Source organism: Pseudomonas sp. BNK-30, assembly GCF_047456185.1.
Classification (GTDB): Bacteria; Pseudomonadota; Gammaproteobacteria; order Pseudomonadales; family Pseudomonadaceae; genus Aquipseudomonas; species Aquipseudomonas putida_E.
In genome coordinates this window covers 3461892-3519562 of the sequence record NZ_CP179904.1, presented here as the reverse complement: position 1 = coordinate 3519562, position 57671 = coordinate 3461892, and the positions used below count along the sequence as shown (strand labels likewise).

General features: G+C 55.7%; 47 protein-coding genes, 2 rRNA genes and 4 pseudogenes (2 of these 53 cut by a window edge). 25 read left to right on the top strand and 28 right to left on the bottom strand.

Going from position 1 to position 57671, the window contains the following annotated elements; all coding sequences use genetic code 11:
* The 10 genes and pseudogenes from ACMGGN_RS16355 to ACMGGN_RS16310 all read left to right on the top strand — a co-directional run.
* A 23S ribosomal RNA gene (locus tag ACMGGN_RS16355) occupies window positions 1-2152 on the top strand; it begins 740 nt to the left of the window's first position.
* Window positions 2153-2283: 131 nt separating this feature from the next.
* Window positions 2284-2399: ribosomal RNA gene (rrf, locus tag ACMGGN_RS16350) — 5S ribosomal RNA — on the top strand.
* 282 nt (window positions 2400-2681) lie between these two features.
* A complete protein-coding gene (locus ACMGGN_RS16345; RefSeq protein WP_039604766.1) occupies window positions 2682-4325 on the top strand; it encodes an acetolactate synthase large subunit in 1644 nt (547 codons plus the stop codon).
* Window positions 4326-4831: 506 nt separating this feature from the next.
* A pseudogene (locus tag ACMGGN_RS16340) lies at window positions 4832-5728 on the top strand (nitrilase family protein).
* A 10-nt stretch (window positions 5729-5738) separates the two neighbouring features.
* Complete coding sequence (locus tag ACMGGN_RS16335) at window positions 5739-6893, top strand: hypothetical protein (RefSeq protein WP_115273013.1); 1155 nt, start codon at window positions 5739-5741, stop codon at window positions 6891-6893.
* Window positions 6890-7879, top strand: coding sequence for an asparaginase (locus tag ACMGGN_RS16330; RefSeq protein WP_414156128.1), 990 nt, complete (start codon window positions 6890-6892; stop codon window positions 7877-7879). The genes ACMGGN_RS16335 and ACMGGN_RS16330 overlap by 4 nt, the downstream gene beginning before the upstream one ends.
* Window positions 7880-7960: 81 nt before the next feature.
* Window positions 7961-8524 carry a UPF0149 family protein gene (locus tag ACMGGN_RS16325; protein ID WP_414156127.1) on the top strand — a complete coding sequence of 188 codons (564 nt, stop codon included), beginning with the start codon at window positions 7961-7963 and terminating at the stop codon, window positions 8522-8524.
* Window positions 8525-8698: 174 nt separating this feature from the next.
* Window positions 8699-9322 (top strand): glutathione S-transferase family protein, encoded by a 624-nt coding sequence (locus ACMGGN_RS16320; RefSeq protein WP_174142612.1) that lies wholly within the window; start codon window positions 8699-8701, stop codon window positions 9320-9322.
* Between the two features lie 27 nt (window positions 9323-9349).
* Entirely contained in the window at window positions 9350-11380 is a 2031-nt protein-coding gene (locus tag ACMGGN_RS16315) for a pyridoxamine 5'-phosphate oxidase family protein (protein ID WP_414156126.1), read from the top strand.
* A 51-nt stretch (window positions 11381-11431) separates the two neighbouring features.
* On the top strand, window positions 11432-12328 hold the full coding sequence (locus ACMGGN_RS16310; RefSeq protein WP_046787481.1) for a LysR family transcriptional regulator: 897 nt from the start codon (window positions 11432-11434) through the stop codon (window positions 12326-12328).
* 2 nt (window positions 12329-12330) lie between these two features.
* On the opposite strand, the gene ACMGGN_RS16305 is transcribed toward ACMGGN_RS16310, so the two are convergent.
* From ACMGGN_RS16305 to ACMGGN_RS16270, 8 genes are all read right to left on the bottom strand, one after another.
* Window positions 12331-13248, bottom strand: coding sequence for an aldose 1-epimerase (locus ACMGGN_RS16305; RefSeq protein WP_174142610.1), 918 nt, complete (start codon window positions 13246-13248; stop codon window positions 12331-12333).
* A gap of 24 nt (window positions 13249-13272) precedes the next feature.
* On the bottom strand, window positions 13273-14193 hold the full coding sequence (locus ACMGGN_RS16300) for an EamA family transporter (protein WP_174142609.1): 921 nt from the start codon (window positions 14191-14193) through the stop codon (window positions 13273-13275).
* Window positions 14194-14352: 159 nt separating this feature from the next.
* Entirely contained in the window at window positions 14353-15633 is a 1281-nt protein-coding gene (locus ACMGGN_RS16295; RefSeq protein WP_046787478.1) for a TRAP transporter large permease, read from the bottom strand.
* Entirely contained in the window at window positions 15634-16161 is a 528-nt protein-coding gene (locus ACMGGN_RS16290; RefSeq protein ID WP_115273007.1) for a TRAP transporter small permease, read from the bottom strand.
* Between the two features lie 68 nt (window positions 16162-16229).
* Window positions 16230-17201: a TRAP transporter substrate-binding protein gene (locus tag ACMGGN_RS16285; RefSeq protein ID WP_012313102.1), complete on the bottom strand. Its 972-nt coding sequence runs from the start codon at window positions 17199-17201 to the stop codon at window positions 16230-16232.
* Window positions 17202-17266: 65 nt separating this feature from the next.
* Entirely contained in the window at window positions 17267-18145 is an 879-nt protein-coding gene (locus tag ACMGGN_RS16280; RefSeq protein ID WP_046787476.1) for a glucurono-1,5-lactonase, read from the bottom strand.
* A 26-nt stretch (window positions 18146-18171) separates the two neighbouring features.
* Window positions 18172-18978, bottom strand: coding sequence for an NAD-dependent epimerase/dehydratase family protein (locus ACMGGN_RS16275; protein WP_125925141.1), 807 nt, complete (start codon window positions 18976-18978; stop codon window positions 18172-18174).
* A gap of 282 nt (window positions 18979-19260) precedes the next feature.
* Complete coding sequence (locus tag ACMGGN_RS16270) at window positions 19261-20499, bottom strand: OprD family porin (protein ID WP_414156125.1); 1239 nt, start codon at window positions 20497-20499, stop codon at window positions 19261-19263.
* Between the two features lie 619 nt (window positions 20500-21118).
* Between ACMGGN_RS16270 and ACMGGN_RS16265 the strand changes: the two genes are divergently transcribed.
* On the top strand, window positions 21119-21967 hold the full coding sequence (locus ACMGGN_RS16265; protein WP_414156124.1) for a hypothetical protein: 849 nt from the start codon (window positions 21119-21121) through the stop codon (window positions 21965-21967).
* A 234-nt stretch (window positions 21968-22201) separates the two neighbouring features.
* Here the strand turns inward: ACMGGN_RS16265 and ACMGGN_RS16260 are convergent, their stop codons facing one another.
* Together ACMGGN_RS16260 and ACMGGN_RS16255 are read right to left on the bottom strand one after the other, a co-directional pair.
* A complete protein-coding gene (locus ACMGGN_RS16260) occupies window positions 22202-23422 on the bottom strand; it encodes a type II toxin-antitoxin system HipA family toxin (RefSeq protein WP_414156123.1) in 1221 nt (406 codons plus the stop codon).
* Window positions 23422-23724 carry a helix-turn-helix domain-containing protein gene (locus ACMGGN_RS16255; protein WP_119688388.1) on the bottom strand — a complete coding sequence of 101 codons (303 nt, stop codon included), beginning with the start codon at window positions 23722-23724 and terminating at the stop codon, window positions 23422-23424. The genes ACMGGN_RS16260 and ACMGGN_RS16255 overlap by 1 nt, the downstream gene beginning before the upstream one ends.
* A 257-nt stretch (window positions 23725-23981) precedes the next feature.
* On the opposite strand from ACMGGN_RS16255, the pseudogene ACMGGN_RS16250 reads away from it, so the two are divergent.
* A pseudogene (locus ACMGGN_RS16250) lies at window positions 23982-24999 on the top strand (IS30 family transposase).
* 351 nt (window positions 25000-25350) lie between these two features.
* On the opposite strand, the pseudogene ACMGGN_RS16245 reads toward ACMGGN_RS16250, so the two are convergent.
* From ACMGGN_RS16245 to ACMGGN_RS16225, 5 genes and pseudogenes are all read right to left on the bottom strand, one after another.
* A pseudogene (locus ACMGGN_RS16245) lies at window positions 25351-25784 on the bottom strand (IS5 family transposase); the annotation flags it as partial.
* A gap of 130 nt (window positions 25785-25914) precedes the next feature.
* Window positions 25915-28449, bottom strand: a complete 2535-nt coding sequence (locus tag ACMGGN_RS16240) for a hypothetical protein (RefSeq protein ID WP_414156122.1) — start codon at window positions 28447-28449, stop codon at window positions 25915-25917.
* On the bottom strand, window positions 28446-29423 hold the full coding sequence (locus tag ACMGGN_RS16235) for a TniB family NTP-binding protein (RefSeq protein ID WP_414156121.1): 978 nt from the start codon (window positions 29421-29423) through the stop codon (window positions 28446-28448). Before ACMGGN_RS16235 ends, ACMGGN_RS16240 begins: the two co-directional genes overlap by 4 nt.
* Entirely contained in the window at window positions 29420-31315 is a 1896-nt protein-coding gene (locus ACMGGN_RS16230) for a hypothetical protein (protein ID WP_414156120.1), read from the bottom strand. The genes ACMGGN_RS16235 and ACMGGN_RS16230 overlap by 4 nt, the downstream gene beginning before the upstream one ends.
* Window positions 31316-31499: 184 nt before the next feature.
* Window positions 31500-32150, bottom strand: coding sequence for a hypothetical protein (locus ACMGGN_RS16225; protein ID WP_414156119.1), 651 nt, complete (start codon window positions 32148-32150; stop codon window positions 31500-31502).
* 1136 nt (window positions 32151-33286) lie between these two features.
* Between ACMGGN_RS16225 and ACMGGN_RS16220 the strand changes: the two genes are divergently transcribed.
* From ACMGGN_RS16220 to tnpC, 4 genes are all read left to right on the top strand, one after another.
* On the top strand, window positions 33287-34060 hold the full coding sequence (locus ACMGGN_RS16220; protein ID WP_414156118.1) for a hypothetical protein: 774 nt from the start codon (window positions 33287-33289) through the stop codon (window positions 34058-34060).
* Window positions 34061-34693: 633 nt separating this feature from the next.
* Complete coding sequence (gene tnpA, locus ACMGGN_RS16215; protein ID WP_414156117.1) at window positions 34694-35011, top strand: IS66-like element accessory protein TnpA; 318 nt, start codon at window positions 34694-34696, stop codon at window positions 35009-35011.
* Complete coding sequence (gene tnpB / locus ACMGGN_RS16210) at window positions 35008-35343, top strand: IS66 family insertion sequence element accessory protein TnpB (RefSeq protein WP_027595099.1); 336 nt, start codon at window positions 35008-35010, stop codon at window positions 35341-35343. Before tnpA ends, tnpB begins: the two co-directional genes overlap by 4 nt.
* A gap of 49 nt (window positions 35344-35392) precedes the next feature.
* The gene (gene tnpC, locus ACMGGN_RS16205; protein ID WP_414156116.1) at window positions 35393-36943 is read left to right on the top strand and encodes an IS66 family transposase; all 1551 of its coding nucleotides are present in this window, start codon (window positions 35393-35395) and stop codon (window positions 36941-36943) included.
* A 26-nt stretch (window positions 36944-36969) separates the two neighbouring features.
* Here tnpC and ACMGGN_RS16200 read toward each other — a convergent pair whose 3' ends face one another.
* The gene (locus ACMGGN_RS16200) at window positions 36970-37716 is read right to left on the bottom strand and encodes an NADPH-dependent F420 reductase (RefSeq protein ID WP_274091908.1); all 747 of its coding nucleotides are present in this window, start codon (window positions 37714-37716) and stop codon (window positions 36970-36972) included.
* 101 nt (window positions 37717-37817) lie between these two features.
* Between ACMGGN_RS16200 and ACMGGN_RS16195 the strand changes: the two genes are divergently transcribed.
* Complete coding sequence (locus tag ACMGGN_RS16195) at window positions 37818-38171, top strand: winged helix-turn-helix transcriptional regulator (protein WP_103496976.1); 354 nt, start codon at window positions 37818-37820, stop codon at window positions 38169-38171.
* 78 nt (window positions 38172-38249) lie between these two features.
* Here ACMGGN_RS16195 and ACMGGN_RS16190 read toward each other — a convergent pair.
* Window positions 38250-38480, bottom strand: a pseudogene (locus tag ACMGGN_RS16190) (IS66 family transposase); the annotation flags it as partial.
* A 1249-nt stretch (window positions 38481-39729) separates the two neighbouring features.
* Here ACMGGN_RS16190 and ACMGGN_RS16185 point away from each other — a divergent pair.
* Both ACMGGN_RS16185 and ACMGGN_RS16180 read left to right on the top strand, forming a co-directional pair.
* Window positions 39730-39993, top strand: coding sequence for an antitoxin Xre/MbcA/ParS toxin-binding domain-containing protein (locus ACMGGN_RS16185; protein WP_406819670.1), 264 nt, complete (start codon window positions 39730-39732; stop codon window positions 39991-39993).
* A gap of 82 nt (window positions 39994-40075) precedes the next feature.
* Window positions 40076-40288: a hypothetical protein gene (locus tag ACMGGN_RS16180; RefSeq protein ID WP_406819669.1), complete on the top strand. Its 213-nt coding sequence runs from the start codon at window positions 40076-40078 to the stop codon at window positions 40286-40288.
* 233 nt (window positions 40289-40521) lie between these two features.
* On the opposite strand, the gene ACMGGN_RS16175 is transcribed toward ACMGGN_RS16180, so the two are convergent.
* On the bottom strand, window positions 40522-40950 hold the full coding sequence (locus ACMGGN_RS16175) for a hypothetical protein (RefSeq protein WP_414156115.1): 429 nt from the start codon (window positions 40948-40950) through the stop codon (window positions 40522-40524).
* Between the two features lie 334 nt (window positions 40951-41284).
* A complete protein-coding gene (locus ACMGGN_RS16170) occupies window positions 41285-42259 on the bottom strand; it encodes a DNA-binding protein (RefSeq protein WP_414156114.1) in 975 nt (324 codons plus the stop codon).
* Between the two features lie 173 nt (window positions 42260-42432).
* Between ACMGGN_RS16170 and ACMGGN_RS16165 the strand changes: the two genes are divergently transcribed.
* The 3 genes from ACMGGN_RS16165 (at window position 42433) to ACMGGN_RS16155 (ending at window position 45517) form a co-directional block, all read left to right on the top strand.
* Window positions 42433-43341, top strand: coding sequence for a site-specific integrase (locus tag ACMGGN_RS16165; RefSeq protein WP_060493730.1), 909 nt, complete (start codon window positions 42433-42435; stop codon window positions 43339-43341).
* Window positions 43342-43595: 254 nt separating this feature from the next.
* A complete protein-coding gene (locus ACMGGN_RS16160; protein ID WP_060493729.1) occupies window positions 43596-44147 on the top strand; it encodes a hypothetical protein in 552 nt (183 codons plus the stop codon).
* Between the two features lie 92 nt (window positions 44148-44239).
* Window positions 44240-45517: a hypothetical protein gene (locus ACMGGN_RS16155; RefSeq protein WP_322006429.1), complete on the top strand. Its 1278-nt coding sequence runs from the start codon at window positions 44240-44242 to the stop codon at window positions 45515-45517.
* 63 nt (window positions 45518-45580) lie between these two features.
* Here the strand turns inward: ACMGGN_RS16155 and ACMGGN_RS16150 are convergent, their stop codons facing one another.
* From ACMGGN_RS16150 to ACMGGN_RS16125, 6 genes are all read right to left on the bottom strand, one after another.
* Window positions 45581-46210 (bottom strand): HNH endonuclease, encoded by a 630-nt coding sequence (locus ACMGGN_RS16150; protein WP_060493727.1) that lies wholly within the window; start codon window positions 46208-46210, stop codon window positions 45581-45583.
* Window positions 46197-47627, bottom strand: a complete 1431-nt coding sequence (locus ACMGGN_RS16145) for an AAA family ATPase (protein ID WP_210172315.1) — start codon at window positions 47625-47627, stop codon at window positions 46197-46199. The genes ACMGGN_RS16150 and ACMGGN_RS16145 overlap by 14 nt, the downstream gene beginning before the upstream one ends.
* Before the next feature lie 61 nt (window positions 47628-47688).
* Complete coding sequence (locus ACMGGN_RS16140; RefSeq protein WP_060493725.1) at window positions 47689-49251, bottom strand: nucleotidyltransferase; 1563 nt, start codon at window positions 49249-49251, stop codon at window positions 47689-47691.
* Between the two features lie 2 nt (window positions 49252-49253).
* Window positions 49254-50564 carry an SAVED domain-containing protein gene (locus ACMGGN_RS16135; protein ID WP_322006423.1) on the bottom strand — a complete coding sequence of 437 codons (1311 nt, stop codon included), beginning with the start codon at window positions 50562-50564 and terminating at the stop codon, window positions 49254-49256.
* A gap of 90 nt (window positions 50565-50654) precedes the next feature.
* Complete coding sequence (locus ACMGGN_RS16130; protein WP_060493723.1) at window positions 50655-51134, bottom strand: lipocalin-like domain-containing protein; 480 nt, start codon at window positions 51132-51134, stop codon at window positions 50655-50657.
* A gap of 9 nt (window positions 51135-51143) precedes the next feature.
* A complete protein-coding gene (locus tag ACMGGN_RS16125) occupies window positions 51144-51908 on the bottom strand; it encodes an SDR family oxidoreductase (RefSeq protein WP_368972387.1) in 765 nt (254 codons plus the stop codon).
* Between the two features lie 103 nt (window positions 51909-52011).
* On the opposite strand from ACMGGN_RS16125, the gene ACMGGN_RS16120 reads away from it, so the two are divergent.
* The 3 genes from ACMGGN_RS16120 (at window position 52012) to ACMGGN_RS16110 (ending at window position 55312) form a co-directional block, all read left to right on the top strand.
* A complete protein-coding gene (locus ACMGGN_RS16120) occupies window positions 52012-52944 on the top strand; it encodes a LysR family transcriptional regulator (RefSeq protein WP_414156113.1) in 933 nt (310 codons plus the stop codon).
* A 76-nt stretch (window positions 52945-53020) separates the two neighbouring features.
* Complete coding sequence (locus ACMGGN_RS16115; RefSeq protein ID WP_414156112.1) at window positions 53021-54202, top strand: alcohol dehydrogenase catalytic domain-containing protein; 1182 nt, start codon at window positions 53021-53023, stop codon at window positions 54200-54202.
* A gap of 105 nt (window positions 54203-54307) precedes the next feature.
* Window positions 54308-55312: an AraC family transcriptional regulator gene (locus tag ACMGGN_RS16110; protein WP_414156111.1), complete on the top strand. Its 1005-nt coding sequence runs from the start codon at window positions 54308-54310 to the stop codon at window positions 55310-55312.
* Window positions 55313-55725: 413 nt separating this feature from the next.
* On the opposite strand, the gene ACMGGN_RS16105 is transcribed toward ACMGGN_RS16110, so the two are convergent.
* The 3 genes from ACMGGN_RS16105 to srpC all read right to left on the bottom strand — a co-directional run.
* The gene (locus tag ACMGGN_RS16105) at window positions 55726-56019 is read right to left on the bottom strand and encodes a LysR family transcriptional regulator (protein WP_023383548.1); all 294 of its coding nucleotides are present in this window, start codon (window positions 56017-56019) and stop codon (window positions 55726-55728) included.
* Window positions 56006-56326, bottom strand: a complete 321-nt coding sequence (locus ACMGGN_RS16100) for an antibiotic biosynthesis monooxygenase (RefSeq protein ID WP_023383547.1) — start codon at window positions 56324-56326, stop codon at window positions 56006-56008. The genes ACMGGN_RS16105 and ACMGGN_RS16100 overlap by 14 nt, the downstream gene beginning before the upstream one ends.
* A 108-nt stretch (window positions 56327-56434) precedes the next feature.
* Window positions 56435-57671, bottom strand: partial view of a solvent efflux RND transporter outer membrane subunit SrpC gene (srpC, locus tag ACMGGN_RS16095; RefSeq protein ID WP_023383546.1) — the 3' portion only. It continues 173 nt past the right edge of the window; the window shows 1237 of its 1410 coding nt (coding positions 174-1410); its start codon lies off the right edge, out of view; it ends in the stop codon at window positions 56435-56437.

Here is a 57671-nt window from a genome sequence, read left to right as displayed (position 1 = left end):
AAAGTTAGCGGATGACCTGTGGATCGGAGTGAAAGGCTAATCAAGCTCGGAGATAGCTGGTTCTCCTCGAAAGCTATTTAGGTAGCGCCTCATGTATCACTGTAGGGGGTAGAGCACTGTTTCGGCTAGGGGGTCATCCCGACTTACCAAACCGATGCAAACTCCGAATACCTACAAGTGCCGAGCATGGGAGACACACGGCGGGTGCTAACGTCCGTCGTGAAAAGGGAAACAACCCAGACCGTCAGCTAAGGTCCCAAAGTCATGGTTAAGTGGGAAACGATGTGGGAAGGCTTAGACAGCTAGGAGGTTGGCTTAGAAGCAGCCACCCTTTAAAGAAAGCGTAATAGCTCACTAGTCGAGTCGGCCTGCGCGGAAGATGTAACGGGGCTCAAACCATGCACCGAAGCTACGGGTATCACCTTTGGTGATGCGGTAGAGGAGCGTTCTGTAAGCCTGTGAAGGTGAGTTGAGAAGCTTGCTGGAGGTATCAGAAGTGCGAATGCTGACATGAGTAACGACAATGCGAGTGAAAAACTCGCACGCCGAAAGACCAAGGTTTCCTGCGCAACGTTAATCGACGCAGGGTTAGTCGGTCCCTAAGGCGAGGCTGAAAAGCGTAGTCGATGGAAAACAGGTTAATATTCCTGTACTTCCAGTTATTGCGATGGAGGGACGGAGAAGGCTAGGCCAGCTTGGCGTTGGTTGTCCAAGTTTAAGGTGGTAGGCTGAGATCTTAGGCAAATCCGGGATCTCAAAGCCGAGAGCTGATGACGAGTTGCCTTTAGGCGACGAAGTGGTTGATGCCATGCTTCCAAGAAAAGCTCCTAAGCTTCAGATAACTGGGAACCGTACCCCAAACCGACACAGGTGGTTAGGTAGAGAATACCAAGGCGCTTGAGAGAACTCGGGTGAAGGAACTAGGCAAAATGGCACCGTAACTTCGGGAGAAGGTGCGCCGGTGAGGGTGAAGGACTTGCTCCGTAAGCTCATGCCGGTCGAAGATACCAGGCCGCTGCGACTGTTTATTAAAAACACAGCACTCTGCAAACACGAAAGTGGACGTATAGGGTGTGACGCCTGCCCGGTGCCGGAAGGTTAATTGATGGGGTTAGCGCAAGCGAAGCTCTTGATCGAAGCCCCGGTAAACGGCGGCCGTAACTATAACGGTCCTAAGGTAGCGAAATTCCTTGTCGGGTAAGTTCCGACCTGCACGAATGGCGTAACGATGGCGGCGCTGTCTCCACCCGAGACTCAGTGAAATTGAAATCGCTGTGAAGATGCAGTGTATCCGCGGCTAGACGGAAAGACCCCGTGAACCTTTACTATAGCTTTGCACTGGACTTTGAATTTGCTTGTGTAGGATAGGTGGGAGGCTTTGAAGTGGGGACGCCAGTTCTCATGGAGCCATCCTTGAAATACCACCCTGGCAACTTTGAGGTTCTAACTCAGGTCCGTTATCCGGATCGAGGACAGTGTATGGTGGGTAGTTTGACTGGGGCGGTCTCCTCCCAAAGAGTAACGGAGGAGTACGAAGGTGCGCTCAGACCGGTCGGAAATCGGTCGTAGAGTATAAAGGCAAAAGCGCGCTTGACTGCGAGACAAACACGTCGAGCAGGTACGAAAGTAGGTCTTAGTGATCCGGTGGTTCTGTATGGAAGGGCCATCGCTCAACGGATAAAAGGTACTCCGGGGATAACAGGCTGATACCGCCCAAGAGTTCATATCGACGGCGGTGTTTGGCACCTCGATGTCGGCTCATCACATCCTGGGGCTGAAGCCGGTCCCAAGGGTATGGCTGTTCGCCATTTAAAGTGGTACGCGAGCTGGGTTTAGAACGTCGTGAGACAGTTCGGTCCCTATCTGCCGTGGACGTTTGAGATTTGAGAGGGGCTGCTCCTAGTACGAGAGGACCGGAGTGGACGAACCTCTGGTGTTCCGGTTGTCACGCCAGTGGCATTGCCGGGTAGCTATGTTCGGAAGAGATAACCGCTGAAAGCATCTAAGCGGGAAACTTGCCTCAAGATGAGATCTCACTGGGATCTTGAATCCCCTAAAGGGCCGTCGAAGACTACGACGTTGATAGGTTGGGTGTGTAAGCGCTGTGAGGCGTTGAGCTAACCAATACTAATTGCCCGTGAGGCTTGACCATATAACACCCAAGCAATTTGCTTCTGCAGATTGTGGTGGTGAAGACGAAAGAACCGAAAGTTCGCAACATCACAACTATCGCATATCCGAATTCGCTGGGCTGTCCATCTGGACATTCTGGCTACAGAATTTCTTGACGACCATAGAGCATTGGAACCACCTGATCCCATCCCGAACTCAGTAGTGAAACGATGCATCGCCGATGGTAGTGTGGGGTTTCCCCATGTGAGAGTAGGTCATCGTCAAGATTCATTTCGCAAAACCCCTATCTGCGCAAGCAGGTGGGGGTTTTGTCTTTCCGATATTCGCACACCTTTCTCCAGGCAAAGATGTTTTGTCCCTCTCGCACCTGCGCAAACGCGCCGAAGGGTGCGACAATTATTCCTGTTCGTTTACGTGACTTTGCCCTGCCCAAGCTGCGTCAAGGCTTAGGTTCGGGGCATCCTCGCGCCCGAACATAGCGATGCCAGCGTGCCGTGCTGCGCATTTCTGGACCTTCACCGTCCTATACAACTGAGGTTACAAGCAAGATGGCCAAGGCCGCCGATGTCGTTGTGCAATGCCTGGAAAACGAAGGTGTCGAGTATGTGTTCGGCATTCCTGGTGAGGAAAACCTCGACCTGCTGGAATCCCTGCGCAAGTCGAAGATCAAGCTGGTACTGACCCGCCACGAGCAGTCTGCGGGCTTCATGGCAGCCACCTATGGCCGCCTGACCGGCAAGACCGGCGTCAGCCTGTCGACCCTGGGCCCTGGCGCGACCAACCTGGTAACCGCCAGTGCGTACGCCTACCTGGGCGGCATGCCGATGATGATGATTACCGGCCAGAAGCCGATCAAGAAGTCCAAGCAGGGCCGCTTCCAGATCATCGATGTGTGCGGCATGATGGACCCCATCACCAAGTACACCCACCAGTTCGCCTCGGCCGACAACATCCCTTCGCGCATGCGTGAAGCGTTCCGCCTGGCCGAAGAAGAAAAACCGGGCGCCGTGCACCTGGAGCTGCCGGAAGACATCGCCGCCGAGCAGACCGATGCCATGCCGATCCCGCGCAGCCTGCACCGCCGTCCGCTGGCCGAGCACGTGGCTATCGAAGCTGCCATCGAGAAACTGCGCACCGCCCGCAGCCCTATCCTGGTGATCGGTGCCGGCGCCAACCGCAAGATGACCGCCAAGGTCCTCAAGCAACTGGTCGATAAGACCGGTATCCCGTTCGTCACCACCCAGCTGGGCAAGGGTGTGGTTGACGAGCGCAGCCCGCGCTTCCTGGGTAATGCTGCGCTGTCGTCCGGTGATTTCGTGCACCGTGCGATCGAAGCGGCGGACCTGATCGTCAACATCGGCCACGATGTGATCGAGAAGCCGCCGTTCTTCATGGTCCGTGGCGGCACCGAAGTCATCCATATCAACTTCCGTTCCGCCGAAGTCGACGCCGTGTACTTCCCGCAGGTTGAAGTGATCGGCGACATCGCCAACGCCGTCTGGCAGATCGCTGAAGGCCTGGGCGACACCTCGCACTGGGACTTCACCCGCCTCATGGCGATTCGTGAAGCCAACGAAGCCCAGATCGCCGAAGGCGGCGACGATGACCGCTTCCCGGTCTACCCTCAGCGCCTGGTTGCCGACATCCGTCGTGTACTGCCGTCCGAAGGTATCGTCGCCCTGGACAACGGCATCTACAAGATCTGGTTCGCGCGCAACTACAAGGCCCACAAGCCCAACACCGTACTGCTCGATAACGCCCTGGCGACCATGGGCGCCGGCCTGCCGTCGGCAATGGCAGCGCACCTGGTGTACCCGGACCGCCCGGTGATCTCGGTGTGTGGCGATGGTGGTTTCATGATGAACAGCCAGGAGCTGGAAACCGCAGTCCGTCTGGGCATGCACGTTACCGTGGTGATCCTGCGTGACGATGGCTACGGCATGATCCGCTGGAAGCAGGCCAACATGGGCTTCACCGATTTCGGCCTGGACTACGGCAACCCGGACTTCGTCAAGTACGCCGAAGCCTACGGTGCCAATGGCCACCGCGTGGAAAGCGCCGAAGGTTTGCTGCCGCTGCTCGAGCACTGCATCAAGACCCCGGGCGTGCACGTGATCGACTGCCCGGTCGACTACAGCGAGAACGACCGCATCCTCAACAGCGAGCTGCGTGAGCGCGCGCTGGCGGTGTAAGCCTTAAGGCCCGATCGCCGGCAAGCTGTTCCCACGGGAATATCACTGGTCTCTTTGGCCAGTGATTGGCAAGTGGGGCGGTTTGTCGGCGATCAGGCTCTACAGAGCAGGGCCTGCGCTCGTTGGCGCGCATATATTCACCACCGCTCAGATCTCACGATTCACCACTCTGGTTCTCAAGCCCCATGGAGAACACGAGAACATGACGATTGGATCGTCATACAACCACCCCGCCAAACTGGCCATTGAGCCTCCTTCAACCTCGCAACCTTGGGCTGCGCTTCCCGAAACCACCAGACCTTTTGTTTGGATGATCGATTTCACCTTTGATCACTACCCGCATTATCAGATGCTGTAGGTAATGGAATTCGTGGCTATCAGGTAGATAAGTCTTACCGGAGGTCTTCGCTTTTCCCACAGGTCTGTGGGAGTGCGCTGACTGTCGCTCCCCAGCCTGACCCCGTTTTACTGGCGCTCTTCCACAACAACCAAAAAAGGAAGCCGCCATGTCCGAACTATGCCTCCCCATAAGCCCGGTAAAAATCGCCGTCATTCAGTACGACCCTCAGGTTGGGCTAGACAATCGCGATGGCAACCTGAAACACGGGTTGGCCCTGGCCCGGCGAGCTGCTCGCGAAGGTGCCAACCTGATTGTGCTGCCTGAACTGGCAAACACCGGTTATACCTTTCAGTCGCGTGCCGAAGCCTATGCTCATGCCCAGACGTTACAGGACGGGCCCAGCCTCCAGGCGTGGGCGGACTTTGCGCAGGAACAACAGGTTTATCTGGCCGCAGGCTTCGCGGAACGCGATGGTCTGAAACTCTATGACAGTGCAGTGCTGTTCGGGCCTGAGGGGATGCTTGGGCATTACCGCAAGGCCCACCTGTGGAATCAGGAAAAGCTGTGGTTCACCCCCGGCGACCTGGGCTTCCCAGTCTTCGAAACGCCCATCGGGCGTATAGGTTTGTTGATCTGTTGGGATATCTGGTTTCCCGAGGTCCCACGCCTGATGGCGGCGCAAGGTGCCGACATCCTGTGCAGCCTGAACAACTGGGTATGGACGCCACCACCGCTGTTCGATGCTGCCGGACGTTGCATGGCTTCATACCTCACCATGACGGCAGCACACGTCAACAATGTCTATATCGCCGCCGCCAACCGAATCGGTAGCGAGCGGGGAGGCCGTTTTCTGGGTTGTTCGCTGATCGCCGGGACCAACGGATGACCCATCGGTGAAACGGCCAGCGCAGATCACGAAACCATCCTCTATGCCGATGTCGATCTCAGCGCAGCCCGTTCGGCGCCAATCTGGAACAGCCTCAACGACTTGCCGCGAGACCGGCGTACAGATCTTTACGACGCCACGCTCGGCTATCGCATGCATGCACCGATGCCTCGCTGAGGAGACGGAAATGAAGGTTAAACTCATTTCGCCTCAGCAATTGATCCCAGCATTGATGCTGGCCAGCCTGACAGTATTGCTGGCTGCCAGCCTGGTGCTTGGTCAATGGCCGGATTATGCACAGTGGACTGCGAAACTGGATCAGCCACTGAGCCGCCTGCGCTGGATAATCGCAGACATCAGCGAAGTCACTTTTTACAAGCATGAACTACCCGCCCTCGGCTTGCTGCTCGGCGCTTGCCTGGCGCATTGGGCCTATATCCGTGGCTACCGTTGCCAGGGCTTCGCCATCTGTTATGGCAGTGGCTTGTGGCCCTGGGTTTTCATCAGCTCGCTGCTTGGCTTGCTGCTCAGTCATGCCTTGTGGGGCTGGACCTTGGCCAGTGGCGCCTGGCAACCCACATTCGTCGCCTTCGTCTCGCTGCCTGCTGCCATGGTTCTGCTGTTTGGTGGCGGCTGGCAGGTGACGATTACCGGTGCGGTGTTGGGCGCACTGCTGGTAGCACCAGCCAGCCTGTTGCTGGTCAATTACCTGTGCTACCCCCTGCAGTTGCCTGCCGTGATCGGCAATGTCAGCGGGATGGCTGTAGCAAGCGTGATGGCTTTCATGCTGTGCAGGCGCTTTCCATCGCTGGTCGAGCGCGGCCGCAGGCCCGAGACGTTGCAGGCTGTTGCGCCAAACCCGGACTATGGCGTGGTCTGGTCACTCAGGCGAGTTCTGGCCGATTTCAGCGAAGGGCCATTTTTCGGAAATGAACTGGCCAGTCTGGGGCTCTTGCTGGGTGTGCTGGCCGCCTACATGCTAGCGCCCGCTGCACCCGCCTATGGCTCGCAACTGGTTGTTCAGCTGGTGGCCGGGCAGGGGTTGTCTTCACTGGTTGGTGTAGTGATCTGGCGTCGCCAGTGGCAAGCGCGTGGCTGGTATCCCACCTACATTCCCATTGTGTCGGTTGTTCCTGCCGCGGTGCTGACCCATGGCGGTAGCTGGCAGGTGGTCATGCTCAGCGCAGTATTGGGCGCGCTGATCGCACCGCCGTTGGCTGTGGCCATCAGCCAACGGTTACCGAGCCATATGCATGGCTATATCGGTAACGTTCTATCCATGGCCATCAGTACATTAGGTATCGTGCCGCTGGTCGGGCTTGTTACGGGAGTTGGCGTATGACGGAAGTTGAAAATTTGCCTCGCTTGTCGATTGCCAGCCTGGGAGGAACAGCCAGCATGCAGGCTGATGCATCAGGGCGGGGGGTGACGCCAAGTCTCGACTGTGAGAGGCAATTGGCCTCTTTACCCCAATTGCGCGAGATGGCGCACCTTGAAGTGGCCACGCTGTGTCTGGTCCCTAGTGCCTCACTGAGTTTCGTGATGCTTCTGGATGTGCTGGCTTGGGCTCGCGCTGAAATCGAAGGTGGCTCGCAGGCAGTGATACTCACTCAGGGGACCGATACGCTGGAGGAGACGGCGTACTTTTTCAACCTGCTCTGGCCTTTCGACGCACCGTTGGTGCTCACCGGTGCAATGCGCCCGCCCAGCCAGCCGGGGAGCGATGGGCCGGCCAATCTGCTGGCGGCGACGCAGGTAGCTCTGGCTCACGCTAGCAGGGGAAGAGGTGCGCTGGTAGTGATCAACGACCAGATCCACTGCGCAACACGGGTACGCAAGACTGCCAGCCTGTCGATGGACGCGTTCGAGTCGCCTGGCAGTGGCCCCGTTGGTGAACTCGTAGAAGGCTTGGCGGTTTATCGTCAACCGCCTTGCCCGCGCAGGGTGCTACCGCTCCCCGAACGCGTCGGGCATCGGGTTGCGCTGCTGGAAGCTTGCCTGGATGCAGACACAACCTTGCTGCAGGCTGTTGCGGCCTTTGGCTTCGAGGGGCTGGTCATATCCGGGTTTGGTGCCGGGCACGTTTCCAGCGCCTGGTCCGATGTGTTGGGTGAGCTGGCGGCGAACCTGCCGGTGATTGTCGCTACCCGCACCGGAAGTGGTACCACCGCTCGGGCCACCTATGGTTTTGCGGGTGCCGAGATCGACTTGCAGTCCAAAGGCGTACACATGGCCGGACAACTCTGCCCGCGCAAGTGTCGAATATTGTTGTGGCTGCTACTCGGCACGGGGCAACAGTCGTCGCTGTGCACCTGGCTACCCCAATAGGGTAACTGCCCGCAGCTCTGTGGCTGTGGGCAGCCCTTGATCCGTCGCTGTGATAGGGTGCACACACTTTTGCTTTTCAGGATGTGCAACCATGCTCCCCCCCTCAGCGAAAAAGAACTCCACCGCCTGGAAGACCTGCTGATCACCTACGGCAACGACTATTCGGTACTCAACCTTGCCGAGCTCAACGGCTTTTTCACCGGCCTGGCCAGCTCGCCGTCGCGGGTCAACCCTGAGCAGTGGTTGCCTGCGGTCGCCGGTGGCAAGGTGCCGAAGTTCAAGAAGCCTGCCCATGAAGAAGCCTATACGGCACTGATGCTGCGCTATGCCCACCAGGTGGCGGAACAGCTTGAGCAGAACGTTGACGGCTTCGAGCCGGTGTTCGAAGAAAGTGAAAGCGAGGAAGGGCCGGCGATCATCATGGAAGAGTGGTGCTTTGGCTACATGCGCGCTACCCAGATTGCACAATGGGGCGACCTTCCGCCCGAGCAGGATCAATTGCTCAAGGCTATTTCGCTGCACGGGCTGGAGGATAACTTCGAGCTGCTCGATACCATGAGTTTCGATGAGCTGCAGGCCTGCGTGCCACATGTGGTCGCAGCGGCGAAGGGCTTGTATCGGTATCAGAAGCAGCAGCGCCACTGACCCGATGGGGCGGGGCCCTTTTGGGTCTGCCCCGCCCACGGGCCTTGGGTACCCAGCGATTATTTCGCATCGCGAAATTATGATCTTCCCCCAGCACTGATTCTGCAACTCAGCGATTCAGCGCAGCATGTGCTCCACCAGCACCACGCCGGTGCCGACCCTGGAGCACAGACCATGATCAAACTCTACAACTTCCCCAAGTCCGGCCATGCCCATCGCATCGAGCTGATGTTGTCGCTGCTGGACCTGCCCACCGAACTGGTGTTCGTGGACCTGGCCAAGGGCGCGCACAAGCAGCCGGAATTCCTCGCCCTCAACCCCCTCGGCCAGGTGCCGGTGATCGATGACAACGGTACTGTCATTGCCGACTCCAACGCCATCCTCGTCTACCTGGCCAGCACGTACGACAAAGCCGGCCATTGGCTGCCCCAAGACCCGGTCACCGCCGCCCGTGTGCAACGCTGGTTGTCCACCGCCGCAGGGCCGCTCGCCTTCGGCCCGGCCGCTGCCCGTCTGGTTACCGTGTTTGGCGCCTCATTCAATACCGACGAAGTCATCGGTCGCGCCCACGCCTTGCTCAAGGTGATGGACCGCGAACTGGCCGAGTCGCCATTCCTGGTGGGCGACCAGCCGACCATCGCTGATGTGGCCAACTACTCCTACATCGCCCACGCCCCTGAGGGCAACGTCTCGCTGGAGCCGTACCCCAACGTACGCGCCTGGCTGGCACGCATCGAAGCGCTGCCCGGTTTCGTTGCCATGCCACGTACCGCCGTGGGCCTGCAAGCCAACGTCTGAGCCGCAACCCAACCGAGGAACGCCGCCATGCAACAAACCCCTGACCCTCGACCCTCGCCCTGGCACGTTGGCGAAAAACGGCTGCAGGAGCAGGCCGGTGTGGCGCAGCGCATGGAGGCGTTCGGGCAGAAGGTCATTCGTGACTACATGCCCGACCAGCACCGCGAGTTTTACCGGCAACTGCCTTTCCTGGTCGCTGGCGCCGTAGACGCCCACGGTAAACCCTGGGCGACGTTGCTTGAAGGCCCTGAAGGCTTCGTCAACTCGCCCGACCCACGGCAATTGTTGATCGACACCCATCTCGCCAGCGACGACCCGGCAACGCCAGGCCTGGGCGCAGGTGGTGCTGTCGGCTTGCTCGGCATCGAGTTGCACAGCCGCCGGCGCAACCGCATCAACGGGCTTATCCAGCAAGGGGGTGGTGGCCCGCTGGCGGTGACGGTGGAGCATGCCTTCGGCAATTGTCCCCAGTACATCCAGTTGCGCGCTTACACGCGTGTCGATGAGCCGCCGCAGGGCAGGCTGGACTCCAGCGTACTGGATACCCACGCAGTGACGATGATCGAGCAGGCAGACACCTTCTTTGTCGCCAGCTACATTGACCACCAAGACGGCCATCGCGCTGTGGATGTCTCGCACCGCGGCGGCCGGGCCGGGTTCGTCAAGGTCGACGGCAACCGCCTGACCATCCCCGACTATGCCGGCAACTTGCACTTCAATACCCTCGGCAACCTGTTGGAAAATCCGCAGGCAGGGTTGTTGTTCGTCGATTTCAGCAACGGCAACGTGCTGCAAGTGTCGGGGCGCACCGAGATTTTGCTCGACAGCCCGCTGATCAAAGACTTCGCCGGCGCCGAGCGGCTATGGACGCTTCAGGTCGAACACATCGTGCTGCGCCGGGCTGGCGTGTCGCTACGCTGGGCCTTTGAGGAATACGCACCGACCAGCCTGATGACCGGGACCTGGGCCGAGGTCGAGCAGCGCCGGCAGCAGCGCGAGCGGCAGCGCCAATGGCTGGCCTGGCGTGTTGAGCGGGTGGTGCAGGAGAGCCAGGACATCCGCTCGTTCTACCTGGCGGCCGATGTGCCGGTAACCTTTGCTCCAGGCCAGCACATTCCTGTGCGGCTCCCGCTGGGTGGCGACACGCCGTTGATTCGCACCTACAGCCTGTCCTGCGCGCCATCGGACGGCCACCTGCGCATCAGCGTCAAGGCCCAGGGTGCGGCTTCGCGGTATTTGCACGAACAGGTCGGCGTGGGCGACCTGCTCGACGTGCGGCTGCCCATGGGCAGTTTTACCCTGGACGGCGACAGTACAAGGCCCATCGTGCTGATTGGTGCAGGCGTAGGTATTACCCCGCTGATCGCCATGTTGCGCGAGCAGCTGGCCCGGCAGCAGACGCGGCGAATTCACCTGTTCCACGGCGCCCGCCGCCTCGCTGACTTGCCATTTCAGCAGGAGCTGGCCGCGTTGTCCGAGCAGGCAGGTGGCCTGTTGAGTGTGCATCGCTCCCTTAGCCAGCCGGAGGACGACGCAGTACCAGGACGCGACTATGAACATGCCGGGCGCCTGGCGATCGAGCAGGTGAAAGCGAAGCTGGCGCTGGATGACTATGACTTCTACCTGTGTGGGCCGGCCAGCTTTACCCAGGACCTGTATGAAGGGTTACGCGCCATACACGTGCCGGACAAGCGCATTCATGCAGAAGCCTTCGGCCCGTCGACGCTCAGGCGTCATACCGATGACAACCAGCCGACGCTGCAGCAGCCACCGGCTGCCAGCGAGCCAGTGCCTGTGTACTTTGCCAGCTCGGCCAAGGAGGCGCGCTGGGCACCGGGCGGTGGTACCTTGCTCGAACTTGCCGAAGCCCGTGGGTTGTCGCCGGACTTCAGCTGCCGGGGCGGTTCGTGCGGCACCTGCAAGACCAAGGTGGTGAGCGGGCAGGTGCATTACCCGAACCCGCCTGCCCAGATGCCGGAAGCGGGGACAGTGCTGATCTGCTGCGCGGTGCCGGGCAAAGCGCAGGAGGGCGGGCAGGCGCTGGTACTGGATATTTGATGCTGCCTGCAGATAGCAGATAATCTCTACCCACGATACTCAGGAGCCGGCATGGACCAGATCCACCTGATGAAGGTGTTCGTCGCGGTAGGCGAGCTGGAAAGCTTCGCTGCTGCCGCCCGCCGTCTGGACATCTCGCCCGCTGCAGTAACCCGCGCGGTCAGCGCGCTTGAGGACATGCTCGGCGTCAAACTGCTGCTACGTACCACGCGCAGCGTGCGCCTGACCCAGGCGGGTGGCCGCTATCTGGAGGACACCCGCCACATCCTCGCCAGCATCTCTGAGGCCAACGAGGCCGCCGCCGGCATCAACGCCACGCCCAAAGGCGAACTGGCCGTCACCGCGCCCATCCTGTTCGGCAAGAAATTCGTCATGCCGAGCATCGTGCGTTATCTGCAGCGGTACCCCGAGGTGGACGTATCCGCCTACTTCCTCGACCGCATCGTCAACATGGTCGAGGAGGGCATGGACGTTGCGGTGCGTATCGGTCCGCTGCCCGACTCCGGCCTCAAGGCCCTGCGCGTAGGCAGGGTCAGGCGCATGCTCTGCGCCTCGCCTGAATACCTGGCGCGCCACGGTGTGCCGCAGCACCCCTCGGACTTGCCGGCGCATGCGGTGATCGCCACCACCAACCTCTCGCCGCGTGCCGGTTGGCGCTTCGGCGTGACGGACGAACCGACCCTGGTGCGCATCAAGCCCAGGCTCACCGTGACCAGCAACGACGGTGCGATCGCAGCGGCGGTGGGCGGGCTGGGGATTGCTCGGTTGCTGTCCTATCAGGTGGTGGACGAGATCGCCAGCGGGCAGTTACAGGTGCTACTGGCCGACTATGAGGAAGCCCCATGGCCGATCCATGTGCTGCACCGCGAAAGCAAGCATGGTTCGGCCAAGGTGCGCATGTTCGTCGACCTGCTGGCGCATGAGCTGCGGGCCCAAGGGCTGGACTGAAGTCATCCTGCCTTCGGTTCGCCCGGTTGCGGTCGCTCGCTGACAACCGTCTGGATCGCCTGGTACTCCAGGCTGAACCCCAGGCTCATTTCTTCACCCTGGCGCAACAAGCGCAAACCCGGTTGCCCCGGCAGGTGATGGGCATTGATTGGATGGCTGACCGGTTCAAAGCAGAAGAACGGCTTGTCCTGGGGGCAGAACAGCAAGAAATGCTCGGCACCGCTGGCGCTGCATACCAGTCGATAACCGGCCCCGGGTTGCTCGATCACGCAGTCCCCGGCCCACCCGCCGAACGCGTGGTCGACCACGGTGCCCGGCAGGCTGGCCGGCGCATCGAAGCGCCAGTCTTGAGGCACCGCTGCCGTGTACGACGGCAACCGCCCCTCTTCGGCCAGCCACACGTGCTGCGCTGCTGCCTGCAGGCGGGTGTCAGGGTAGCGCGGGAAGTAAGGATGCAACCCCAGTCCATACCAGGTAGCGGGCTCATCCAGATGCGTTACCTGCAGGTCAAGCCTCAGGCGGCCTTCATGCAAATGCACATCCAGTACCGCCCGGTAGGCGAACGGCACGCTGCTCTGGAGCGTCAGCCTTGCATTTCGCTCACTGTGATGAGCCACCTGCCAGGCCTGCTGCCAGGCGGTGCCATGGATCGGATACGGGTCGTGTGTGGTGTTGGGCGCCAGGGCCAGCCAACCCTCGGGCCTTGCAAAACCACCCTCGGCAATACGGTTGGACCAGGGCGCCAACGGGTAGCACCCCAGCTGGCGCGGTGTACCGCTGGCCAGTGCTGCCTGATCGGTATGGCGCAGCAGCGCCTGCCCAGTCGTCTTCACTTCCCAGTTGATCAGGCTGGCGCCCAGCTCGGGCGCCAGGGTCAGGCGGGTCAGGCGGTCTTGCAGCTGCAGTTCGGTGACAGCCATCAGCGGCTCCTTTCACAAAGCGGGTCAGCTGGCCCGACGGTAGGTCAGCAGCACGATGCCGCACACCACCACGGCGGCGCCGATCAATTGCCAGGTGCCCAGGCGCTGGTCCAGCAACGCCCAGCCCAGCAGCAACGTGGCGATCGGCTCGATATTCATCACTGGCGCGTTCTGCGCCATGTTCAGCCGTGGCACGCAGACGAACAGCAAGGTGAAGGCCACGCCATACAGCACCACCAGGCTGGCCAAGGCCGTCCAGCCGCTGGCGCTGGCCGGCAGCGACAACCCCGAGGGCATCACCCCGCTGGCCCCCGCCACCAGCATGCTGGCGAACACGATCAGCAGGGTCAGCAAGCTGCGCACCGGGCCGCGAACCGCAGCCAGTTTGTGGTCGGTGATCCACAACGCGCAGGCGAACACGCAGGCGGCGCAGAACGAAAGGCCCACGCCCAGTAGCCAGTGCGGGTTGGCCTCACCGTTATCGGCCAGGCGCCCAGGTACATCCAGCGCCAGCACCAGGCCACACAGGATCAGCCCCATGAACAGCACGGTGCGGCCGGTCGGGCGAGCGCCGCCCAGCGCCCAGGTGAGCAGCGCCAGCAGCATCGGAAAGGTGTTGCCTACCAGCAGCGCCAAGGCAACCGGAATGCGCGCCACGGCCGAGTACAGGCACAGGCTCTGGGTAGCGATCAACAGGCCCAACAGCAATTGCCAGTGCCGCGTGCCAGCCGGCAGGCTCAGCGGTTGGCGCTGCCACAGCACCAGGCTCGCCAGCACCAGGAAGGTGATGCCGGAACGACAGAGGATGGCCAACAGCACGCCGGTGTCGTCATCGAAGGCGATGCGCGCGGCAATGTGGTTGCCGGCGAACGAGCAGGCCAGCAGCGCCAGTAGCGCGACCGCCAGCTTGCGCGGGAAAAGGGAGACAGAAGCAGCGACAGCCATGTGCATGATCCATTTGCAGGTGTGTTCAGGAGGCTGTTGCGCAGCCCATCGCTGGCAAGCCAGCTCCCACTGGTTTTGCATTGGCCTTCAGATCGGCGTTGTCCCAGTGGGAGCCGGCTTGCCGGCGATGGGCCGCCCAGCGGCCCCGGATGAGCGCCGTTACAACACGACGCTCGGCAGCCACAGCGAAATGGCCGGGATATAGGTGACCGCGATGAGCACCAGGAACAGCGCAATGTAGAACGGCAGCAGCGCCTTCACCGTCGATTCGATGCTCACCTTGCCGATGGCCGAGCCGACGAACAGCACCGCACCTACCGGTGGCGTGATCAACCCGATGCCCAGGTTCACCAGCATGATCATGCCGAAGTGCACCGGGTCCACACCGATGCCGGTGATCACGGGCAGCAGGATCGGCGTCAGGATCAGGATCAGCGGCGCCATGTCCATCACCGTGCCCAGCAGCAACAGCATGAAGTTGATGCACATCAGGATCACGTAGCGGTTGTCCGACAGGGTCAGGAACACTGTGGTGATCTTCGACGGGATCTGCATCAGCGTCATCACGTAGCCGAAGCTTGCGGCAAAGCCGATCAGGATCATCACGATCGAGATGGTCCGTACCGTACGGTGCATCAGCTTGGGCAAGTCGCGCCACTTGTAGTCGCGGTAGATGAACATGGTCACGAAGAACGACCAGACCACTGCCACGGCCGCTGATTCGGTGGCGGTGAACACGCCCGAGAGAATACCGCCGAGGATGATGACCATCGCCATCAGGCCCCACAGTGCTTCGCCAGCGATTTTCAGTGCCTGACGCAGCGGGATCACTTCACCTTTGGGGTAGTTGCGCTTCTTGGCGAAGATCAGGCACAGGCCCATCATCACCGCGCTCAGCAGCAAGCCGGGCATGATCCCCGCGATGAACAGCGAGCCGATCGACACTGTGCCGCCCGCCGCCAGCGAGTACAGCACCGAGTTGTGGCTGGGCGGGGTGAGCAGTGCCTGCACCGAGCCGCTGACGGTCACTGCCGTGGAGAACTCGCGCGGGTAGCCCTTGCGCTCCATCTCGGGGATCAGTACCGAGCCTACAGACGCGGTGTCAGCCACCGACGAGCCGGAAATGGCGCCGAAGAAGGTCGAGGCCATGATATTGACCAGCGACAAACCGCCCCGTACGAAGCCCACCAGCACTCCGGCGAAGGCCACCAACCGCCGTGACATGCCACCTTCGGCCATGATTGCGCCAGCCAGCACGAAGAACGGAATGGCCAGCAGTGAAAACTTGTTAACCCCACTGGCGATCTGAATCATCATCGCCTGCAGCGGGATATCGATCCACCAGGCGCCGATCAGCGCCGACAGGCCCAGGGCGAAGGCCACCGGCATGCCGATCAGGATGAGCACGATGAAACTGCCCAACAGAATGAACGCATCCATTTACGCAGCTCCTTCGTTTTCTTCCGCCAGATCGTAACGAACCACCTTGCGGTTGCTCTGATCGCCCAGCAGGAGTTTTTCCAGTACAAAAATCAAGGTCAGCAGACCACCGACCGGGATCGGCGCGTAGGTCATGCCCACCCGTACCCCAGGCAAAGAGGCCAGCGACTGGTTCCACGTGGTGATGCACAGCTTGATGCCGTAGTAGGTCATGAACACGCACACCAGGATCATCAGCACCTGCACCAGCAGTGCAACCAGCTGGCGCTGCAGCGGTGGCAGGCGGTCGGTGATCATCCCTACCGCCATGTGCGCGCCGGCCCGGTAGCTGGCGGCGGCACCGACGAAGGTGAACACCACCATCAGCAGGATCGACACTGGCTCAGGCCAGCTGGAGCCGGTACCCAGCACGTAGCGTGCAAAGATGCCCCAGGGAATGATCAGCGACATGGCCAGGATCGACAGGCCGGCGACCCAGATGCAGCTGCGGTAGAGCGTGTCGTTCACGCTCAGGAAAAGCGATTTCATAGGCATCACCAAAGCGGCAGGGCGGCGGGCGCCGCACTGCCGCGGTCAAACTTGGAAGGGGGCCGGTATTACTGGACGGCGTCGATACGCTTCATCAGGTCTGCGTACGGCGCACCGTACTTCTCGCGTACCGAAGCGGTAGCCTCGAAGAACGGTTTCTTGTCGACGCTGATGAACTCCACGCCCGCGGCCTTGAGTTTCTCTTCGCTGGCGGCAGTCTTGGCATCCCACAGCGCGCGCTCTTCCATCTGCGCTTCGCGCGCGACCTTCTTCACCAGCGCCTGCTGTTCAGGCGTGAGCTTGTTCCAGGTGGTCTTGGACATCACCACCGGCTCCGGCAGGATCAGATGGCCAGTGAGGGTGAAGTACTTGGCGCTCTGGTAGTGGTTGTGCTCGAGCAGGGTTGGCGGGTTGTTTTCGGCGCCATCGATCACGCCGGTCTGCAGGGCGCTGAAGATCTCGCCGGTGTCCATGGCGATGCCGTTGCCGCCCATGGCGTTCATCATGTCGATGAACAGCGGGTTGCCCTGCACGCGGATCTTCATGCCCTTGAGGTCTTCCAGGCTGCGCACCGGCTTCTTGGTATAGATGCTGCGCGAGCCGCCGTCCATCCACGCCAGGGCCACCAGGTTGAATTCGGAATTGGTGATCTTGTCGAGGATCTCCTGGCCGATATCGCCGTCGATGATCTTGCGCATGTGGTCATGGTCGCGGAACACGAACGGCATGTTGAACACGTTCACGTCCGGCACCACCGGGCCGACGATCCCCAGGCTGACGCGGGTCATCTGCACGGCACCGATCTGCGCCTGCTCGATGACTTCCTTTTCCGAGCCCAGGACGCCGCCGGGGAACATCTTGAAGGTGATCTCGCCATTGCTGGCGGCTTCGATCTTCTTGCCCATGTTCTGCTCGGCGACCACGGTCGGGTAACCGGCCGGGTGGATCTCGGCGAACTTGATGTCCAGCGCGTGGGCTGGCAGGGAGAGGCTGAAGGCGAACGGGAGTGCAGCAAGAAGCAGCTTGCGTTTGAAAGTCATGATGAAACTCCGTGGTTTTTATTATCCGGTTTCGGGCGTACGAGTGTGGTTGGCAGTACGGGTGTTCAGCCCCGGCAGGCAGGTTCCTCCAGGCCTTTGACGCCGAGTTCGAAGGCAAATACCCCACCAGCCAGCGGCTGGTCGCAGAGGTCGATGCCTGCGGGGCGGATCGAGGTGACGAACAGGGTGTCCAGGTTGGCGCCGCCGAAGGCGCACATCGCCGGCTTTTTCACCGGCACGTTGAGTGAGCGGTCAAGGCGGCCATCCGGCGTGAACCGGTGGATCTGACCGGCATCGTTGCCGCAGATCCAGTAGCAGCCGTCCTGGTCGATGGCAGCGCCGTCCGGGCGACCGGGGAAGGCGCGCATGTCGACGAACAGCCGCTTGTTGTGGGGTATGCCACTGTCGATGTCGTAGTCGAACACCCAGATCTTCTGCACGTCGGGGTGCGAGTCCGACAGGTACATGCGTGTGCCGTCGGGGCTGAAGGCCAGGCCATTGGGCACGATCATGCCGTCCTGCTGCAGGTGTAACTGGCCCTCGCCGTCATGCCGGTACAGCGCGCCGACCGTTGCGCCTTGCTGCATGTCCATCAACATGGTGCCGGCCCAAAAGCGGCCCTGGCGATCACAGCGCCCATCGTTGAAACGCATGCCGCTCTGGGCATGGTCGACGGCGCTGAGCAAGTGGCTGGCAAGGCTGCCATCGGCCCTGGTTTCAAGCTGGAAGATGCCGCTTTCCATGCCGGCGATCCAGCCCCGCTCAGTGCGCGCGATGCAGGCGAGCATCTCGTCGCCTTGCCAGGTCTGATGGGCACCATCGGGCTGCCAGCGATGCAGCTGGCGTGCGGGAATGTCGACCCAGTACAGGGCGTGTTCGGTGGGGTGCCACACGGGGCTTTCGCCGGTGCCGTTGCGGGCGTCGACGATCAGTTCGCAGTTCATGGCCGGGCCTCCTGGAGCACTGGGTGTCAGTTGAACGGTCCGGCTACGGCGAAGGCGCCGCCCTGATAGACCATGCTCGGGTCATCGGCGGCAGGTGCCGGCTGGGCCTCTACCACTTCGCGAAACACCTCGGAGGTGTCTTTAGGCTCGTAGCCCAGGTGCGCGGCATAGCGGTTGTCCCACCATACGGTGCGGTTGTCGGAGGCACCGTAGACAATGGTGTGGCCGACGTTGGGGGTGTTCAGCCCACGTTCGATGAGCTGGACCAGGTCGTCGTAGCTCAGCCAGGTGCACAACATGCGTGGGTTCTGTGGCTGGGGGAAGGACGAGCCAATGCGGATGCTGACGGTCTCGATGCCATAGCGGTCGAAGTAAAAGCTGGCCATATCCTCGCCGTAGCATTTGGACAACCCGTAGTAGCTGTCGGGCCGGCGTGGAGCGTGAGCGTCGATGCGCTCGTCCTGGCGGTAGAAACCGATGGTGTGGTTGGAGCTGGCGAAGATGATGCGCTTGACCCCATGCTTGCGCGCCGCCTCGTAAACGTGGAACACACCGCAGATGTTGGGGCCGAGGATGTCCTCGAAGGAGTGCTCGGTGGATACGCCGCCGAAATGGAGGATGGCGTCTACGCCTTCTACCAGTGCGTGGACGGCGGCCTTGTCGGCCAGGTCGCAGGTCACGACCTCTTCATGCGCACCTGCGGCAGGTGCCATCGGGCTGATATCGGAAAGGCGCAGGACCTCGGCGTAGCCTTGCAGGCGTTCGCGAAGGACCTTGCCCAGGCCGCCTGCGGCTCCGGTGAGCAGCAGGCGATTGAGGGGGGTAGTGGTCATGGCCGGCTCTATTTGTTAATTGTTGTAGGTTGTCGTATGACTGTGTTGATTATTGGCAGTGGGGTTGGCAGTTGTCAATGAGGCGTGTGCGGCTTTCGCCTGGTTTGGTGGTCAACTGTAGGAGCGGCCTTGTGTCGCGAAAGGGCTGCGCAGCGGCCCCCGGCAATGGGGCCGCCTGCGAAGTTCTGGGGCCGCTGCGCGCCCCTTTCGCGACACAAGGCCGCTCCTACGCCAGGCAATTGCCACACAAGGCCGTTGCCACAGGAAACGCGTTAGCCCGGGTTACAACAGCGACAGCGGGTAATTGAAGATCAACCGGTTCTCATCGAATTCGTTGTTGCTGTAGTCGCGCCGAATCGACGAGTTGCGCCATTTGACGCTCAAATCCTTGAACGCCCCGCTCTGGATCACATAGGCCAGCTCTGTTTCCCGCACCCACTCCTTGCCGTCGGTCACCGCCCCGGTATGCACGTCCTGCCCGCTGATGTAGCGGTTCATCAGCGTCAGCCCCGGCACGCCAACGGTGACGAAGTTGAAGTCATGACGCACCTGCCAGGAGCGCTCGTTGGCATTGTCGAAACTGGAGTTGTAGCTGTCGTTGGCCAAGGTGCCGCCGCTCGTGCCGTTGACCCGCATCCAGGTATCGCCATCGACCTTCTGCAGGCCCACCCAGAACGTGTTGCCGCCATACTTGGCCGAGAACATCCCCGAATACGTCTTGTTGTCCAGTTGCCCGGCCTTTTCGGAGCCGTCTTCGCCACCGTGGAAGTAACCGAGGTTGGCGCCGAAGGTCCAGCTGCCGACCGGCTGGCTGTGGCTCAGTTGCAGGTACTGCTGCTCATAGACGTCCTTGAGCACTGCGTTCCACAGCCCGACCAGCGTGCGGTCCTGGTTGAACTTGTATTCGCCACCGACGAAGTTGAAACGGTCCGAAAGGGCGCCGCCGTAGCTCATGTCGTCCATGCTGGCGTCGTTGCGCGGGCTGTTGCCGCGGAACTGCCCGCCGTACAGCGTCAGCCCGGCGATTTCGTTAGAGGTGACCTGCCCACCGCGGAAGGTCTGAGGCAGCGAGCGGCCATCGTCGGAACGCAGGATCGGCAGCACCGGCATCCACTCGCCGACCTTCAGTTCAGTCTTGGAAATCCGCGCCTTGCCCGCCACCGCCAGGCGCCCGAAGTCATCCGCCGGCTGCCCATCGTCATGGCGCGGCAGCAGGGCGGTGCCATAGGTGCCGCCACCGCCATCGAGCTTCACCGACCACATCCCCAGCACATCCACGCCGAAGCCGATCGGCCCTTCGGTGAACCCAGAGCGTGCATCGAGGATGAAGCTTTGCGTCCACTCCTCGGCCTTGCTTTGCGGGTTACTGGGGTTGGTGAAGTTGCGGTTGATATAGAAGTTGCGCAGGCCGAGCGTGGCTTTGGAATCTTCGATGAAGCCTGCGGCCACGCTGGTGCCCGGCAAGCTCCCGATTATGCCGGCGCCCAGCAGGGCAAAGGGAAGGGTATGGCAGATTTTCATTATTGTTGTGCTCCACAAAAGGGTGCGGCAGCCCGTCCACCGGGCACGTGCAAGCGGCCTGCGGCAGGGGCGGGTGGGTGCGGGCCGGTGAAGGCCGGGTAGGGTGAAACAGGGTTACGGCACTAGGTGGCCGTGCATGCTGGAATGAGGGGCGGCGAGAGGCTTGGGTGTAGCGCGATGGGGGTCGACATGGGAGAGTGTCCACTGATTGTTGTTTTTGTTATGTGTTGTCGTACAACTGTGGCGATTTTTTAGCAAGCGCAGGCGGTAATGTCAACGCCTACTAAGGCGAATAACGCCTGGTTTAGCACCTTTCTGAGAGGCACCTTTCATCAACAGAAGCTCTAGCCCGGGCATCTCCCTGCCTTGAAAGAGATACTACGACTAAAGTCGGTGTGAAGGGCGTTGATTGGCTGGTAACCCTGGAATTTTGTGTATTAGGACCGGATCAGGGGGTTTAAGACGCGTTATGTTGGATTTAAGACCCGGCAAGATTGTTGAGCGCCTCTGCAAGCGTGCGTACCGAGCGGACCCCACTTCCCCGTGAACCATTGCTAACAGGACATGTCTTACTGCCATCATCGACATGATGTCATTTCACACGCAAGGAGGCTCCATCATGCAATCAACCCCACCTATAGCCACCGGTAACCTGCTGGGCACCTATGGCTACGGCAAGGCGCTGATCATCAGCATGCTCATCTTGGGCAGCATCTTCTTCGGCTTGGCCGCTTTCGTCGGCTACCAGAGTGTCGCCAGCGACCTGCAATTCAACGGACCCAAGCAAATCTTCTACTTCACCGTCGCCTTGCTGGCTGTGCTCGGGCTGAGCATGTTTGCCCTGGCCCTGTGGCAGACAAAGCTGCGCAAAGCGCGTTACGAGGTCTACGAAAAAGGCATCTGCCAGATCATCGGCAGCGAACGTGACTACGTGCCTTTCAGCGAGATGAATGACTTGTACCTGTTCGCCTCTGGCCAGACAGCCTTCGCAGGCCTCACCAACAACCTGGCTTATCGGCGCAACGCAAGCGAGTCTTTCCGCCGGGTCAATCCGCACCTCAAGGGCCTGTTCGCCTTTATCGAACAGGTGCGCGACCAGCATCTGAACGAACGGCTGCCAGTGGTATACGCCACGCTTCAAAATGGTGGCGGGGTGCAGTTCAACTATCTCGACACCAAACAGGTATGGGGCAAGCGGATCAGTGGCGACTTCTTTAACGTCACCACCAAGGCCCTGACCCTCACCCGCGATGCGCTCGACATCGATGGCCGCAAGGTCTCGTTGAACAGCCTGGGCAATGTCGATCTCAATCAGTGGACCGAGTTGGTCGTTATCAAGGACGAGAGCGGTCAAACACTGCTGTCGACCGTTGGTAACGGGATCATGAGCTTCGACCTGTTCCTCAATACCTTGCACAACCTGCTAGACGCACCGCAAGCGCAGGCGGACAACGCCGTCACTGCCTGACGCTAGGTATCGGAGCCGCTTGGCGGCTCCTGATTAAGCTAAGCCTGAATTGAAGCGCTTCGAGAGGGTTTGGCGTCTCCGCCAACCGGCCCTATACTTATCTACGGCCTCGCCCTCGACCACGTGACTGGCTTGTTCCATGTCGGGCACACTTCTGCCCCTTGTCGGCGTGGGCGGGGCCTCTCCCTTATCCAGTTTCCCCCCCGGTCCACAATCGCATACTGTGCCTGCAGGTCATTCAAGCAGGTTGCCTGCACCCATGGCCATTATGGCAAGGTCCCGCTCCGGCACTTCGAGGCTGCTACGATAATGCTCCTCGAGATCCGGTGCCCAGCTTGCCACTTCATCAATTACCTCAATGGCCTGCGCCTGGGAGAGCCCATAGTGTTCAACTTGGCTCAACAGGTTTCGTCGTGAAATTTCATGCCCATAACTCCCGATAGCCATTGCCAGCCGTGAAGGCGGGGCTCCCTCGGTAGTCGGCACTACGTCATACATCGGCGACAGTCGCCAGCAGCCGTTCGTAAACAGCACGGCGACATTCTTTGGATGGTCATCATCGTTACCGACAAGAATGTTGAAACAGATCCGCTTGTACAGCTCCTGGCGGTCCGCTTCCGGCACGCCACGGCGGTTCATTTCGTCTACCAGCACCCCGTAATGCCATTTCTTCCAATCCCCCTGCCCGAGCCAGTTGCTGTCAAGCAAGGTCAAGCCGCTTAGCATCGGAACGCGTGCGTATTGGCCGTTAGCTGCCGGCGCTCTGTCAAAACGGTCGACCAGCAATGTGTTGACCCGCCCTTTGTGCAAGCGAACGTTGGCAACATTCAAGCCTTTGCTGGCGGCGAATACCATGCACGCATACTCAAGCGAAGGGATGTCGTAGTTGTCGTGGCGATCTCGAGGTTTGGCCAGGATAAGTCTGTCTGCCTCGATCAAGGTACATTTGGGGCGCGCACCACCGAGCGAGGAGCGTTGCTGCAACGTAGCCTTGGTCGCTCTATCCGTGCCAGGTGGGAAGCCGCCCTGGACTCCGTCTGCAAACTGGATGAACGCATCCAGTTGAGTGAGTGTGCCCAGACCTGCCTGGCCGATACCTTCAGGTGGCACTTTGCTGCTACCCACCATCAGGCTGCCGGCGCGATCATGGTTGGGCGACTTCTGCAGGTAACTGATTGCGTCCAGCTCGCCGCCGTGCTCGCGGATGACCAGCCGCTCGCCCCAACCATCCGGTGCTGCATCCCTGATGAAGCCAGGAAGACCGCCGTTCTTGGTGATGTTGGTGTAGGGCTCCGCGCGCAGAGGGTAGTGCAGTGGATCAGGCACCCAGCCCCCTGCCTTGTAATAGAGAGGGCTGTAGACGAATTCACCCACACCCTTCTCCACGGTAAGGCGCCCGAGCGTGGTGACCTCAAGCGATCCGGGTTGCTGGATATAGATGTACAGTAAAGGCATTAGAAATCATCCTCTGAGATACGCTTGAGCCGCACTCGATGCTCGGTGGTGTAGGGCGCGGGGGAGGTCTCTGGGATTTCTTTGAAGACATCCTCAAGCAGGCCGAGATGCCACAGTGCGGTCATATAGCTGCGCATTTCCACGGTAGGCGTACCTGCTTCGATTTTGCTCAGCGTGGTGATGGATAGGCCGGATTGAGCTGCAAGATCCTTCTGACGGACTCGGCGTTCTAGCCGTCTGGTTTTGATCAGAAGCCCGATTTTTGTCAGGCGGTCGGCACACATCAAGGGGAAAACCAGCATTTTAAGATCTTCTATAAGCGTTCTTATCATCGATAAGTGTCACTATAGCACTGCTTATATTTGCTGAAAAAACCGAGTGACTGGATACCTACCCGATGTATGGGCAGACGAATCATGGATGCTACGTCTTGCGCTGGGTTCTGCAGAGCATTCGAGGTAGGCAGCGAGCCCATAAGACTTCAGCATTTAACGTCTCTATAAGCATGGCGGCGGCAAAAACTGAGTGCAACACCTGACCAATCCGGTACGGTGTCCCTATGTCTTACCAAGAACTCAGTATTGAAGAACGCATCACGATCCAGTTCGGCCAGCTTCAGGGCCTGAGCCAAAGAGCGATCGCCCGGATGCTTGATCGCAGCCCCTCGACCGTTAGTCGTGAGCTTCGCCGTAACGCCGCCAGTACCTCGCCCTATTCTGACAGCCAGGCTCAGCAACAGATGCGCCTGCGCCGCCAAGGCGTGCCGACCTGCGCGCAAGCTTGAACCAGGTGGCGAACTGTTCGATCTGGTGGCCTACCTGCTGCGACAGCGCTTTTCTCCTCAGCAAATTGCCGGCAAACTCCGACGCATGGAATTCCCAAAGCTTGAAGACGCTTACGTCTGCCGCGAAACGATCTACAACGCCATCTATGCATTGCCGGTGGGTGAGCTTCGCAAGGAGCTGATCATTTGCTTGCGGCAAGGTAAAACCAGTCGTCGCCCCCGCACTGGCGGGGTAGACCGCCGTGGCCAAATCCCTGATCTCGTCAGCATCCATGTTCGTCCGCCTGAGGCAGAAGATCGTCTGACGCCCGGCCACTGGGAGGGCGATTTGATCAAGGGCAAAGCCAATGCTTCTGCGGTCGGTACGTTGGTAGAGCGCAGTACGGGTTACCTGATGCTGATCAAGATGCATGACGCCACAGCGACTTCGGCGGTCGAAGGTTTCAGTGCCGCCTTGAACCGCATGCCTCTGGCAGCGCGTAAAAAGTTGACCTATGACCAGGGCCGGGAAATGGTGCGTCACGCCGAGATCACCCAGCGTACCGGAGTGGCTGTTTACTTCTGCGACCCGCATAGCCCCTGGCAGCGCGGCAGCAACGAAAACATCAACGGCCTGATTAGGCAGTACCTGACCAAGGGCACCGACTTGTCTGGGCATAGCCAGGAGCAGCTGGATGCCATTGCGTATGAACTGAATATTCGGCCGCGCCAGCGTTTTGATTACCAATGCCCAATCGAGATGATGACGCAGATGATGGCTCGGCATCATGAGGGCTCATCCTTAATTCAATGAAGCCCGGTGTTGCACTCAGCCTTTGAAACCGGGCCTTCCAATTTAAAGTTGTTGACTCTAGCTTTTTGTCTGGGCGTTTTCTCGGGCACTCGAAAAAGTCGAGTGAAGTTCGGCAGGATGTTTGGGGGTGGAAGCGTTAAATTTCTGTTGGCAGGAAAGTACTGGCGTAAAGGAAAGGCTGCCAATCGGCAGCCTCCTTGATGATCAGCCCGCTTCATTTTTCACTCATTTGCAGACTGGTCACCATTGATTCGCCATGGAAATTTCAATGGGGTTGAGCTGGTTTTTTCACAGAAGTTGGATTCGAGACGGAATTTTCATTGGCGGATCAATTCAGCTTGCGCACCATCTGGAAGGGTGACCGCCAGAGAGGAGGAAGCGCAACGGTATCCCGTTAGCGTCGCTGAGCATATGTATCTTGGGTTGTCAGGCCACAGAACTGCGGCCTATAGCGAGATCGGCAGGCTCGTAAGGCCACCTTTTCTCCAGCGCCGGATGAGGCTCGGGTTGCGCGTACCTCGGTTGGGTCGATCATCCAGGCTTGCAGATAGATCAAGCCTTGCTCATTCAATTTCAGGTGTAAGCGTTTGAACATCTGGTCGAACGACCCCTGATTCGCCAGCTGCAAAATCTTCGATACACCGTTGACCATGGAGCGAAGTGCTCCGGCGTATCTCGCCACGCAGTGTCCGAGCAGAGCACCCAGAGTACGCCATTGAGCATCAGGCGGTCGCTCAGTCTGGGCAGACCGCGACCATGGTTTTAATGAAGAGATTGGAGACAATAACCCGGGCCTCGTCCGAGAGTTATTAACGCTATGCCATCACAGAATTCTTTCCGTAGACGACCAGGAACCTAACAGACTTTCAGCTTCCTAGGGGCGCAGATTCAGTTTCTCGACATTTCGTACTAAGACTAATTTGGTCGGGTGGGGCGAGTTCTCAGGAATTTATTAAGTGATTTCAATGTTACAAAGCTATACTTATTTAGCTCAGGCGGAAGATCCGTAGGGTGAGAAAGGCTCCCATCCCTTGCGAGTGCATAAGAGTACCCCTTCGAATTCAACACTCGATCAGCCATAGGAAGAGTCAAATTTTTCTTGAGGATGTCCGAAATCAGGTTGAAGTCTTTATTGGTTAGAAGAAGCTTCTTGCCAATCAATATGATTTTCACTAGGCCTGTATTAATAAAAGTGACTGTAAGGCTCTTCTTTGAGATGTTGAAGCGGCTAAGTATTGTTGTTACTGGTTGAAGGTCTTCTAATGGCTGATTAGATGAGTTCGAGGAAGAGTGGCGAAGGGTAGGTACTTTGCCCGCGGAATGCAAAATATCATCAATGCGATAAATATAATCTGGGCAGCCATTTATACGAGGGCCACATAAAGGTCTGACTTCAAATTTTGCGAGAAATCGTTGAACACCCAGTATAGGCATGTTGCACAATTTGGCAGCTTGAGCCAGGTTAGCATACGATTCAAAAAAAATGTCGACCTTTGACCTGCTAGCCCATGGCACGTTATTGGAGTCTGAATCGAGAGCTAGAGTGCCATCAGAAATAAAAAAAGTCACCGTTTTCTTAGAAAGATTTAACACGTTGGAGGCATGTTTGATAGTCATAGAGTCTGCAAGCTTTAAATCTCGCTTTATTAATAATGCGTCAATATCTGATCGAAGAAAAAGGGGGGTTCTATGCTCACATGAGTAGATGCTGTCAGAGTCGTGAAGTACTGGAATATGCCCAAACCTAATGAGCGTGCGTGTTGCGATAGATGGGCTTACTTCAATTAACTTTCCAAGCTCAACAGGTAAAACATACTTGTGATGGAAGGAGTCTACATCTTTCTTTGCCATTCGATAGGCCGACTTCGAAGGATGATGAACATTTGGATATAATGTGGCGTCCGGGTGGTTGTAAGTCTGAAATAGCCCGGCATGCGCATAGTCTGTGATAATTAGTCGGCTAATTTTCAAGATTTTTGCGGCTTCTTCAAATGTACAATATGAAGAAAGCTCCTCGGGAAGGATATCCTTTGATTCGAAGTCTCTGGAGGCGTAATTTTTATTTGAATTCTGTCGGAGGATTATCAGGTCATCAACATCCTGCCTTCGATAGATTGTTGGCTTGATAGAGCGATGCAGTAGCACCGGCTTTAAGTTGTATTTGTCAAGTTCTCTTTTGACTTTCTGTCTGGGCAGGCCGAGGCGAATGGCTATAGAATTTATAGACTCAAAAGACTGAAGAAAAAGTGAAACTTCATTCTTGTTTATCTCAAGCCTCTGGTATGGGGTTCTCAGTGGTCCCAAGTAACCATTCTCAATCAGTCTCCTTATGAAATTAGGTTCCGCCATTATTAAGCGGCTAGCCTCTTCAATCGTTAATAATTGATCCAGAGGCGTAGAGCTATTGTTCGAGGTGGCTTTCCATTCTCGGCACTTCTGTAGTAAAACAAGAAATATTTTGGGGGGGACCATCTTCGGCGTAGGGAAATCGATCCAAGCTGGGCAGTGTTCGGCCGCTATATTTTGCATAATATTATAATGAATGCCAGTAACTGCACGAATCTGAGATTTGTGTAAAAAGAAATTTGAGCTAACGACGAGTTCATCCGCGCTATCTACAGGGACTGGAAGTTTCCAGTCAGAGTACTCCTGGAGGATTTTACAAACTTCTGGGGTTTTTACTTCTGCAAGTTTTGCGCCGATTGCTGCACTAGGCATTTCAGGATACTGAGTCTGAAGGCTTAGGAGATAATTATGGATGCCGTCACTGTCACCCATGGCGATGGCTAGGGCGGCCTTGAAAATCTCTCGGTTTTGAAGGTTGTCAGGCGTCGGGCTTGTATTGTAACGCAGGATGGTAAGCGTTCGCCTCAGTGCTTCGAGAGTGCTATCTTGTTTTTCAAGAATTAAGGTTCGAAGTTTTTGCTCGGGAGCACAGTCTTGTGCAGAGCACTCACTACACTCGAGGATGTGTCCGCAAGTGCATTTGTTAAACATTGGGTCAAACCATCTGAGGTTTTTGCTGCAATTGGGACACTGAAATAAATAGCGTCGATGATGGTAGGGGCAGAAAAGAGCAGGGCGAAGATCTTTTACAAAGCGATCATAGCCTTCTGCGCGACAGGCAGAGCAGAACGCGATGCCGCCAAACCTAATCATAGTGTTGGGGGTGAGCGTGCCCAGGACTTTGAATGGCATATGTCCAGTAAAGCGTCCCACTGGCCTATAGAACGCTTCTAGAAACTGCTCGCGAAAACTTACAGCTCGTTCTGCGATCCACAGCGCTAGGGGGCCTTCGCAACTAATGATGGATTTTTCTATGTTATTAATATGTGTAAAATTACTCAGATCGGCCGCCAACTCGAAACCATGCCGCAGCGCAAAGCGCCTCAGCAAGCTTGTGGGGCTTTCTTCTGGGAAAGGGAGAGGAATGAAAGAAAGTCTGTTCATTCAGCAATCCTGAGCTTTTTTCTTTTTTCTTCGGTATCTACAATGATTTTACTACATGAGCTCAGATCTAGTAGAAACGGATTGTGAGTGGTTAGATTGTGACTTAAAATGAACTGGTCACAAGCATATTTCAGGTCCGCGCGTGTCAAGCCGAAACTGTTGGATCTACCTAGGCAACGGTAAAATGCCATGGTTAGAATCATGCTGATCTGTTTTAGATTTCCTGAGGATGCTATGAAGAGTGGGGCAGCTATATCGACATCATTTAGATGCACTTCACTGGCCATTGGCCGAAGCTCATGCATTGTCTGGTCAAATTTTTCCAAGATTCGATGATACTGGGAATCAGGCCTGCGCTCATACTCAAGGGGATTCAATACAATCATCCAGGGATAGCGGCTGGCGAAAGGCTCATCGTAGTCAGTAATGTTGCGGCACTGTTGTGTACCTGCCAATATAACCGGGATGCCCAGATTATTCATGAAATTGTTTAACCAGTTGAGAATAGGGATTCTGACCTTGTCTGCGTTTGATAGATAAAGTCGCTGGATTTCGTCGAGAAAAATTACCCTAGTCCCTTTAGTTTGCAATTGGGTAATCAGCATTGATGTGAGGTGGGCTACCGAGCCTCGTGCATCGCTAACTCCCATTCTGATGAGCATGTCATCAATCAGCTGCCTAATCGAGACAGGCTGAGGCATCTCGAAATATATAGCTTTGTCACGAATGTAAATTCCATCGGATTTCTCTTCTAGGAACTCTTTGGAGTATTTGCTTAAGGCTTCAAAAAGCAGAGTTGTCTTCCCAACGCCTGAGTGACCGCAAATAATTGCGGACATTGGGGATTTGTTCAAATTACAAAGCTCGATTGCATTACAGAGCTTCGAAAATGCAACGGCAAACTCGGGAAAATAGATTGTGGTTTGACTGAGTTCTCTCAGTAACGGGTGAAGATCTAGGATCGAGTCACTCATTTCTTTTTCCTCACGGCGAAATCTTCAGGGGTGTCTTCACGTGTATCGTGGGATTTTTCATACACCTGTTCAGTTAACGCATCAATTGTTGAGAGTTTTTCAGAATTGAGTGTTCCCGGTTTAACAACAGCGGGCTTTTCGGTTGCTTTTTTAGCGGACGTACTATTTTCAGAGGCTATCTCAAGGAGTAGCTGTATCATGGCTTCATCAGCCGATATGTATTTCTCCTGTTTGCGCAGCTCCAGCTTTCTGGTATGAATCGACCGATGAAATGAAAGTGTTAAACCATTTTGATAAGCCGGTTTCAAAGGGTCGACGGTTTTTTTATCCTGCGGATATTTAGGGTGACAAACGCATGCTTGTCCGACATCACAAGGGTCAAAATAAAGATCCAAGGTTTTTGTCGCCGGATACCGATTTGCTAGCTCTGCAACAGCAGGGCCGTGCCACATTAGATTATGGGCCCTTACCCGGCCATTGTGTGGCGTCACAACCACCTTGCGCCAGAAAAGTCGGCGTAGGTCGTCTTCACCGAACCTCCGTGGCTCTAGTTCCAATTCTGCGCATTTTGCCCATGCTTCATTTGGAGACATCTCCAGCGTGCTGTGGAATGAATTATGATAATTTTCTAGGTATTCTGAGAAGTAATGTCGAAGCTCATCTAGGGTATAGTGGGTGCTGTCCTCTGAGTTGTAATCACCACGCTTTACTGGGTTGGAGAAGGTAGTTCCCTTCATTTTGTGTACCAACCCTTCAGTGTAAGTTTCAATCACTCGTTCAACACGAGATTTTTCGTTTGGTGAATAAGGCTCACAAAAAGAAACTATTCCAAAATAGATTTCTATTTGATGTCGCAAGTGACTTCCAATATTTTCAGGTCCGTTGTCAAAGGTGAATTGCTCAGCCGCGCCACCGTGCGGATTATCTGAACTGATGGCTTTCTTCAAAGTTAGTAGGGTTGTGTCCTCAGACGGTGGATCGAATGACATGTGCCAGGCGATCACATACCGGGTTTTGATTTCGAGAAATAATGTAATCCACGGTTTTGCTGAGATCCCTAGCCGCTCGTTAAATACGAATATGTGAACCACCTGTGAGTCAGCCTCTACCAGTTCGAACAGCCTCGAAGGCTCAGGAAGACTACCGCCCGCGTGATGCACTTTTGCCGCGATGCGCGCTCCCTTTTGTTTAAGTAGCGTCCGGTAGTGATCCTGCTCGCTGATAATCCGCCAGAGCGTACTGGTTGAGGGGACTTTGTATTGTCTACGCGCTGAGAGATATTTATTCTCATCCTTTACGGCAAGCTGAATTGCTATGGTGGTTTCTTTTTTTGAAAAAGGTGTACTGACCCAATATACCTTCGTTAAGGTCTCAATGATTATATTTTGTACGCCCTCCGGTTGGTTGGATAAGTGGCTGCGATGAAGTCTGTATGTATTGGGGAGTAATGCAACCGGATTTGCCCCAGCTTTCAGGAAACGTCGCCGCCATTCCGAAACAGTACTGTAGGCTGGGGGGACGTGCTCGCCGATCCATTTTTTCACATCTGACTGGAGTTCTTTGAAGCATGTTCGAGAGCAAATGCCGTGATATAATTGCGTAATCGTCTGCATGTAAGCGTTACGGATTTTGAATTTCTCCGCTTGACTCTTGCTTAGTCCTGCGACAATCTTTTCTGGAGACATGGTAATGGGTGCTTCCTGGATTTTTCTCAGATATCCTCGATCGTGCGCTCGTTGCAGCGCTGCTAATGTCTGGAAGGTTACAGAGCAAGGGCCGTCCACCCCTCGCAACTGTACTACATCGCCGTCGATAACTTCGACTTGATAGTTTTGACCTTTCAATGTGTAGCGTTCACCTACCTTGAGATATAATGATTCTTTTTTCAGCATACCGCTAACTCCTGTTGGTTTGTTTGTGTAAGTTATTGGCGCAGGTAGTTATCGCTTCCCGCAAATTATAAGTGGTGGATGTGAAGGTAGCGCCTAAGCATGGTTTAAAGTGAATCATCAATGGTCTATCTCCAACCGATAAACCATCTGAGTAGTTCTCCATATGGCAGTATAATTTTTGCGATCAAGAACGTGCTTCGACGATCATGTCCAGATTCGCCGGGCACGTTAGGTTGGCGTGCAGTGCTTGATGGAAGACACCATAAGCAATGTGTTTTGTGGGGATGCCTACGCCGATCAAATCTCGAAATTTAGCGCGGCCGTCAAAATGGAGTTTAAGAGTTTCGTTAATGCCTAGTGATTCTTTAGGCAGTCCGCCTTGCGAATGAAAGTACAGCGTTCGAAGGGTCTCGGTGCATATGGTATGCTGCACACCTGTAACATTAATGAGTTCAAGTGCCAAACCTTCTTCTAGGAATGCATTCTTAGCCGATGTGAACTGTGAAAGGGTATAGGGTGCCAGAGTCGATATGTCTTGACAGACTTGATAGTACACCTCTTTCCCATCTGCCCATGTCGCGCGAAAATCCGGGTGCACCGTAAGGTTATGCTTAAGGAAGCGAATGGCCCAGGGGCGAGAAACATAATTGACAATGTCTTTTTCATACTCAAAATGGACACAAAACTTAGCATTCAGCAGAGAATCACAAGCAATCATCATGCTGTTTTTTTCTGAGGGAAAATGCGTTACTCTCAGATTTCGCCTTCCAGTAGTTAATGGTTTTTTCGCTATCAAGCACACTGCGTCGGAGACCGTCTGGTGTATAGGGTTCATATCGAGGGTTCCTCTAGTGAGTTCTTGGATTGGTGCTGATTGATGCCGTCTTGATCTCGATGTTGACTACCGTAAGGGGACTCATGCTGCCAACCCCGTCAACATTTTAATTTCGTCTAGAGTTAGCTCCTGAGCGAATCGATTGTTTCATGCTTTTTGTGTGTGCAAGTGTTCTAGCCGAGTCGTGACAAGTAATGCCGTTAGTCCATGGAGAGCGCTGAGCTGCCAATATTTGGGCAGGAATTATTATCGCGACTTGAAACGCGGCCAACCTTGAACGCTCACCGAGATACCAACTTTTCCAGCAAGCGTTACGTAACGCTGTGTTCCCCTTCCCATTCATCATGGCGTGCTCGCTAAGATCTGAACCTGCATGTACCGAGCTTCGCGATCAATTCATGCGTTGTCGCAGCGCTTAGCATGTAGCGGATGGAGATCCCGCATAGCGCCAGGGCCCGGTACTGCTCGAGATCGATATCGCAGGCTGCGGTTGGGATACGAGTGTCCAGTTGACATGCAGTGAGTAGAGTCGGGTGCGCGGTTCGAAAGCGCCCACAGGCAGTTTTTACACCCGGTTTATTCATTTGCATGTCTCCTGGAAGCGCTGGCTCAAGAAGTTCGGCAGAACGACGGGTAGGAGCCGCGGCGCGCCGTAACACTGATCAAAAAGCCCCAATCGCATTAAGGGTTGCCACAATCCCTCGCTTCAAGTCGCGATGGACACCCGGGCTCCAGTGAAAACTGAGCGAACCGTCCTCGCATTCATCGTCGCCGATGATCATCCAGAACTCCAGACCATCGAAACCTCAAAATCTATCGATCATGGAATAGCTTTTGTCTTAAAAATCAACTGGTTAACAAATGCAGAAACTTTCGCTTTTGTTATAGGGTTCTGGGCGAACCTTTAGATATCGGACTTCATGGCGAACCGGTGTAGTCGAACTACATTCTTTGTAGTGCTACTACATCACTAGGTCGCCACACACTTCGTGGCCTCATTAGCATCGGGTTGTACGTAGGAGTGGCTTTTTATGAGACTCACTGCTTTGGTTCCACCGGAGATCCGGCGAGCGCGTGCTATTGCGTTCTCAATTTGCGTCGCCAAGGTATATGGGTGCGCGAGCGATTCCCGGGCAGTGGCTGCCCATGAAGCCGCACTCGATATCACAGGGCTTCCTGGTGGTGCAGCTTCGCCGGAACTCTTGCGGGTCTGGCGCCGCCGGTTCAATGGAGCTGTTGCCTGTGAGGCGGCTAGAGCCACGCTGTATCAGCAATTTCCGAGCCTTCGAGCTATTTTTAATTCATCGCTGTGGTTACTGTTGAGGCATGAGTGCCAGCAGCAGGCCATTGAAGAGATGGCAAGCGGCACGCGCTTGGATGGCAAGGCTCTGGAGGTATTTCAATCGAGGTCGTTGCCTCAGCTCTGCACCTCTCCGAACTGGCTCTTGCTTGCTCCCCTGCTTGCGATTCTGAGGTGCCCCGCTCGTGAGTGGCATACCCAGAAATGCTGGTTGCGAAAGAACTTCGCAGCTTTTTGCGCCTTGATGTGTCTGCGACCGCCGGACAGGAAGTTGGCGGTTCCGCTTTGGAACGCGATCAATTTCTTAGTGGAAAAAGGGTTGTTGGGAGACATCGACTACTGGCCCGCCAGTGCAGAGTCTTTTGAATGTGTCTTTCAGGGGCAGATCCGTTTAGGGGAATGCCTTATCTGCCAGGGTTGGGCACCTGGATGGACCGACGACTGTCTCGTTTGGCTTTGGTACCTGGGTGAGCGCTCTTACATCAGCACCGTGTCGGCCCTACGATCGTCTGCCGGCGGAGTTTCCGTCGATAGGCCGGATGACCTGAACATGCGCGTCAGGCGCACATTGGCCAAGATGGCGAGTACGATCCTTATCGTTCCTGAATGAGGGGTATCCGTCCGGCCAACACACCTTCGGCGGAGGCGTCAGGAAGGTGTATTGGCCGGACGGATACCTTGACTATCGTGAATTCTCGTAAATTTACTGTCCACATTTCATGGAATGTGGACAGTTGTCATTCAGGAGTCCGCAGCAGTCAATGGGTATGTTCCATACACTCTATATCAGCAGAGCGGGAATCTGCCGTGTCGTATTGTGAAAGTATGCCAGAGTCGCCTTGCGTGATGGGATCACTCTGAGCGCTTCCTTAAAACGTGTACCTTGTCGCAAGTCGAGAATCTGTGGACTGGCTGCCATTTCAAGAGACTCCGCATCGAATCCATGCCGCAGCTTCGCCGGTACTCTTGCGAGTCTGGCGCCGCCGGTTCAACGGAGCTGTTGCCTTTGAGGCGGCTAGAGCGACGCTGTATCAGCAATTTCCGAGCCTTCGAGCTATTTTTGATTCATCGCTGTGGTTACTGTTGAGGCTTGAGTGCCAACTGCAGTCCACTTCGCGCACCGCATTGACCAGCGGCTGCAACGTAAGCGGCCAGCGAACACACATTCAGAAATCCGTAATTAAGGGCGATGGTGTCCGCCTATTTTTAAGCGGACGCGATCACTCTAATCGCTAGGATTTCCATGCGCCAACGAAGCTCCTACCCCAAACCCTTCAAGGCCCAGGTCGTACAGGAATGCCTGCAACCCGGTGCCTCAGTTTCCAGCGTCGCCATCAGCCACGGCATCAACGCCAACGTGATTCGCAAGTGGCTGCCGATATACCGTGAGAAACCCGTCGTGCCACTTCCGGCGTTTGTACCGCTGCAACCGATGCCTAAACGGCACGCTGATGAAGCGGTGTCTATCGCACTGCCGCTGGGCGACAAATACATCACGGTCAAATGGCCCGTATCCGACCCAGACGGCTGCGCACGCTTCATCCGTGGCCTCTCGCAATGATCCGCATCGATGCTATCTGGGTCGCCACCGAGCCGATGGACATGCGCGCTGGCACCGAAACTGCGTTGGCCCGCGTGGTGGCGGTGTTCGGTGCGGCGAAGCCGCACTGCGCCTATCTGTTTGCCAACCGCCGCGCCAACCGGATGAAGGTGTTGGTACACGATGGCGTGGGCATCTGGCTTGCCGCACGCCGGTTGAACCGAGGCAAGTTTCACTGGCCCGGCACTCATCGCGGCCAGGAAGTCGAACTCGACGCTGAACAACTGCAAGCGTTGGTGCTCGGTTTGCCATGGCAGCGGGTTGGCGCCAACGGCGCAATTACAGTGATTTAGTCCCGTCTTTGAGCTGTGGTGGATGAGTTGCTTTGGTAAAATCCACGGCATGACTTCCTCGCCCAACCTCGACCAAATGACACCCGAACAACTGCGCGCCCTCGCTACGCAGTTGCTATCGAAGGTCGACACCATGGGCCGGAAGATCCATCGTGACGAGACGATCATCGAACAGCTCTCTCACGAAATCGCCATCCTCAAGCGCCACAAGTTCGCTAAGCGCAGCGAGCAGATCAGCCCGGCGCAAGGCAGCTTGCTGGATGACCTGCTCAACACCGACCTTGGGGCCATCGAGGCAGAGCTGAACGCACTTCGTCCTGCCCCGACGTCGGACGAAATCCGCCAAAAGCCCAAGCGCGCGACGCTTCCGCCGCAATTTCCTCGTACCGTCATTCGTCATGAGCCAGAGAACACCCAGTGCGTCTGCGGGTGCCAGCTTCAGCGTATCGGCGAAGATGTCAGTGAGAAGCTGGATTACACACCGGGCGTGTTTACCGTTGAGCAGCATGTACGTGGAAAGTGGGCCTGCCGCCAGTGCGAAACACTCATCCAGGCGCCGGTGCCGGCACAGGTGATAGACAAGGGTATCCCCACTGCTGGCCTGTTGGCTCACGTAATGGTGGCCAAGTTTGCCGACCATCTTCCGCTGTACCGCCAGGAAAAGATCTTTGGCCGTGCAGGCCTGGCGATTCCGCGTTCAACGTTGGCTCAATGGGTGGGCCAAACTGGCGTGCAACTCCAGCCGCTGGTGGATGCACTGCGCGAAGCGGTGCTGGCTCAGCGAGTCGTACATGCTGATGAAACACCTGTGCAGATGCTGGCGCCCGGCGAGAAGAAAACGCACCGAGCTTATGTGTGGGCTTATTGCACGACGCCGTTCTCGGCACTGAGGGCGGTGGTCTACGACTTCAGCCCCAGCCGTGCTGGGGAACATGCACGTAACTTCCTTGGCACGTGGAACGGCAAGCTGGTCTGCGATGACTTCGCGGGTTACAAGGCCGGCTTCGAGCTGGGCATCACCGAAATCGGCTGCATGGCGCACGCCCGCCGCAAGTTCTTCGACCTGCATGTGGCGAACAAAAGCCAACTGGCCGAACAAGCACTGCACTCAATCGGTGGCCTGTACGAGATCGAGCGGCAAGCCAAAGAAATGAGCGATGAAGACCGCAGGCGATTGCGCCAAGAAATAGCGGTTCCCATCGCAGCGAAGCTATATGAGTGGATGCGGGCCCAGCGTGAGCTTGTGTCAGAAGGCTCGGCTACGGCCAAGGCTTTGGACTACAGCTTGAAACGATGGGTAGCGCTAACGCGCTACCTGAATGATGGTGCCGTGCCCATCGACAATAACCCGGTCGAAAACACGATCAGGCCATGGGCGCTTGGGCGCTCCAATTGGTTGTTCGCTGGGTCTCTTCGCAGCGGTAAACGAGCGGCAGCGATTATGAGTTTGATCCAGTCGGCGCGCATGAATGGGCACGATCCGTATGCCTATCTCAAAGATGTGCTGACTCGGCTGCCGACACAGCCGGCAAGTGAGATTGGAATGTTGTTACCCCAATGCTGGACTCATTCATCGTCTCAAGCGATCAGTCATTCTTGAGCTTGCTCCATGCTCAGCAAAAAGCCTTAGTCGAGTGGATTGAATGATCGATTCATGGCTACCACGTCGCCATGGGTCGGGTTCGGCCCGAGCCACTTGAAATGCTCAGGCAATTGATCTCGTTTAGCGGCTGCCTGCCCCCTGATAGCTGCTGATAAAGCCCTGCGCATAGTCTCAGCATCGTAATCACAGCAATAGCCTGGTGTAGACGGCTGTTGCCTCCAGGACTCCTCAAGCGAGCCTGCGTCAACCGGATCGAAACCTACCTGATCTACCAGAGTCATCACTGTTTCTTTGGCTTTCTCATCGTCACCCGCTACCGCCGCTGCCAAACGACCTGGTGTACCGTCCGGAACGCCCAATTCTGCCAATGTGTAGGCGAGCACATTGTTGAAAGCCTTGATTACCGGTCGCCCAATCTGCTTCGTCACCCAAACGCTTTCCGTCATCCCTTGATCAATTTCAGCAATGCGCGGGTCACGCAAACCAGGGTAGTAGTTGCTGGTATCCACAACAGGGATGCTGTCGGGTACGGAGGTAAATAGGTCAGAAGGGAGTGCGCTCAATGCTGGCAGAGGTATCGACAGCACTACCACATCCGCGCCGTCCACTGCGCCCCGAATGTCTACAGGCTCCGCTCCGATTTCTTCGGCGAATGCACGAACGCCGTTGACACCTCCAGAATTTGCCACGCGAATCTCATGGCCAGCAGCTCTTAGCTTACGAGCGATGGTGCCGCCGATGTTACCCGTTCCAATGATGCCGATTTTCATGGTTAAGCCTCAGTAATCGTTTGCTTGCACCGATTCTAGGCGGCTGATGTAATAATGGTAAGTACCTACCAAAAGGTGGGTAGCACACCTTTGAGAAAGAAATGGAACGGGATTGGGATTGCGGCGATCCGCAAAATCGGTTGAATTGGGCCGAAGCAACGACTGAGACTCTTCGCGTGCTGGAAGGGAAATGGAAAATCATCATCTTGTGCCAGCTTTTCGCAGCCAAAGGTGCGCTTCGTTTCTCGGATCTAGAGAAGCTGATCGAGGGAATAAATCAGAAGATGCTGATTCAACAGCTAAAGCAGTTAGAAAAGGATGGCATCGTGCTGCGCACGGTGTACCCGCAAGTGCCACCCCGGGTGGAGTACCAGCTCACCCAGATCGGCCATGCACTCGGGCCGTCAATCCAGGCATTGATCGAGTGGGCCGAGATGAGGCGCGATCACATTTGATTGCGGTCGAGAATCCGCCGCTCAGTACGCTCTACTCCTAGAAAATAGCTGTCGAGACGGGTTTGCCGGACGCTTACGCTGCAACTGCACACCACAGGCGCTCTCCCATTGAGCAAGCGTCGAGCGCGGGACAGCCAGGCCGGCGTGGCCAAACTTGGCTTCCTGGCGCTACAACGGCAGATGGTCACAAGCTTCGCAATCATGACGTGGGCCAGCAAGCCCGCTGTCGGGGTGCCCTTGTCGATCCTGCGCCGGCACTGGGGTCTGAGTCAGTGTTTCGAAACTGTCGCAGATCCATTTGCCACGCATTGCGAAACCTCGGTGGTTTATGACTTCGGCCAAAGTTGCGTTGGCGAGGATGCAGGTAACTTCCTGCAAAATTACAGGTAAGCGCTGTGCGCCTGCCCACCTCGCGGTGAGGCTTCTTTCGCTCATATTTTAGAGGGCTTAGCCATCAAGATTAGGCGTCTCAGTCGCTCAGTACCTTTGCATCGGCGGAGCACAGGCAAAGTGACCTCATCACCCACAGACCTATTGGCCTCATCCGACACTGCGAATAAACCCGGTTCGCGGCCGCGCGAGAATGCACATTTTTTTGCATAAACTCTGCGTCGCCCAACCTCAACAATTCCGGGCCTTCCGTGACTTTTTCACGAGCAGTTTGCTACGGCTTTCTGCACATTTTTTTAAGGTATTCTTGCACGCTTGTATGCGCGTCATTTGCTAGCCGATTCGCGGCCGCCCGGCCTTGCGATCCCCTAGAAGGTGCACACTCGCCTCGGTGATAAATCTCACCCCGCCGCGCAGGCGCGTCCGAGATAACTAGCGCCCCTGTGGTGGGTTATTGATCTGATGGGCTGTGTGGACAGGTAGGGCATTGAGTACTCGATGATTTTGCGGCTCTAGCGGTTACAATCGGGAAGCCTCATGTCAGTCGGGCTAAGAAAATCTTTTATTTTGAGATTTTTTGGAATTTTCTTCCCTTTCATCAGGACTGAATCCAGCGTATTCCGTCCCCCGCTTGTGTAGTTAGTGCGTCAGCTATCCAGGGGCGCTATAGGAATTTAGAAATTAGCGATCAAACTACGCCCCAGAGCTGCCGTGAAGGAACGCTGGTTTACCACTTTTGCTATACGACTGTGCTCACCGCAGCGGATGTACGTTACGACGTCCGGGGCTATCTCTTATCTGAACTGGTGAGCCTTTGCTTGAGGAATCGCGCTTCAGTACCTCTGGCCTATCGCGCCCGTTACGAACGCTACGTGCAAAAAGAGGCTATGGCGTTCGTGGAATCGTTCAGCGCTCAGTTACTATTTGGCTCGGGACGATTCTCTCCTCACGAGTACCGTTACAGGGTCGCTCCTGTGAGCCATCATCACTGCAGGTCAGCCCACCCCAATGCGCTCAAGGACGGAGGGCCGTGTGGGCATGTTGGATCCACTCAGCATCCATCTTCGTCAATCCCAGTGGGTCCCAAGTCGAAGCGGTAGCACCTGGCAGTGCTCATCATCGGTATTTTTCTAATCATTTCGGGCTTAGGGAAGGAGGGTTGTGTAACATGACTAAGTTTAGAGTTATCGCACTCAGCTCGCCATTTCCTGACAAGTGTTGGAGCCTGAAGCATCGCTGCCTTATGAGACGTCGCGAACAGATTTTGACGACGGCTGAGCAGGTGTTCGGCAAGCGTGAACTGGCTGAAGTTTGGTTCATCAAGCCGGCGATAGGGCTTAGCCGGCGTCAGCCGTGCATGCTATTGGAAACCGATCAGGGGTACTTGGAGGCTGCGGATTTCCTGGTACGGCTCGATTACGGTGTCTATTGATACGCCACTTATACTCTAGGTAGCAGGTGCGGCCTGCTCCGATGCTGACCCCGTCGAGTACGATGCGACGAAGCGTTTTGTCATGGCCATCGAGCAGAAGTACTATCTACCCAAATGTCATAACACAGGGGCGTTTATGAAGCAGGCCAAACACGAACCCAAGCCTCTGATGGCCGCTCGCTTTCAAGCAGAAGCACGCCAGGTACTGGCAAAGCGCAGCAGCCAAGGTCGCTTTATCGATATTGCCCTTTCTAAAGGCCGGGATATTGAACCTGTAGGGCGTATGGCAGGTTGAGTCCTTCTGCGAAAAATGGCCGCTCGGGCTTATGTGCCCTAAATTCACACCATCATTGTGGTTAGCGAGCAGCCGGCCCAGCCTGATCTTTTACGAAGATGTTCTGAGTATCGACATGGCGAGGTCCGATGCTGACCCTGTAATGTCAGCTGCTTCGCTAACGCTGATAAACGTTTCATGGGCTGGTATGTCTATGGCTTGGCAACGTCAAGGCCAAACGTTGATGTAGTCCATCACCCATGCCGCGCCCCGTGTGCCTCGCTCTGGGCTGCATCCAGTACCCGCGCCGGGTCGTCCACCATCACATCCTTCGGCATCTGACCCCCCAAGTAGCTATTGGATGAGCCGAACCAGAGCGCCACAGCCCAGTCTGGCTTGCTGGAACCGAGCGCCGTGATGATGGCCGCCAATGACGAAAATGGGCGGAAGTTGGAAGCGGGGTCAAAGGCATAGAGGGGAAAGTATTCCTTGTCCTCATGAGCCAGCGAGAAGATGTTGCCCGCGCGTTTCCACTCCTTGAGTTCAGCTCTGGATTGCTCCGTGCTCAGCTGAGCCAGCACTGCCAACGCATCGACAGTCAAGAAATCACCGCTTCTCAGGAGGCGTGCTTTGCCCTTCTCCAGCATGGCCGTTTCACGGGAAAGGGTGGGGAGCATAGACATGGATATCCGTCCGGTGATCAGTGGTCGCCTACCACTCAATTTAACGATGTGATCCACGAGCCCAACCATCTGGCTTGCGCGGGCAGGACCCTGCGTCGTGAGTAGTGGCCGCCAGGTCGCTGCGGCAGGCTAGCCTAGTGCTTGAGTGATATGAGGCTATCTGGAAATTTTTTGTTCAGACAGATTCGGTCGTCAGATTTTTCTTAAGCGGCCCATGAAAATCTTAATTTCGGGAGTTTTTCTGCATTTTTTCTTAACTTTCATATCGTGCATGCGCTGACGCACACACCGACGCTCGCGTTAGGTGGGACGAATCCGTGCCAGGCTCAATTCGTCATTGAATTGGGCTGTCGGATGATCCCGGCTCGAGCAAGCCTTGCAGGCGTGCCAGTTGTTGCGCCTGCACACGCAGGAGGCGCTGGTCATGTCGGTGGGCCAAGAGGTAAGACCTGGACTTCTCGCGTAGCAAGGTGATCTCGCTCGCCATTATTTCTTCCTGCTGATGCGCCTGGGTCATGAGCAGCTTCTCGGCCGCCAAGTGCTGCTGCGCGACGTTCAACTCACGCTCGAGCTGACGGAGCTGTTGCTGCTGGTAGCCCTGCGTACTGTTCGCGCGTTCCAAGTCCCGGTAGCGCTGCATCAACTCTTCCTGACGGGCAGCGAGTTGTTCACGCAGCCCCCGCACCTCGGTTTGCAGCTGACTGAACTGCTGATCATGCCGCTGCAGTTCTTCCTGGCGTTGCAACTGATGCTGTTGGCGAAAGTGCTCCAGGGATTCACGCGCCTGCTGGTGTTTGGACTCGAGCGAGTGAATCGTCGTCGCCCGCTCCTCGAGCAGCTGGAGCTGTTGCCGGCACGCCTCTTCAAGACGCCGTCGCTCGCCTTCGGACAGTTGCAGTTGGCCCGTCAGCTGCACTTCACGTAGACGCAACTGCCGGTGGGCCTCCATCTCTGCGGTGTGTGCCACTTGCAACTGCTCGAACCGCGCCGCCTCCACCGCGCGCTGCTGCTGATAGGCCGCTTGTTGCCGTTCCAGGCGGGCGCGATCGGCGGCGACGGTGGCCTGGGCTTCGTTGGCCAAACGCTCAGCTAGACTCTGCAGCAGCGCCTGTAATTCTTCCGACAGGTTCACTTGTGGCGGATGGGGTTCTGCTACGTCCAGCTCACGCAGGTAGCGAAGGATAGTGGTCTTTGAACCGGTGTTCCCAAGCTCGGCACGCACGGCCTCGATGCTAGGCGATAGGCCGCGGGCAAGCAGGGCATCACGGGCGCGCTGCACGAGGGCTTTGTTGATACCGGTGCGAGCCATGTCGCTGCTCCGACTTTTTCGTACTGTTCAATCAGTATGGAAGTACACCTGTACAGATGCCTGATTTGGTGAAAAGAATCGGACAGACTGACGTTTGAGAAGCCAAGTTTCTCGAACGTGATGACGCTTTTAGCGGTGTTTTGCCGCGTGCGAGGGTACAGACGGAGGCGGTGGTGGACACTTCGCCCGATCGCTATTTACAGGCCGCGCGTCGAGCCAGTACCGAGCGGCGCTACGCCCAAGCCATTGCGCACTTCGAAACGGAGTGGGGCGGCTTGCTGCCGGCCTCCAGCGAAAGTGTCGTGCGCTACCTCACGCATTACGGCGACCAACTGACGACCCGAACCCTGCGTGTGAATCTGGCCGCCTTGGCGCGCTGGCACCTGCAATTCGGCTTTAACGACCCCACCAAATCCTATCGGGTGCGCGATACGCTGAAGGGGATTCAGGCGCTGCACCCGCAGCCGGTAAAGCAAGCCGAGGCCCTGGCGCTAAAGGAGTTGGAAACCTGCATCGCCCAGTTGGCCGAAGAACTCGCGGATCCGTTACCGGGGGTGAGGTTGCGTGCTACTCGTGACCAGGCGTTGATATTGCTCGGCTTCTGGCGGGCATTTCGCAGCGATGAATTGAGCCGGTTGCGCATCGAGCACATTCATCTACGTAAGGCGCAGGGACTGGAGCTGTTCTTGCCGAGCAGCAAAACCGATCGCAGCAACCGCGGCCGGTTGGTCAAAGTTCCTGCACTCAAGCGCTTGTGCCCGGTCGCGGCTTATCAGGTGTGGTTGAATGAAAGTGGGCTCACCGAAGGCGCGCTGTTTCGCTCCATCGATCGCTGGGGGCATCTAGGGCAGCATGCACTAAACCCGAATAGCCTGTCGCGGTTGTTGCGCCAGATTTTTCTGCGTAGCGGCGTCGACCCGGAAGGGTACTCTGCTCATTCGCTGCGCCGAGGGTTCGCCACGTGGGCGAGTGAAAACCAATGGAGTAATAAAGCCCTGATGGACTATGTCGGGTGGCGCGATGTGCAGACGGCAGCGCGCTATATCGAAGGCGACGCGCCGTTTGGAGATTGGGCCCGCTGACCGTATGCGTATTCTCATCGCACTTACCTCGCTGCCACTGCCGCGAGAGAGGTTTTCCAAAGGCGTCGGTTCTCGCCAATTACCCGAGAATGCGAAGCTTAAGTGATCATTTATCTTGCCGCGCCGATGGTGATGTATGCTCTGATGCTTTCTGGGAATGCAAAGAGAGAAGAGTGGCAAAGCGGCCGAAGAACTCTATTTCCAAGTCCAGCCCAGACGGTACCAGGATTGAGGGCGGAACTTGGCGTAGGCATATGATCAAGCTTTGGTTGGCTCTACTAGCCGCCTCTCTGACTGCCATGTGGCAGGTGTACCAGGGCTGGCTCTCCTCCACGATCGAGCGCCGTGCCACCGCTATCTGGGCTCATGTATTCGATAAGCCGATGGCGGAGGGGGTCGTCACCCGTCTAGATTTTCGCTTTGGACTGCAAGAAAATGCTGATACAGCGAGGTTCGAGCGCACCCGCGTCACCTTGTGGCCAGGACGGTGTAAGCGGGCAGGCGGTGACACCCTGACGAGGACTTTCGATCGCGATAATTCCCATCAGCATGTGATTCTCCAAGTCTCATGTAACTACAATGGGCGTATTAAGGTCACGCTGACGCCGCTTTTCGGAGAGCAGGCCACGATTTACGATGGCTTACCGAATGACCAAGAAACCCATCCTTTCGCCGGTGTGCCTGGCAGCTACCGTTTCGGACAGCTTCAAATTACACGCGTTTATACCGACACGTCGCGTGTACCGGTTAATAGCTGCCAGTTGATGAGCAGTTGCAATGAACTTGACCCAAGTTATCCTGATTAGTCAATATAGTTGTATGTTACTTTGTAACAGATTCGCGTACACGAGTATCGCTCAGGCGGTGGTGAATTGATCAGCTCTAAGTGGAGGGCAGCGTGCCGAATGCTTTGATTGACGAGTTCTATCAGGCTGTGATATCTGGGAAAACTGAGCATTGGACTCTATTGGAGGAGCGCGCAAAAGAATGTGCAGCGCTAAGGGCCATTATCTGCACGGATCATCCCGGCGCCATAGATTTAGGGCTCAGTTTGGGGGTTGATTCCAATAATTGTATCCTCCCTATTCTGCTTGGTCCGCGCGCTTTTTTTATCTCGGCCATGACCGCCTTAAAAGGGATGCTGCAAGCAGGCCGTTCAAGCGTTAATATTGATTACTCGCTCAGCTTCGATTCTAATTTTGCTGAAAAATTGAAACTATTGATCAATCGAGGGGCGGCAGGTACTGATAAAGAATTGCTTGATGTTGAAAGCGTGCTGATGATCAAGGCGAAAAATAAGCAGGTGCAGTTTGATATACTGCCTTTCCTGTTTGAAAATGTGAGATTGTCACGTGAAAGCCCGAGTAATACACGGCCTGTCGATACGATGGTGGCGTTCCGTGTGTTGGACCATATAAATTGGGCTGTTTACCAACGATCGCGCACCTTTCAAGTCGATGGCATGTCCCTGGATACCTTGAAGGAAAAGCTACGCCCGGATGTCGAAAATGTAATTAGTGAGTTTGAAACGTCCGACGAATTTCTACGGCACGAAGCAACAGCACTGGCCATCGAGACGTTACTGTTGAGGTTAGCGGCGCTTTGGCGCGTGCCTAATCGTGATCCTGAAGTGATTTTTGGACAACTGATTGATTTCTGTAACCTTGAACTTGGTTTTACGCCATTGACGGAGCTCAGCCTGATTTGGAAAGCCATATCCGCGAAGGCTCCAGCGCCATTCCTAGGTCCGTTGTTGGGCAGTCCGAGCACAATGCTCAAGAAAGTTACCGGAATGGCTTGGGATATCGCTCATTTACGCTTACTTGAACGGCTCGCTGCGCAGAAGGCATTTGGGGATTTCTATGTCCCATTCTTCGTCTCACTGGATACTCGATGGCGTAATCTGCTGCGGCTGAATCCTATTCGCTATATGTTTTTCGATGACGGCGCGCGGATGATGCGTTCAGCGCGAGCTGATGAAGAGAGTTTCTTGGACATTTGTCATAAGGCAGCTAAGCAGGATCCAAAACGTATTCTATCCGCTGAGCAGAGTGCACAGCGCAGAAGCTCAGTATTGACTCTGCGCATTGAGGATATGCAACAATTGGTGAAGAAGGAGCGGCGACGCTGGGACCGCGGCGGCGATTATTACCATGCTGTCGCCGATTCCGTCTAGGTCAATGGCAGATGGCCTGTAACAGGCTCTCCTCGCCGGAGCACGTTGTTGCCGCACTGATTGCTAGGCGGGCCTGTAGTGTGAAATAGCTTTCACTTCGGCTGCATTGTCTGCTGATAGCTGATTGTATATAGCAATTTCAGTTATGTAACCTGCGCGCCTGGCGGTAGCGATAGTGGAGTCCAGCTCGAAGAATGCAATCGTTTCTTCTCCTTTTGGGGTTATATGTTCTACAAAAATAGCATCGCTACCGCCGCGTGAGACAAAGACGATTTCTTTCGTAGGTATGTCGAAATAAGGGTGAATTAGATGAAACTCACAATCGCTGTAGTTTTTATTGTAGCGCTTGACCATTGGCTTAATGCCTTTTAGCATTCTATTGCAGTAACCACAAGCTGCAAAAAGGTTCTCGGTGATGAACATGAACTCTGGCCAGCCGCCTTTTTGATCCTTGTGCGCGAAATGCTCTCGGTCTACAAGCTGTCGCATCAATCCGGTGCCACAGTATACACACCTGTTATCCTGGATTTTAAGCAGTTGCTCAAGAAGGCTGGTTTTGTACGCCTTCATCTGATTAGTCTGTAAGTCCCATTGCTTGGCCTTGTGTGGCTTCAATCCATCAAGGTAGTCAGTTGTCGACTTTTCGAATGCCGGTAATTCGGTGATGTTTAGATACCATTCACTGATTGGCATTGACCAACTCCGTAATGTTTTTGATGACTCTGTGGAGGGGGTCTGACTCGTTAAACACTAAACGCTCAAACTTTTTCTTCAGTTGCGAGAGCCGAATGTGGTCCTCCGGCTTACTTGAGATTAACTTCAGCGCTTCGGCAAGATCACTTTCGAAAGCTAAGTTTCCCACGGTTCTTACATCAAAAACATCATATAGGATGTGGTCGGCGCTCCATGCGTATGTTGAGTATTCAACGTTTCTGACGCACAGCTGTTCGTCCTTGTTCTCGAATACGTGAAGTGAGCTGGTTTCTTTCTCAAGATCCGATATGATAAAGTGTGAGTGCGTAGCGATGATAACGTGACTGCCAGGGAATGAGGCAAGTGCGCGCTTCAATAATGCCACATATTTTATTTGCCAACTTGGGTGCAGGCTAAGCTCTGGCTCGTCAATAAATATCAGGCAGTTCGGTCTCGCATGCCGGATAAGGCTGGAGAATGTGTAGAGTAGTTGGGCTTCCCCTGAGCTGGAGTGACCGAATCCAAACGATTTTTGTGTATGAAGCTTCTGTATATTCAAGTCGACATCTGAAATCATGCCGATACGGCGAAAAACATTAATTCCGAAATAAAGGTCGCTGTAATCGGCTAGGGTATCGTTGAGGTCTATGGTCACGCTGTTGTTACGGCCGGTAAACTTCTTGTTGGCCAAGCCACTGCATGCTCGAGCAGCATCTTCATAGCTGAAGTTACGAAACATTTGGACTTGCAGTCTGGAACTTTTACTTGAGTAACTTTGCGCGGCCAGCACTACAAGGCCCGGGTCAGCCACTAGCTCGTGAAACTCCTTGAGATTCTTAAGGCTAAAGGTTACTTCGATTGTGGGCGAAATGCCTAGGTATTTAAATAGTTCATAAAGCGAGTGGTGATGGTGTCTTAAGGGGATGTTAAGTAGGTTCTCGATTGTGCGACGTGAAAGCGTCGCCGTCCAAGACGCATTGGACGTCTCACGTACACCACAGTATCGATAAAAGTCGTCTTCGTCTGAGTCAGCATAGGGGAACTTATCATTGACGGTGGAGCTGATGGCCAAAAGTCGTGACGGTAAGGGGAGATCAAAGGCAGAGCCTTCCTCTCCATCGATGGTAAAGCCCACGCCAAAGTCGCCAGCGACGCACTCCACCAAATCACCGTTGATGTAGTACTTGAACTGCAACTGCTCGGTGATAGCTCCTTTCTTCTTAACCGTACTGAATTTTCCGTGCTGGTTTTTTGCTTCTGAGAGCAAGCGGAATGATTCAATCAGCGATACGATAAAGCGGGTCTTTCCTGTAGCGTTCCCGCCGACAATGACACTCTTGAATGGTGCTGCTCCTCCTGTCGATGGCGCAACAAATTCCTGATTTGTGGGCTTGAGAACATGTATCAATCTGAACAAAATATGACTCCCGCAGCGCAGCAGCACTTCCTACAGATATTCTTGGTTGTTAAGTGTTGAGCTAGAGGATGTTGACAATGAACGGTCCGCTGCGCGCGACACAGTAGCCGTCCTTGACGATCAAGCATTCCATGCTGTGACTACCGGAATACAATGTGCTCTCGCGTTTCTCAAGGCGCCCTGCTTGGACTACCCCCTCGTCGAACCCCCCACGCAGTGCCCGCCGTCGGCTGGCATCCTCCCCTGTATTAACCACTTGCCAATAGACCTTGTATGGATAGACCACGCTAGTTTTCGCATGGAAAACCAGGCTCGAATTCTTCGGCAGGGCGGCGGCATCACTGCCTAGGGAGTAGGGCTGGTAGCCATTGCGAGTGACGGTCATTTCAGAAATATGCACGCTACCTCTGGCCAAGTCAGGCCAGGCCAGGGGCTTGCGATGGGGGGCATCTAGGATTTTGCGTATTTTGCTGCTGACCCGCCCCCTGGCCAAGCTCAGGTTAAGGCCTGATGAGGCTTTTGATGGAGTGACGGCATCTTCTACCAGTTGGCGTCCCATGCGCGGCGACAGTGCATCTATAAAGTCGTCAGTATCATCCATGCGCATGGCGATTTCAAAGTCGGTTCGTGCCATCGACAACCAGTCAAAGAAGGCGTCTTTTTTTTCAGGAGACGCCTCCCACTTGTCCGCGAAATTCTCTCGGGGGTCTGTAGGATTCTCGATCCAATAGACACCGTTGCGGATCTCGATATGCTCTGACATCCGAGTCAGGATGCCCTGGAGGGCACCACCAATGGTTACCTCTTGTTGGTAAGCATGGGCAGACAACGTCGTGAGAATGATCGAGATCGGTCGAATATCAGGTTCTTCACTGAATCGAATGTCGCGGTGTCGTTTTAGCAGCTTTACCGCGGCCTGCAATGGAGTGCGAACCCGGTGTTCAGGAATTTCTTCGACCGATGCGTGTTCTTTTAGCGCCATGCCGTGTCGCTTGGCATTGAACACTTCTTCCATACGGGAGCGAAACCATTCCGAATAGCCTTTGGGATTGCTGCCAGGCCAGTTGGCGCTAGGGCGCCGGTACTCTACGTGCTCGCGGTCGGTGATTGCCATGGCATGATCAGCCCATTCATTCTGGTGCCCGAGCGACTCGATCAACTGCCGTTGGCGGACACCATCCGGAAGGGCGGGCAAAACATCCATATGGAACTGTGCGCCATCGGCGTAGTTCAGCGTCCAGCAACGTCGCGCCTCGACCGGGGGTGCCATGCTCTGGCTGAGGGCATAATCTTCAAGTTCGAGCCCTAGTAGGCCCTTTAGCCCCTCTTGGGTGTAGTCCAGTTTGGATGCCTGGATTTCGCAAACAATGTCGAGGTCATAGTCCTCAGCGTCATTGAGTGGCTTGATGACTGTACCTAGGCGAAACGAGCCCTGAGGAAATATCGTGGTGGTATGACCCGCTAGCCGCGAGGCAGGTCGATCGAGCCAGCGACCTACCGACTTGTAACTTCGCTCAGCGGCCTCATAGCGGCTGGCCGGGATTTCCAAAGCATCGACCAATTGAGTCAGCATCTGCTCCGATTGATCAGTCGGTCCTACCGGAGTGAAGGTTTCCAGCTTCATGCTCAGGCCTCGAATGGCAAGGTCAGCCCGCGTTCGTAGCGGTTAGGGTTTCGTTGCAGGTTATGAATGGTCATCGAAAGGCTTCCTTTGACCTGAATTCGACCCATCGCTATGGCACAGGAAACCGGCAGCGATCCGAATACATGGACATGCGCGTTGTGGCCATGATCACGCTCAAGCACGCTCAGCAGTTGCCTGAATGCCGCCATGAAGGCTTTCACGTCAGCAGGGGCCTGAACGATATCGGGGGTGACGTCGCTCGCGGTGAAATGGTAAACAGGTGCTCCCGGAAGAGCTGCTTCGACCAGATCGAGGTGAGTAGGGAAAGACAGCTCGCACAACACTGCAATATCGCCCCCCCGCTGTTGAGCGGGACCAGCCAAGTGCACGTAACTGAAGACCGGCACAGGTTGTCTGCGTTCTTTTGGCCAGCACCAGGTCTCAGGGTCTCGATCATACTGATGAATATCGATATCGATCGTGGGACCAAGCGGTTCCCGACCTGGGTTGATTTCGTCCCAGATGGGTTGGTAGATCATGGCTTTGCGAGTGTCGGGGATGAGGTTGCCCAGCAGGGCCAGTACGGGGATTGGCGCTATTCCAAACAAACTGAAGTGCTCGACCTCACTAAGTTTCTTGTGTGCCCCTTCAAGGAGCTTGGCTTCAAGCTTCCGCAGGGTCAGCTTACTCGCCATTGCCCAGAACGCTGGATCGCTGTCGAGCTTATCGACTTCAAGGAGGTCGAGCAGGTCGATGTGGATGGGGTGGTTAAGCGCGGGGACGAGACCGGCGTCCACGATTGCCATGTTGATGTCATCGATTACGAGCGGTTGCAGTCGCGTTTGCCCCACGGCGGCACTGATATAGACAGCCACACTTTGTGGTTTTTTGGCGAGTTCCATGAGGCGTTGTACCAATGCCTCTTGGTCGTGCTTCAGCTTGAGCAGCCACTCTGTGGGAAAGAGCACCTCTCCCCGACGTTTGTCATCAACGATCTTGTGGCAATCGCGGCACAGCAGGAGGTGATTCTCCAGTTTGTCAGCCAGAGCTGCAGATTTCTCCTTCGTTCCGCGAGTGCCATTGACGGAGGAGGCGGTGATGTGAGCATTCTCCGAAAGGTTGTAGGCTCTCCAGCTTAGGCGGTCACGGCTGACATCCTTGTTACATCGTTGGCACCTACCAGCAGCGCGCCCCCACAACAAGCGTTGGTCTCCTGCCCCCAAGTCGCCATTGCGGCCTTTCTCCTTAGGTTGGGCTGAAGCGGCTTTTTTTGCGACGCGGAGGAGGGGCGGCTTGCCATATGCGTCTTCCATTTTAAACGCCTGTATCCATATACATGATGGCGCATACTAGCATTCCACTTCTGTGGTGGGGAGATCGTTTAAACTACTTCGGACTGTGAGTCATCCCCGCTCCATTAGCGGTCGATGGGGGAATGGCGACTTTGCCCTACGCCAACGAATCCTTGCGTTTACTGCACGTCCGCTAGAGCGATATTGACTGTTATTGCCAAGCTCCAAGACATCTCCCGCAAGCTTCACCGTTCGCGGCTGCACCTGGCCTATCCAGTTCGGAAACATTGAAACTGCGATGGTGTGGGTGAGCTGACCCGATTGCTCGTCCACATTGAAGGGGCCGCAGTAGGAGATGTACGACAGCCCTTGGGCGCGGTATTCCGCATCGGTACCTTCAAACCAGTCACCCGAGAAAAACGATGCCCGATTTGGCATGCTCAGCTGAGCCGACATATAACCATCTGCTGTGTAAATTATGAAGCCTTCAGGATGTTCGCCGAAGGGATGTACGGGCTCGGATCCGTCCACCGGGTATTCTGTATAGGTTTCGAGCAACCAGGTTCCAATCAGTTTTTCGCGCATGCTCATGGTCGTACCTCACATTGTCTGCTGCATGTCGTTGTCGATTGGCAACAGCTGTCCAGAGATGGACTTGCCTGCGTCCGATGCTAGGAAGGCTGCTAGTTCTGCAATGTCCTTCGGGTCCACCAGGCGTTGGAGGGATTGAACAGAAAGCGCCTTGCTACGTTCTTCCTCCACGGAGTTGCCGCTGAGATTGGCCCTGCCTTTGAGCACGTTCTCAAAGCGTTCCCCTTCGACAGCTCCGGGCAGAATGGCGTTAACACGAATCCCATACCCGCCGAGTTCACGTGAAAGGCTCTTGGTGAAACCAATCAATCCCCATTTGCTGGTCGAGTAAGGGGAGCGATCTGGGTAGCCAAGTCGTCCAGCGACAGAAGACATGTTAATGATGGAGGGGTGAGATGAACGCTTGAGCGCAGGAACGGCCAGGCGCGTAACGTTGAAGGTACCATTCAAATTTATCTGCATGACCTTGTCCCACTCATCGGGGTCAAGTTGCTCAACGGGAGCGGTGGGGCCCGATACACCGGCGTTGTTGATGAGCACATCTAAACCACCCATGGCTTCGATAAGGCCTGGAATACAGAGTTCAAGGCTGCGGCGATCAGATACATCGCATACCGCGGTGCGAATACTCGTATGCTCTGCATGAAGGCGGTTTAAGCCTTCAGTGTCTATGTCCACTACCGTGACGTCAGCGCCGCGGCTGCTGAAGGCCAGGGCTATCGCATACCCGATTCCGGATGCCCCCGCCGTTATCAGTACTTTCTGTTTAGTCATGGTCGATCTCCATTAGCGTAGGTCTTCCAGAACATTAAAATCTTGAGAAGCTATCCATGAAATTGTTTATCGTTATGCGACCTATCATCGGGATGGATTGGTTATGGACCTGTCGCGTATTGATCTCAACCTTTTGGTTTCGCTGGACACACTACTGGCTGAGTTGAACGTGACCAAGGCAGCTTCACGCCTTCACATCAGCCAGCCCGCGATGTCTGCACAGCTTTCGCGCTTGCGCGAGCTGATGGGCGATCCGCTGTTGGTCCCGATTCAAAAAGGCCGGAGCATGACACCCACCGCCCGGGCATTGGCGCTGCGGGGACCTCTACGTGCAGCCCTGATGACTCTCGGTTCAGTCATTCAAAGTGAGTTGGGATTCGATCCTTGGAACGGCAAGAGAGTCTTCCGGATAGCCGCCTGTGATACCGCCTTAAGCACCATTTGTGAGCCGTTGATTGCATCGATCGCCAAGCACGCTGGTACCCAAATTCAGGTGTCTCTCAATGCCGTTGATCCTGGGCTCATAGGAAGGCAGATGGAGGAAGGTGTTTTCGATCTGCTGATCGACTCTAGCCGCGGCGTTCCTCTGGGGATGAGATGCACGGCACTTAGGACCGATGAGTTCGTCATGGCGCAGCGCAAAGGGCACCCTCGTGGAAGTGAGCCTCTTACCCTGGATGGGTACTGTGAACTCAATCATCTTGTCGTATCGCCTGAGCGGGAGAGCTTTAGGGGGTATATGGATGAGTATTTGCGCTCCGCTGGCATGAGCCGAAAGATCTACCTTACCGTGCCGACCGCTGGGATGGTTCCAGGGATTCTGATGTCGACGGACTTGGTCTGTACGATGCCTCGCATGCTCACTCAGTCCCAGAACGATGCCATCGAGACGTTTGAGTTGCCATTTGAAAGCGAGCCTCTCCAACTCATGATGGCTTGGCATCCGAGGGATGATGCTGACGCGGCTATTCTCTGGCTGCGTCAGTTGGCTCAAAGTCCGGCCGCACCACAAGCCTCATCGAGCGATACCAAATAATTTCGCTATCTGGATAGCGGCTACTGGGCCTGGATAGCCACGTTCGAAGCCGAGCGGATAATTGGAGCTGTGGCCGATGTGCCGGTCATACCTCAACGGCTTTCAAGAGCCTCACAGCCCTGACAACGAAAAAAAGAGGGTTTGCTTCATGCCAGGTACGATGTTGGCTGCTCGCCTACACGAAGTTGGTGGCAAATTTACCGTGGACGAAATTCCGCTTCCAGATGTTGGTGAGCATGATGTCCTGATCAAAACTGCCGCCTGCGGTGTTATCCCAAATCTGCGTAACGTCGTCACAAATTTTCCTGAGTGGTACCCGTTCCTACCTCTGCCGGAGCTGCCTGCTGTGTTCGGGTTGGATGCCGCAGGTACTGTGGTATCGGTTGGCCGCTCTGTGAAAGATTTCAAAGAAGGTGACCGGGTCTATATCAATCCAGGACTGAGTTGCGGCAACTGTAAGCAGTGTCTGGCTGGCCTTCCGACGCGGTGCGCTAGCTACACCTTCATGGGCTATTTCGGATTCAGCCCATCTTCGAGTGAGGTATTTCGCGAGTATCGCCATGCCGGGTACGCCCAGTATCTTCGAGCGCCTGCGCGTAACCTGATCACCTTGGCTGACGAACTGCCATTCGAGGTTGCCACACGCCTTGGATACTTGGGCACAGCTTACTCTGCGTTGAAAAAGCTTGAACTCACGCCCGGTCAGAGCTTGCTAGTACTGGGGGCTTCAGGAACCTTGGGTATCGGAGCCACGCTTGCCGCATTAGCGATGGGCGTGACGGATATCATCGTGACAGCGCGAGATAGGACTGCACTCGAACGACTTCGCCAATTGGCCCCAAAACGCATTCGCTCCCTACAGATCACGAGTACCGACTTGCACGCAAGCATTCGTGACATGGCTCCGGGAGGAGTCCACGCGGTAGTTGATACGCTTGGCGCGAAAGCTCCAGCAGAGCTTTCTGTTTCGGCTATGAACGCCGTCACGTCGGGAGGAAAGATCGTACAGATCGGCGGCGTAAGCGGACCTATTCCGATCGATCCTCACCCGTTCATGTGTACCCAGCTTCATTACATCGGCTCACTGTGGTTTACCACAGCAGAAGCGCATGAGCTGATGGCGTTGATCAGAGCGGGATTACTCGACACCAATCAGTGGGCACCTCGTCCTTACACACTGGACCAGCTCAACCAAGCCCTTGAAGATATCCAAACCGATGCCAGCGGCTTCTTGAACTATCACATCGTGCACGCATAACGGCGAAGCAAGGCGACGACACAGATCGTCGCCTTGACGTTGTTCTCAGCTCTCTTATGTTGGTAGGTTGCTGGTATAAGTCATCGCCGTTTTGGAGGGCTTTCCATGGCCTGGCCCAACGTCTCCCCATTTATACCCTCTGATCAGGTACTCGCGGATTTCAGCGTATGCGAGTCGTCCGACCTAGAGGAGGCGGTGCTATGCGGTGAGTGGATGTTCTGCAAGAACCGGCTTGAAAAAAAGGGAATCGACTTCAAGGCTCGATTTTTTCATCGATCGGCCGGCGAGGCTGGGGTTGCCAGAATGTCCTTTGGGGGAGAGGTAGCGATCAACCCTGGAAAGCTGGATGACATCGTGCTGGTCCAGTCGGTCCTTACTGGACATGAGCACGCGATCAGTGATCAGTTGCGCCTCAACTGTAACCCCGGACATGCCACGGTTTTCAACTACCATCGGCACTCCTTCTTCAATCATTTCCCTGGCACTGACAAGCTGCTCGTCTGCATTGATCGAACGCTGTTGGAAACCATGCTTCAACGTCAGCTGGGAAGAAGTATCAAGCAAGACATCTACTTTCAGCCTCATCTGCCCACGGATACGTCAGCAGGCCTGAATTGGCTACAGACAATGGGGTGGGCTTACAGTCAGCTATCGTCCAAGTCATTAGTTTCATCGCATCTACAAAGCCAAATTGGTGAGGTGCTGGCCTCTTCTTTGCTCGATTTTCATGTTAGTAATTACAGCCAGGCGCTGCGAGAGTCGGCCGAAAAAAGGGTGGTCCCTGCGGTTGTTCGGATGATTGAGGAATTCATGGAAGATCATGCTCAGGAGCCTCTCACGATCTCGCAAATTGCAAGATACGCCGGCGTGACTGCTCGTACAGTGCAACTCAGTTTTCAACGATTCCGTGGGCTATCGCCGATGCAGTTCTTGAAGGAGATTCGCCTGCGGCGCGTTCGTGTAGAGCTCGAAACCCAGCAGCATCCAGACGTTCAGGTATCGTCCACGGCACTAAAATGGGGTTTTACCCATCTTGGTCGGTTTTCGTCTGACTACAAGCAGCGATTCGGAGAATCACCTTCCATGACGATCAAACGGCGAGGAGCTTAAATACGCGTCGCGTAATGTTGATGGCGAAACCTAGGAATTACTGGATTAGAGCAGTTCAACGTATAGGGAGAGAAGCCTATTAATAGTGACTATCAGCGTGTTTGATTTTGCCAGCGCTAGTTTTTCCATTACTGTAACTTTCAATGAAGCGAGGCGTGGTACTCCTCCTTGTACTAACCGAGTGTCCTTCATTGCCCTTTGGTGTTGCCGCTTGTCTGCAGGCGGCTTTTTTACCAGACATCTTTCAGTCATTGCGTATCGAATGAGCACGCAGTGATCACTTCTTGGCTCCTTGGGATGGGATAAATAACCTCCCTTTACCATGGCCGTCAGGCCATGGTTTTTTTACATTTTCGGTTGAGGCAGAGGGTGAAACCGCCTTGGGAAAGGCGGTAGAAGTGTTTCCTTGAGACTTACTGAGCGCCTTCTTTATCCACGCTAGCAAGCGCCTCATGCAAAGTGCTGAGAGCAGGTCCTAGAGCGGTTGCAAGCTGGTTGGCGCGTTTTGTCGGTGTCCAAGCCCGCTTGCCCAAAAAGAGCTCATCACCAAATCGTTTGCGAAGCTTAGCTATGGTATTGCTGATGGCTGGCTGTTTTACACCCAAGCGCTCAGAAGCCCGAGTCACTCCCCCTTCTTGATATACCACCAAGAAAGTAATCAGACTGTGTAAATCTGCATCCAGTAACACTTTTTCAGGGTTCTGCATGTTGCCCCCGCATTTCATTGTCCATGAACAATGCTCTAAAGGAGATGCTTCGGCAATGGGAGGTCAAGCATTCCGTCAACGCTGCGAAACTTGAGCTTGAAAAATGATCTATCATATCTTGCTCATTGTCCCAGAAGCCGCTAATGATCATCGAGCTGAAGTACTTGTTCAGCGCTATTATCGTATAGCTCATACACCCCGGCGCAGTGCGAAGCACGTTAACCAGGTCGTCTACGGCTAAAAGTACATCATCGTCAGGGCGGTCTTCGAAGCGAACCTCTAACGCGCTGACTGAAATCAATCCCATTGCTAATACTCCCGATTTAAAATTGACGATAATTCGCCACTTCAGTTCGAAAAATATTTCAATATTTGAAATCTAGGGCAGCACTACTGCTAGCCGCTGCCCAGGATCTTAGTTTTGACTCACGCTCCAGCCGCCCCCGAGGGCTTTGTAAAGCTGGACTTCACTATTGATTTGATCGAGCTGATCATTCAACAGCTTCTGTTGTGAGGAAAACAGTTCGCGTTGAGCATCCAGCACTGTCAAATAGCTATCGACGCCTTGGTCATAGCGCTGCTGAGCCAAGCTAAAATAGGCTTTATAATTATCAACCAACTCGCTTTGAGCACTGAGCTGCTTGCCATAAGTTCCCCTCGCAGCGAGTCCATCGGCTACTTCTCGGAAAGCCGTTTGGATACTCTTCTCGTAGGTCGCTACGCCCACATCCTTCTGAAGCTCAGCGTAATCGAGATTGGCCCGCAGCTTTCCTGCGTTAAAAATCGGCACGCTGATTTGTGGAGCGAAGCTCCAGCTGTCAGATCCGCTGTTGAACAGTCCGTCCAGATCGCTGCTGGCTGAGCCCGCTGAAGCTGTCAGGCTAATGCGTGGAAAAAATGCCGCACGAGCTGCGCCGATATTTGCGTTCGCGGCCATAAGTTGATGTTCAGCAGAGCGGATGTCCGGTCTGTTCAGCAGCAGATCAGCTGGTAGCCCAGCTGGAACCTTCCCTAGGGCGCTCATGGCCAGTGGCGAGTTTTTTGGCAAATCCGTTGGAATCTCGCTGCCCAGCAACAATTCCAGTGCGTTCACATCCTGCGCGATACGCCGGGTGTACAATGCCTGCTGGGCCTGGGCTTGGTTCACCAGAGTCCTGGCCTGTCGAACATCTAGCTCCGACGAAGTTCCTGCCGCTGCGCTGGACTCGATCATTGCCAAGCTTTCAAGGTAGCTGGTCAGCGTCGCTTCGGTAAGCTCCAAAAGCGCTTGGTCGGTTCGCCACAGAAAATAGGTGGTTGCCACATCGCCTATCAGTGCGATCTGTACGCTGCGCTGTGCCTCCTCAGTAGCCAGATACTTTTCAAGTGCTTGGCTCGACAAGCTTCGGATTCGGCCAAATAAGTCCAACTCGTAGGCAGTGACCAGGCCGACTTGGTACTGGCTATCGACCCGAGAATCGCCGGTAGGGGACAAATCGTCAGGCAAGCGGGTTCGATTTCCAGATGTTTCGCCATCAAGTGTGGGAAACCGCTCCGCTCGCTGGATGCGGTAAAGCGCTCTGTAGGATTCAACATTTTTGGCAGCTATTCGAAGATCTCTGTTGTTCTCTAGCGCCGCATCGAGGAGGCGGCCCAGCGCTGGATCTTTGAAG

What these genes read in the sequence shown, in the direction of transcription:
- ACMGGN_RS16345 (WP_039604766.1), top strand. Translation starts at nt 2,682, where the DNA reads ATGGCCAAGGCCGCCGATGTCGTTGTGCAATGCCTGGAAAACGAAGGT.
- ACMGGN_RS16335 (WP_115273013.1), top strand. Translation starts at nt 5,739, where the DNA reads ATGAAGGTTAAACTCATTTCGCCTCAGCAATTGATCCCAGCATTGATG.
- ACMGGN_RS16330 (WP_414156128.1), top strand. Translation starts at nt 6,890, where the DNA reads ATGACGGAAGTTGAAAATTTGCCTCGCTTGTCGATTGCCAGCCTGGGA.
- ACMGGN_RS16325 (WP_414156127.1), top strand. Translation starts at nt 7,961, where the DNA reads ATGTGCAACCATGCTCCCCCCCTCAGCGAAAAAGAACTCCACCGCCTG.
- ACMGGN_RS16320 (WP_174142612.1), top strand. Translation starts at nt 8,699, where the DNA reads ATGATCAAACTCTACAACTTCCCCAAGTCCGGCCATGCCCATCGCATC.
- ACMGGN_RS16315 (WP_414156126.1), top strand. Translation starts at nt 9,350, where the DNA reads ATGCAACAAACCCCTGACCCTCGACCCTCGCCCTGGCACGTTGGCGAA.
- ACMGGN_RS16310 (WP_046787481.1), top strand. Translation starts at nt 11,432, where the DNA reads ATGGACCAGATCCACCTGATGAAGGTGTTCGTCGCGGTAGGCGAGCTG.
- ACMGGN_RS16305 (WP_174142610.1), bottom strand. Translation starts at nt 13,248, where the DNA reads ATGGCTGTCACCGAACTGCAGCTGCAAGACCGCCTGACCCGCCTGACC.
- ACMGGN_RS16300 (WP_174142609.1), bottom strand. Translation starts at nt 14,193, where the DNA reads ATGGCTGTCGCTGCTTCTGTCTCCCTTTTCCCGCGCAAGCTGGCGGTC.
- ACMGGN_RS16295 (WP_046787478.1), bottom strand. Translation starts at nt 15,633, where the DNA reads ATGGATGCGTTCATTCTGTTGGGCAGTTTCATCGTGCTCATCCTGATC.
- ACMGGN_RS16290 (WP_115273007.1), bottom strand. Translation starts at nt 16,161, where the DNA reads ATGAAATCGCTTTTCCTGAGCGTGAACGACACGCTCTACCGCAGCTGC.
- ACMGGN_RS16285 (WP_012313102.1), bottom strand. Translation starts at nt 17,201, where the DNA reads ATGACTTTCAAACGCAAGCTGCTTCTTGCTGCACTCCCGTTCGCCTTC.
- ACMGGN_RS16280 (WP_046787476.1), bottom strand. Translation starts at nt 18,145, where the DNA reads ATGAACTGCGAACTGATCGTCGACGCCCGCAACGGCACCGGCGAAAGC.
- ACMGGN_RS16275 (WP_125925141.1), bottom strand. Translation starts at nt 18,978, where the DNA reads ATGACCACTACCCCCCTCAATCGCCTGCTGCTCACCGGAGCCGCAGGC.
- ACMGGN_RS16270 (WP_414156125.1), bottom strand. Translation starts at nt 20,499, where the DNA reads ATGAAAATCTGCCATACCCTTCCCTTTGCCCTGCTGGGCGCCGGCATA.
- ACMGGN_RS16265 (WP_414156124.1), top strand. Translation starts at nt 21,119, where the DNA reads ATGCAATCAACCCCACCTATAGCCACCGGTAACCTGCTGGGCACCTAT.
- ACMGGN_RS16260 (WP_414156123.1), bottom strand. Translation starts at nt 23,422, where the DNA reads ATGCCTTTACTGTACATCTATATCCAGCAACCCGGATCGCTTGAGGTC.
- ACMGGN_RS16255 (WP_119688388.1), bottom strand. Translation starts at nt 23,724, where the DNA reads ATGCTGGTTTTCCCCTTGATGTGTGCCGACCGCCTGACAAAAATCGGG.
- ACMGGN_RS16240 (WP_414156122.1), bottom strand. Translation starts at nt 28,449, where the DNA reads ATGAACAGACTTTCTTTCATTCCTCTCCCTTTCCCAGAAGAAAGCCCC.
- ACMGGN_RS16235 (WP_414156121.1), bottom strand. Translation starts at nt 29,423, where the DNA reads ATGAGTGACTCGATCCTAGATCTTCACCCGTTACTGAGAGAACTCAGT.
- ACMGGN_RS16230 (WP_414156120.1), bottom strand. Translation starts at nt 31,315, where the DNA reads ATGCTGAAAAAAGAATCATTATATCTCAAGGTAGGTGAACGCTACACA.
- ACMGGN_RS16225 (WP_414156119.1), bottom strand. Translation starts at nt 32,150, where the DNA reads ATGAACCCTATACACCAGACGGTCTCCGACGCAGTGTGCTTGATAGCG.
- tnpA (WP_414156117.1), top strand. Translation starts at nt 34,694, where the DNA reads ATGCGCCAACGAAGCTCCTACCCCAAACCCTTCAAGGCCCAGGTCGTA.
- tnpB (WP_027595099.1), top strand. Translation starts at nt 35,008, where the DNA reads ATGATCCGCATCGATGCTATCTGGGTCGCCACCGAGCCGATGGACATG.
- tnpC (WP_414156116.1), top strand. Translation starts at nt 35,393, where the DNA reads ATGACTTCCTCGCCCAACCTCGACCAAATGACACCCGAACAACTGCGC.
- ACMGGN_RS16200 (WP_274091908.1), bottom strand. Translation starts at nt 37,716, where the DNA reads ATGAAAATCGGCATCATTGGAACGGGTAACATCGGCGGCACCATCGCT.
- ACMGGN_RS16195 (WP_103496976.1), top strand. Translation starts at nt 37,818, where the DNA reads ATGGAACGGGATTGGGATTGCGGCGATCCGCAAAATCGGTTGAATTGG.
- ACMGGN_RS16185 (WP_406819670.1), top strand. Translation starts at nt 39,730, where the DNA reads ATGACTAAGTTTAGAGTTATCGCACTCAGCTCGCCATTTCCTGACAAG.
- ACMGGN_RS16180 (WP_406819669.1), top strand. Translation starts at nt 40,076, where the DNA reads ATGGCCATCGAGCAGAAGTACTATCTACCCAAATGTCATAACACAGGG.
- ACMGGN_RS16175 (WP_414156115.1), bottom strand. Translation starts at nt 40,950, where the DNA reads ATGTCTATGCTCCCCACCCTTTCCCGTGAAACGGCCATGCTGGAGAAG.
- ACMGGN_RS16170 (WP_414156114.1), bottom strand. Translation starts at nt 42,259, where the DNA reads ATGGCTCGCACCGGTATCAACAAAGCCCTCGTGCAGCGCGCCCGTGAT.
- ACMGGN_RS16160 (WP_060493729.1), top strand. Translation starts at nt 43,596, where the DNA reads ATGATCAAGCTTTGGTTGGCTCTACTAGCCGCCTCTCTGACTGCCATG.
- ACMGGN_RS16150 (WP_060493727.1), bottom strand. Translation starts at nt 46,210, where the DNA reads ATGCCAATCAGTGAATGGTATCTAAACATCACCGAATTACCGGCATTC.
- ACMGGN_RS16140 (WP_060493725.1), bottom strand. Translation starts at nt 49,251, where the DNA reads ATGAAGCTGGAAACCTTCACTCCGGTAGGACCGACTGATCAATCGGAG.
- ACMGGN_RS16135 (WP_322006423.1), bottom strand. Translation starts at nt 50,564, where the DNA reads ATGGAAGACGCATATGGCAAGCCGCCCCTCCTCCGCGTCGCAAAAAAA.
- ACMGGN_RS16130 (WP_060493723.1), bottom strand. Translation starts at nt 51,134, where the DNA reads ATGAGCATGCGCGAAAAACTGATTGGAACCTGGTTGCTCGAAACCTAT.
- ACMGGN_RS16125 (WP_368972387.1), bottom strand. Translation starts at nt 51,908, where the DNA reads ATGACTAAACAGAAAGTACTGATAACGGCGGGGGCATCCGGAATCGGG.
- ACMGGN_RS16120 (WP_414156113.1), top strand. Translation starts at nt 52,012, where the DNA reads ATGGACCTGTCGCGTATTGATCTCAACCTTTTGGTTTCGCTGGACACA.
- ACMGGN_RS16115 (WP_414156112.1), top strand. Translation starts at nt 53,021, where the DNA reads ATGTGCCGGTCATACCTCAACGGCTTTCAAGAGCCTCACAGCCCTGAC.
- ACMGGN_RS16110 (WP_414156111.1), top strand. Translation starts at nt 54,308, where the DNA reads ATGGCCTGGCCCAACGTCTCCCCATTTATACCCTCTGATCAGGTACTC.
- ACMGGN_RS16105 (WP_023383548.1), bottom strand. Translation starts at nt 56,019, where the DNA reads ATGCAGAACCCTGAAAAAGTGTTACTGGATGCAGATTTACACAGTCTG.
- ACMGGN_RS16100 (WP_023383547.1), bottom strand. Translation starts at nt 56,326, where the DNA reads ATGGGATTGATTTCAGTCAGCGCGTTAGAGGTTCGCTTCGAAGACCGC.